This window comes from Asanoa siamensis (assembly GCF_016862555.1).
In the GTDB taxonomy this organism is placed as follows: domain Bacteria; phylum Actinomycetota; class Actinomycetes; order Mycobacteriales; family Micromonosporaceae; genus Asanoa; species Asanoa siamensis.
Map to the genome: position 1 here is coordinate 1 of NZ_BONE01000062.1, position 44,657 is coordinate 44,657.

General features: G+C 69.8%; 34 protein-coding genes and 1 tRNA gene. 14 read left to right on the forward strand and 21 right to left on the reverse strand.

Annotated elements, in window-relative coordinates; genetic code table 11:
• Positions 1-214 precede the first annotated feature (214 nt).
• The 3 genes from Asi02nite_RS29870 to Asi02nite_RS29880 all read left to right on the forward strand — a co-directional run bounded on the left by Asi02nite_RS29870 (position 215) and on the right by Asi02nite_RS29880 (position 3,184).
• Positions 215-287 (forward strand) — tRNA-Lys (locus tag Asi02nite_RS29870).
• A 1,385-nt stretch (positions 288-1,672) separates the two neighbouring features.
• Positions 1,673-2,527, forward strand: coding sequence for a hypothetical protein (locus Asi02nite_RS29875; RefSeq protein ID WP_203717335.1), 855 nt, complete (start codon positions 1,673-1,675; stop codon positions 2,525-2,527).
• Positions 2,528-2,644: 117 nt separating this feature from the next.
• Positions 2,645-3,184, forward strand: coding sequence for a YciI family protein (locus tag Asi02nite_RS29880; RefSeq protein WP_203717336.1), 540 nt, complete (start codon positions 2,645-2,647; stop codon positions 3,182-3,184).
• On the opposite strand, the gene Asi02nite_RS29885 is transcribed toward Asi02nite_RS29880, so the two are convergent.
• Entirely contained in the window at positions 3,181-3,549 is a 369-nt protein-coding gene (locus Asi02nite_RS29885; protein ID WP_203717337.1) for a YciI family protein, read from the reverse strand. The genes Asi02nite_RS29880 and Asi02nite_RS29885 overlap by 4 nt on opposite strands.
• A 48-nt stretch (positions 3,550-3,597) precedes the next feature.
• Between Asi02nite_RS29885 and Asi02nite_RS29890 the strand changes: the two genes are divergently transcribed.
• Genes Asi02nite_RS29890 through Asi02nite_RS29905 form a run of 4 tightly spaced genes read left to right on the forward strand, consistent with a single transcriptional unit; the run spans position 3,598 to position 9,874 of the window.
• Positions 3,598-5,289, forward strand: coding sequence for an AMP-binding protein (locus Asi02nite_RS29890; protein ID WP_203717338.1), 1,692 nt, complete (start codon positions 3,598-3,600; stop codon positions 5,287-5,289).
• Between the two features lie 60 nt (positions 5,290-5,349).
• Entirely contained in the window at positions 5,350-7,758 is a 2,409-nt protein-coding gene (locus tag Asi02nite_RS29895) for an MMPL family transporter (protein WP_203717339.1), read from the forward strand.
• The gene (gene ligD, locus Asi02nite_RS29900; protein ID WP_203717340.1) at positions 7,755-8,759 is read left to right on the forward strand and encodes a non-homologous end-joining DNA ligase; all 1,005 of its coding nucleotides are present in this window, start codon (positions 7,755-7,757) and stop codon (positions 8,757-8,759) included. The genes Asi02nite_RS29895 and ligD overlap by 4 nt, the downstream gene beginning before the upstream one ends.
• 56 nt (positions 8,760-8,815) lie before the next feature.
• Positions 8,816-9,874 (forward strand): DNA polymerase III subunit beta family protein, encoded by a 1,059-nt coding sequence (locus Asi02nite_RS29905; protein WP_203717364.1) that lies wholly within the window; start codon positions 8,816-8,818, stop codon positions 9,872-9,874.
• On the opposite strand, the gene Asi02nite_RS29910 is transcribed toward Asi02nite_RS29905, so the two are convergent.
• The 8 genes from Asi02nite_RS29910 to Asi02nite_RS29945 all read right to left on the reverse strand — a co-directional run bounded on the left by Asi02nite_RS29910 (position 9,864) and on the right by Asi02nite_RS29945 (position 18,329).
• Positions 9,864-10,115 carry a hypothetical protein gene (locus Asi02nite_RS29910; RefSeq protein ID WP_203717341.1) on the reverse strand — a complete coding sequence of 84 codons (252 nt, stop codon included), beginning with the start codon at positions 10,113-10,115 and terminating at the stop codon, positions 9,864-9,866. The genes Asi02nite_RS29905 and Asi02nite_RS29910 overlap by 11 nt on opposite strands.
• 79 nt (positions 10,116-10,194) lie before the next feature.
• A complete protein-coding gene (locus tag Asi02nite_RS29915; RefSeq protein ID WP_239127231.1) occupies positions 10,195-10,578 on the reverse strand; it encodes a nuclear transport factor 2 family protein in 384 nt (127 codons plus the stop codon).
• Between the two features lie 41 nt (positions 10,579-10,619).
• The gene (araA, locus tag Asi02nite_RS29920) at positions 10,620-12,107 is read right to left on the reverse strand and encodes an L-arabinose isomerase (protein ID WP_203717343.1); all 1,488 of its coding nucleotides are present in this window, start codon (positions 12,105-12,107) and stop codon (positions 10,620-10,622) included.
• Between the two features lie 17 nt (positions 12,108-12,124).
• Complete coding sequence (araB, locus tag Asi02nite_RS29925) at positions 12,125-13,771, reverse strand: ribulokinase (RefSeq protein WP_203717344.1); 1,647 nt, start codon at positions 13,769-13,771, stop codon at positions 12,125-12,127.
• A gap of 10 nt (positions 13,772-13,781) precedes the next feature.
• On the reverse strand, positions 13,782-14,789 hold the full coding sequence (gene yjfF / locus Asi02nite_RS29930; RefSeq protein ID WP_239127233.1) for a galactofuranose ABC transporter, permease protein YjfF: 1,008 nt from the start codon (positions 14,787-14,789) through the stop codon (positions 13,782-13,784).
• Positions 14,786-15,799 (reverse strand): ABC transporter permease, encoded by a 1,014-nt coding sequence (locus Asi02nite_RS29935; protein ID WP_203717345.1) that lies wholly within the window; start codon positions 15,797-15,799, stop codon positions 14,786-14,788. The genes yjfF and Asi02nite_RS29935 overlap by 4 nt, the downstream gene beginning before the upstream one ends.
• The gene (locus tag Asi02nite_RS29940; RefSeq protein ID WP_203717346.1) at positions 15,796-17,322 is read right to left on the reverse strand and encodes a sugar ABC transporter ATP-binding protein; all 1,527 of its coding nucleotides are present in this window, start codon (positions 17,320-17,322) and stop codon (positions 15,796-15,798) included. The genes Asi02nite_RS29935 and Asi02nite_RS29940 overlap by 4 nt, the downstream gene beginning before the upstream one ends.
• A 74-nt stretch (positions 17,323-17,396) precedes the next feature.
• Entirely contained in the window at positions 17,397-18,329 is a 933-nt protein-coding gene (locus tag Asi02nite_RS29945; RefSeq protein WP_203717347.1) for an ABC transporter substrate-binding protein, read from the reverse strand.
• Between the two features lie 152 nt (positions 18,330-18,481).
• On the opposite strand from Asi02nite_RS29945, the gene Asi02nite_RS29950 reads away from it, so the two are divergent.
• Genes Asi02nite_RS29950 through Asi02nite_RS29960 form a run of 3 tightly spaced genes read left to right on the forward strand, consistent with a single transcriptional unit; the run spans position 18,482 to position 21,531 of the window.
• Entirely contained in the window at positions 18,482-19,507 is a 1,026-nt protein-coding gene (locus Asi02nite_RS29950) for a LacI family DNA-binding transcriptional regulator (protein WP_239127235.1), read from the forward strand.
• 20 nt (positions 19,508-19,527) lie between these two features.
• On the forward strand, positions 19,528-20,241 hold the full coding sequence (locus Asi02nite_RS29955; RefSeq protein WP_203717348.1) for a class I SAM-dependent methyltransferase: 714 nt from the start codon (positions 19,528-19,530) through the stop codon (positions 20,239-20,241).
• A gap of 60 nt (positions 20,242-20,301) precedes the next feature.
• Complete coding sequence (locus tag Asi02nite_RS29960) at positions 20,302-21,531, forward strand: EAL domain-containing protein (protein ID WP_203717349.1); 1,230 nt, start codon at positions 20,302-20,304, stop codon at positions 21,529-21,531.
• A 6-nt stretch (positions 21,532-21,537) separates the two neighbouring features.
• On the opposite strand, the gene Asi02nite_RS29965 is transcribed toward Asi02nite_RS29960, so the two are convergent.
• Positions 21,538-22,749, reverse strand: a complete 1,212-nt coding sequence (locus tag Asi02nite_RS29965) for a pyridoxal phosphate-dependent aminotransferase (protein ID WP_203717350.1) — start codon at positions 22,747-22,749, stop codon at positions 21,538-21,540.
• A gap of 62 nt (positions 22,750-22,811) precedes the next feature.
• Between Asi02nite_RS29965 and Asi02nite_RS29970 the strand changes: the two genes are divergently transcribed.
• Positions 22,812-23,219, forward strand: a complete 408-nt coding sequence (locus Asi02nite_RS29970; RefSeq protein ID WP_203717351.1) for a winged helix-turn-helix transcriptional regulator — start codon at positions 22,812-22,814, stop codon at positions 23,217-23,219.
• Here the strand turns inward: Asi02nite_RS29970 and Asi02nite_RS29975 are convergent.
• The 8 genes from Asi02nite_RS29975 to Asi02nite_RS30010 all read right to left on the reverse strand — a co-directional run bounded on the left by Asi02nite_RS29975 (position 23,216) and on the right by Asi02nite_RS30010 (position 36,870).
• Positions 23,216-26,527, reverse strand: a complete 3,312-nt coding sequence (locus Asi02nite_RS29975) for a discoidin domain-containing protein (RefSeq protein ID WP_203717352.1) — start codon at positions 26,525-26,527, stop codon at positions 23,216-23,218. The genes Asi02nite_RS29970 and Asi02nite_RS29975 overlap by 4 nt on opposite strands.
• 21 nt (positions 26,528-26,548) lie before the next feature.
• Positions 26,549-27,973 carry a glycoside hydrolase family 43 protein gene (locus tag Asi02nite_RS29980; protein WP_203717353.1) on the reverse strand — a complete coding sequence of 475 codons (1,425 nt, stop codon included), beginning with the start codon at positions 27,971-27,973 and terminating at the stop codon, positions 26,549-26,551.
• Between the two features lie 8 nt (positions 27,974-27,981).
• On the reverse strand, positions 27,982-30,465 hold the full coding sequence (locus tag Asi02nite_RS29985; protein ID WP_203717354.1) for a glycoside hydrolase family 127 protein: 2,484 nt from the start codon (positions 30,463-30,465) through the stop codon (positions 27,982-27,984).
• Positions 30,466-30,487: 22 nt separating this feature from the next.
• Entirely contained in the window at positions 30,488-31,771 is a 1,284-nt protein-coding gene (locus tag Asi02nite_RS29990) for a cellulose-binding protein (protein ID WP_203717355.1), read from the reverse strand.
• 78 nt (positions 31,772-31,849) lie between these two features.
• Complete coding sequence (locus Asi02nite_RS29995; protein WP_203717356.1) at positions 31,850-32,647, reverse strand: carbohydrate ABC transporter permease; 798 nt, start codon at positions 32,645-32,647, stop codon at positions 31,850-31,852.
• A 10-nt stretch (positions 32,648-32,657) separates the two neighbouring features.
• Positions 32,658-33,608, reverse strand: a complete 951-nt coding sequence (locus tag Asi02nite_RS30000; protein ID WP_203717357.1) for a carbohydrate ABC transporter permease — start codon at positions 33,606-33,608, stop codon at positions 32,658-32,660.
• Positions 33,609-33,665: 57 nt separating this feature from the next.
• On the reverse strand, positions 33,666-34,955 hold the full coding sequence (locus Asi02nite_RS30005) for an ABC transporter substrate-binding protein (protein WP_203717358.1): 1,290 nt from the start codon (positions 34,953-34,955) through the stop codon (positions 33,666-33,668).
• Entirely contained in the window at positions 34,948-36,870 is a 1,923-nt protein-coding gene (locus Asi02nite_RS30010) for a glycoside hydrolase family 127 protein (RefSeq protein WP_203717359.1), read from the reverse strand. The genes Asi02nite_RS30005 and Asi02nite_RS30010 overlap by 8 nt, the downstream gene beginning before the upstream one ends.
• 143 nt (positions 36,871-37,013) lie before the next feature.
• On the opposite strand from Asi02nite_RS30010, the gene Asi02nite_RS30015 reads away from it, so the two are divergent.
• On the forward strand, positions 37,014-38,057 hold the full coding sequence (locus Asi02nite_RS30015; protein WP_203717360.1) for a LacI family DNA-binding transcriptional regulator: 1,044 nt from the start codon (positions 37,014-37,016) through the stop codon (positions 38,055-38,057).
• Positions 38,058-38,334: 277 nt separating this feature from the next.
• On the opposite strand, the gene Asi02nite_RS30020 is transcribed toward Asi02nite_RS30015, so the two are convergent.
• Together Asi02nite_RS30020 and Asi02nite_RS30025 are read right to left on the reverse strand one after the other, a co-directional pair.
• Positions 38,335-39,636, reverse strand: coding sequence for an alpha/beta hydrolase (locus Asi02nite_RS30020; RefSeq protein WP_239127237.1), 1,302 nt, complete (start codon positions 39,634-39,636; stop codon positions 38,335-38,337).
• A 68-nt stretch (positions 39,637-39,704) separates the two neighbouring features.
• Complete coding sequence (locus Asi02nite_RS30025; RefSeq protein ID WP_203717362.1) at positions 39,705-40,712, reverse strand: class I SAM-dependent methyltransferase; 1,008 nt, start codon at positions 40,710-40,712, stop codon at positions 39,705-39,707.
• Positions 40,713-40,811: 99 nt separating this feature from the next.
• On the opposite strand from Asi02nite_RS30025, the gene Asi02nite_RS30030 reads away from it, so the two are divergent.
• Complete coding sequence (locus Asi02nite_RS30030) at positions 40,812-41,525, forward strand: winged helix-turn-helix transcriptional regulator (protein WP_203717363.1); 714 nt, start codon at positions 40,812-40,814, stop codon at positions 41,523-41,525.
• 254 nt (positions 41,526-41,779) lie between these two features.
• On the forward strand, positions 41,780-43,462 hold the full coding sequence (locus tag Asi02nite_RS30035; protein WP_239127239.1) for an Eco57I restriction-modification methylase domain-containing protein: 1,683 nt from the start codon (positions 41,780-41,782) through the stop codon (positions 43,460-43,462).
• Here Asi02nite_RS30035 and Asi02nite_RS30040 read toward each other — a convergent pair.
• Positions 43,451-44,657: hypothetical protein (locus Asi02nite_RS30040; RefSeq protein ID WP_239127241.1), on the reverse strand; the 1,207-nt coding region annotated here is incomplete at its 5' end. The two genes, Asi02nite_RS30035 and Asi02nite_RS30040, sit on opposite strands and share 12 nt — an antisense overlap.

The window sequence follows — 44,657 nt, forward strand, 5'->3', positions numbered from 1 at the left end:
GGCCAAGCCAGGCGGAGACGTGGCCTGGCCCACACACACCGCCAGCGCCACGCCACGAAACGCGGCTCGCGCCGGAGCATCTGCCTTGACCTGCCCAGCGGCAACCAAGTTGGGTGCTCGAGAGTTGCTCGAGCGTCCGGCTGGCCGGGCTGAACGAGCTTGACGCGGGAACAGGCTCCACGTTTTCCCGCAGGTCAGGTACCCTAAGCCCCGCGGGCCGCTAGCTCAACCGGCAGAGCAGTGGACTTTTAATCCATAGGTTCAGGGTTCGAGTCCCTGGCGGCCCACGATTGTCGCGCACGTTCGTGTAGCGACTGCGAAAGCAGGAAATAGGGCGCTGGTAGGACTTTGTCGTTCTGCGTTCCTCAGGTTCGCGGCGCGACTAACTCATTGCGCTAGCCACCGCTATGTGCGGGATTGTCCGTGGCGGGTTGGGCGGCGGAACAGGCCGCTGCCCGGCAGGTGAAAGCTCGGTGAAGGCATCGTCTGGTTTGATCTGCCATCAAGGTATGGCGATGGACTTGACGGCCGTCAATTGCAGCCTCCTCCGACGGGTGTGGCCCTGTATACGTGTGGGAGGGACTGGTGGACGAGACGGAGGCTGACCTCGAGGCGTACGGGGCGCCCGATGCCTACGTGCGCGCGATGCCCGCGACCACGAATTTAAACTGGCGGCGGCGCCGCTGGCGGGCAAAGGGGACTACAGAACGCCAGTGTCAAATGCGGCACCGCCCGCGCGCTCGCCGCGCTTCGCGCCGACCCCACTGTGCGGCCGTGCTGCTTGGGGAGATGAACCCATGAGCCACGATCGCGTGGCGCGCCTGCTTGACCAGATCCCGTGGGACATGCGTCGGCCACGACTGCCGGAGCTTCCTACGTTGGCACGGCGCGGTCGTGTCCGCCGCAACGCGGCCTTGGCCGCAGTCGTCACGCTGATCCTGCTGACCGGACCGGCACTGTGGTACGCCTTCACCCTCGACGGTCGACAGCGCAGGATGACCGCGGGCTCTAATCGACCGACTACGACCGCCAGAGCCGCGCTCACCTTGTGGATGGCGCGGGTTGACCGGAACGGAATACGAATAACCCTCTTTTGTCGCGGACGCTCGACAGTCCTCCTTGCCAGGGCTCTCTGAGTCCGATGGCGAATGCCGCGGTCACCGTCACAGTCTCCGACGGCTCGGGGAACAGCGTCGGGTGCACCAACGAGAACCTGCTTGCCACAGTGCAGATCACGCTGCCGGAGCCGCTCGCCGACCGCGTCCTCATCGACGGGCACGACGACACCCGCCGGCCGGTGTACCGCGAAGCGGATGAGCCGCGGGTACCCGGCGGTAGCGACGGCTGGCCTGAGGTGCCGGCTCGGTTCGTCGCACCTAGCTCAGCCGATTCCGTGCCGCCGGGCTCCTGGCACCAGTCGTACACGCGACCCGGCGGCCCCGACATCAGAGTTAAGGGAAGGCCGCTGGCATTGGAATCGGGGTCGGCTGCGGTGGGCGGCTTCTGGCACGATCTATCCCCTCGAGACGGTCCCCGCGGAGGGAAACGTATGTCGCTGTCAACCTTCCGCGAGATCCTCGGCGCATCGGCGTCTCGGGAGCGAGCCCACTAGCGGCTCGGCCCATACGTCTACTTCCACATTGGAGATGCGTCCACACCACGAGGAGCGACAGTGACTAGGAGGCAGAGCATCCCTTTGGCCATTGCCCGGACGTCGCGTTGGCGGCGCGTCCCCGAATCATGGGTCGCGGTTCTGGTCGCGGGGGTCCTTGTCGCGCTCATCGCAGCGGCGCTGGCTTCCAGCAACGCCAAATATTACGAAGTCTGGATCTACAACGATCCACAGACCAGCGAGGAACAACGCGACTGGCTTATGGTCGACGTGTTCATGGCCCACACGTCTGGCTTCTTCTGGAACCAGTTCATCGTGTTCTTCCTGGGCGCGTTCCTAGGCGCACGGCTGCGCGGGATGTTGCAAGCGCTAGCAGCAGCCGTGCTCGCTGGTGCGGTCCTCGCTGCGGTCAACTTCGCTGTCGCCTGGCACACGTCCGCGCACGTCCGCCGTCGGCTCGCGTGGTGGCTCGAGAACTCTTCGATGCCGGTCCCCGCCGACCTACTTGCCGATGAACAACTCCAACACGTCCTGGCCGCTGGTCTGGCCGCGTTTCCGCTCGCGGCGCTCGCCGGGGTTGGCCTCGGGAACCTGATCGCGCCGGCACTACGCGGATCTGCCGTTTTGCTCGTGCCACTCATGGCCATCTCCACGGTGTTCTGGGGTGTACCCCTCGGGATCTTTGGTTGGGTGGTCGCGGCTTCCGGCGATGAGCCGATCGCACTACTCGCGGTGCTCGCATTGGTGCCGCCACCGGCAGCGGCAATACCCTCAGCGGTCCGTACCGCTCTTGTCGATCATGGCGACGCTTTCACCATCACGATGTTGATAAGCAATGCTGCGTGGGCGCTAGCGCTAATCCTCGCGGGATGGGTCGTTCAACGTCGCAGAACGCGGAGAGCGCTAGCCGGGTAACGGCACGCGTTATGACCTCGACCAACGTGGCCCCCCGTACGACCGTCGCGAACCGGGCGTACCCATGGTCCTGGAGCCCGAGCGGTATGCACAACGACCGATGGTGAGACTGGTGGGATGGAGTTCCTCTGCTACCACCGCGACCGGCCGGGCTCGGTGGCGCTGCGCGACGAGCTGGTCGAGGCCCACTGGTCCTACATGGACCGCTTCGAGGCCGAGCTGATCGCCCGCGGGCCGACGCTCGCCGACGACGGCGACACGCCCACCGGCAGCGTCCACATCGTCGATCTGCGCGACCCGGCGGCGGCGCGGGCGTTCGCCTTCGACGAGCCCAACTACCAGGCCGGTGTCTACCGCGACGTGCTGCTGCGCCGGTGGCGCAACCTGCTGGGCCGCACGATGTGGGAGTTCCCGGGCGGCCGCGGCGACGGCTATCTGGTGCTGGGCCTCGGCGCAGGGCCCGGCGCCGACCTGACCGTGCCCGACTCGGCGGACCTGGTCGCGTACGGGCCACTGCTCTCCGACGACGGCACGGCCTGGCTCGGCACGGCGCTGCTGGCGCGCACCCCGGGCCCGGACGCCGCCCGCGCGCTGCTGACCGCGGACCGCTACGCCGACGTCGAGGTGCACAACTGGACCTTCGGCGGGCGGCGCTAGCCGGCCCAGACGGGGCGCACCTCGACCAGGCCCAGCGCCGCCTCCGGGATCCCGGCCGCCCATTCCCGCGCCCGCTCCGGTGACGCGCAGTCGACCAGGTAGAAGCCCGCCAGGTGCTCCTTCGCCTCCGCGAACGGGCCGTCGCTGGGCAGGCCGAGCGCGGCCAGCGCCGCCGGCTGGGCGGGCAGGCGGGTGCCGGTCGACGGGTCCTCGAGGCGTTCCGCGAGCACCAGTTCGCCGGCCGCGTCCATCGCCGCGCGCAGCGCCGTGTGCTCGGCCATGCCGGCCGCGCGCTGCTCGTCGGTGAAGCTGTCCCAGACGGCGCGGGACCGCGGGTTGCCGTACACCATGATCAGGTATTTCATGCCCTTCAGTGTGGCGCGGGTCATGGTGATCGGGAGCAGACTGGGTCGGTGAGCGGAGAAGCGTTTCGGGCCGCGCGGGACTTCCTCCTCGCCGCCGCCGACGACTACGACCGGGCCTACGCCGAGTTCCGTTGGCCGCGGCTGGACGCCTTCAACTGGGCGCTGGACTGGTTCGATCCGATCGCCGCGGGCAACGACAAGCCCGCGCTGTGGATCATCGAGGAGGACGGCGCGGAGGCGAGACGGTCGTTCCGCGAGCTGGCGGAGCGGTCCGACCAGGTCGCCAACTGGCTGCGCGACGAGGCCGGGGTGGCCCGCGGCGACCGGGTGATCGTGATGCTCGGCAACCAGGTCGAGCTCTGGGAGACGATCCTCGCCTGCGCCAAGCTGGGCGCGGTGATCATCCCGGCGACGCCGTTGCTCGGGCCGGCCGACCTGCGGGACCGGCTCGACCGCGGCGGCGCCCGGCACGTGATCACGACCTCGGCGTCGAGCGGGAAGCTGGCCGACGTGGCGGGTGACTACACCCGCGTCGCGGTCGGCGGGGCCGCGCCCGCGGGCTGGCTCGACTACGCGGCGGCGGAGCACGCCGCGCGCGCCTTCACGCCGGACGGGCCGACCCGCGCGAGCGATCCGCTGCTGCTCTACTTCACCTCCGGGACCACCGCGTTGCCGAAGCTCGTGGAGCACACGCACGCGTCGTACCCGGCGGGTCATCTCTCGACCATGTTCTGGATCGGCCTGCGGCCCGGCGACGTGCACCTCAACATCTCGTCGCCGGGGTGGGCCAAGCACGCGTGGAGCAACGTGTTCGCGCCGTGGAACGCGGAGGCGTGCGTGTTCCTCTACAACTACACCCGGTTCGACGCGACCGCGCTGATGGCACAGATGGACCGCTGCGGGGTGACCACGTTCTGCGCGCCGCCGACCGTCTGGCGCATGCTGATGCAGGCCGACCTGCGCAAGCTGGACACGCCGCCGCGGGAGGCGGTGGCCGCCGGCGAACCCCTCAACCCCGAGATCATCGAGCAGGTACGCCGCGCGTGGGGCCTGACCGTCCGGGACGGGTTCGGGCAGACCGAGACGACGGTGCAGATCGCGAACACGCCCGGGCAGCCGGTGAAGCCGGGTTCGATGGGCCGGCCGACGCCGGGTTACACGGTGGCCCTGGTCGACCCCGTCACCGGCGAGCCGGGCGACGACGGCGAGATCTGCCTGGACCTCACCGAGCGGCCGCTCGGGCTGATGGTGGGCTACCAGGGCGACCCCGCGCGCAACGCGGAGGCGATGGCCGGCGGTTTCTACCACACCGGCGACGTCGGATCGCGGGACGCGGACGGCTACATCACCTACGTCGGCCGGATGGACGACGTGTTCAAGGCGTCGGACTACCGGATCTCGCCCTTCGAGCTGGAGAGCGTGCTGATCGAGCATCCGGCGGTCGCGGAGGCGGCGGTGGTGCCGTCCCCGGACCCGGTGCGGCTGGCGGTGCCCAAGGCGTTCGTCGTGCTCGCCGCCGGGTGGGAGCCGTCCGCCGAGACCGCGACCGCGATCTTCGCCCACTGCCGGGAGCACCTCGCGCCCTTCAAACGGGTCCGCCGGCTGGAGTTCGGGCCGTTGCCGAAGACGCTGTCCGGCAAGATCCGGCGCGTCGAGCTGCGGACCGGCGACCACGACGCGTACGCGGCCGGCGGTCGCCCGGCGACGGAGTTCCGTGAGGAGGACCTCCGGGCGACTTGACCGTTTTAAGCTGTATGCCCGGTCCCTGGGCGAGCCTGGACCGCCCGCGGAGGGACCCGCATGCACGCGTTCCTGGCTCGGCTCGGCCGCACCTGCGCCCGGCACCATTGGGTGGTCATCGGCGCGTGGCTCGTGCTGGTGGTCGGTCTGGCGGTCGGCAACAACCGGCTGGGCGGGGACTACCTCAACGACTACACGGTGCCGGGCAGCCAGTCCGACAAGGGCGCCGAGATCATCTCGGGCGAGTTCCCGGGGCAGAGCACGTTCGTCGGGCAGTTGGTGTTCCATGCGCCGGCCGGGTCGACCCTGTACGCGCAGCAGAGCGTGATCGACCAGTCGACCGCCAACGCCGGGACGCTCGGGCACGTCATCAGCGCGACCAGCCCGTTCGCCACGAACCCGCCGACGGTGTCGCCGGACGGGACCATCGCGTACGCCACCGTCGACTACGACATCTCCACCGACACCTTGGGCGCCGAATATCTCGACCAGCTCAACGCGGCGGTGGCGCCGGCCCGCGCGGCCGGCCTCACCGTCGAGTACGGCGCCGCCTCCGGCCTGATCGACCGCAGCACCAACGACCTGGGCTCCGAACTGGTCGGCATCATCGTCGCGTTCGTGCTGCTGTTCCTGATCTTCTTCTCCGTCGTCGCCGCGCTGATCCCCCTGATCGCGGCGGTCTTCTCGGTGCTCGGCGCCTTGTCGATCCTGGGCCTGCTGGCGCTGGCGATGACGGTCCCGACCACGGGCCCGACCCTGGCGACGCTGCTGGGTCTGGGCGTGGCGATCGACTACGGGCTGTTCCAGGTGGCCCGGCACCGCGAGGACCTCGCCGACAGTTCCGACTACACGGGCGCCGCGGCGAGCGCCAACGGGCATTCCGGGATGGCCATCCTGGTGGCTGGTACGACCGTGATCATCGCGATGCTCGGCCTCTACATCGCCGGCCTGCCGTTCATCAGCGCGTTGGGGGTGTCGGCCGCCCTGGGCGTGGCGATGACGATGCTGGCCGCGCTCACGCTGATTCCGGCGTTCCTCGGCCTCGCGGGGCGCACGGTCCGGGCGATCCGGTTCCACCGCCGCAGCCGGCCGGGAATCGGCGGCGGAGGTGCGGCCGGGCGCGAAGGTGCGGCCGGCGGAGGTGCGGCCGTGCCGTCGGCGCCGCCGCACCCGCGGCAGGAGGAGGCGACGCCGCGGCGGGATCAGCCACCGGCGACCGGCGCCGGGCCTGGCTCTGACGACCCGGCCCGCGCCGGCTATGCGGGAGAACCCGACGCGGCAGATCCGGGCGCGGCGGCGGGCGCACCGCAGGGCGCGCGGACCGACTCCGTCACCCACCCCGCGCACGAGCGTGGGGCGTTCGCGCGCTGGGGGCGCTACGTCACGCGGCGGCCCTGGCCCTGGGCGATCGGCGCCGTCGTGGCGTTGTTGGTGATCACCATCCCGCTGATCTGGATCGACTTCGGCCAACTCGGCCCCGGCACCGACCCGACGAGCTACACCGACCGCCGCGCGTACGACCTGATCTCCCAGGGTTTCGGTCCCGGCGCGAACGGCCCGTTGACCGTCGTCGTCGAGATCCCGGCCGGCACCGACCCCGAGACCCTGCTGACCAGCACCCAGCTCACGCTGGAGCAGCAGCCCGGCGTCGCCTCGGTGACGCAGCCGCTGGTCAACCCGCAGGGCACCGCCGCGCTGATCAACGTGGTGCCGACCACCGGACCGACCGACCCGGCGACCAACGACCTGCTCGACCGGATCCGCGCCGACGTGCTGCCGAACGTGCCCGCGACGACCTTCCTGACCGGACAGACGGCCGGGTACGACGACTTCACCGCGCGCACCGTCGAGCGGCTGCCGTGGCTGATCCTCGCGGTCGTCGTGCTCTCCCTGCTGCTGCTGACCACGGCGTTCCGGTCGCTGGTGATCGGCATCCAGGCCGCGCTGATGAACCTGCTCTCGGTCGGCGCCGCGTACGGCGTGATCGTCGCCGTCTTCCAGTGGGGCTGGGCGGCGTCCTGGATCGGCGTCGACATGCCGCTGTCCATCCCGGCGTACGTACCGATGATCATGTTCGCCGTGGTCTTCGGCCTGTCGATGGACTACGAGGTCTTCCTGATGTCCCGCATCCACGAGGCCTACCTGCACACCCGCGACACCCGGCGTAGCGTGGCCCTGGGCATCGGCGGCACGGCCCGGGTGATCACCACCGCCGCCCTGATCATGATCGTGGTGTTCATCAGCTTCGTCGCCGACCCGGACCCGACGATCAAGATGCTGGCGGTCGGCATGGCGGTCTCGGTGCTGCTCGACGCGAGCATCGTCCGCATGATCCTCGTGCCGGCGATCCTCGCCATCCTGGGCGACCGGTCGTGGTGGATCCCCCGCTGGCTCGACCGCATCCTGCCCCGGCTCGACATCGAGGGCGCCCCACCGCCGAAGCCGGAGCTGGAGGGGGCGGCCCGATGAGCCCGGCCGCACGCCGCAAGCCGCCCGGGCTGGGCTGGCCGCCGGTGATCGAGCCGATGTTGGCCGTCCCGGGTGAGATACCGACCTCGGCCGGCTGGGCCTACGAGTTCAAGTGGGACGGCGTCCGCACCGTCGCCTACACCGACGGGCGCGGCGGCATCCGGCTGCGGTCACGCAACGACCTCGACGTCACGGCCAGCTATCCCGAACTCGGCGTGGTCGCGGACCTCGTCGGTCGCCGCCGGGTCGTCCTCGACGGCGAGATCGTCACGTTCGACCGGCGCGGCGTCTCGTCGTTTTCCGCGCTGCAGCGCCGGATGCACGTGATCGACCCGAGCCCGACGCTCATCTCGTCGACACCCGTCGTGTACGGCGTCTTCGACGTGCTCTTCCTCGACGAGCCGCTGACCGCCCGCCCCTGGCACGAACGCCGGGCCGTGCTGGACGACCTCGGGATCGACGAGCTGCCCGTGCTGGTCGCCCCGTACTTCGAGCGCGACCCGGACGCGGTGATGGCGACCGCGCGGGAGCGCGGCCTGGAGGGCGTGGTCTCGAAGCGGGTCGACGCCGTCTACCACCCGGGCCGGCGGTCGCCCGCCTGGCTCAAGACCCCGTTCATCCAGACCACCGAGGTGGTGATCGTCGGCTGGAAACCGGGCGCCGGCCGCCGCGCGGGCACGATCGGCTCGCTGACCCTGGGCGCCTACGACGAACGGAAACGCCTCGTCTACTGCGGCGGCGTCGGCACCGGTTTCACCGAGGACATGCTGGCCGAACTGCTCGACCTGGTGCGGCCGCTGGAGACCGACACGTCGCCGCTGGCGCAGGACATCCCGACGGCCGACAGGCGTGGCGTGCGCTGGGTGCGCCCGAAGCTGGTCGGCGAGGTCGTGTTCCGCTCGGTCACCCCGGACGGCCGCCTCCGCCACCCGGCCTGGCGCGGCCTGCGCCCGGACCGCCGCCCACGCGAGGCCCACCTCCCGCGCCCCACGGGTCCGTAGCAAGCTTGACCCTCTACCTGGTCGAGGCACCAGGGTGCTGGGACGTGGAGAGCGACATGCGGAGCATCGGCGACACCGCCCGGGCCAGTGGGCTGAGCGTGAGCGCGCTGCGGTTCTACGACCGCGCGGGCGTCATCGTCCCGGCGCTCGTCGACCCGGTCAACGGCTACCGCTGGTACACGGACCACCAGGTCCGGCAGGCCAGGCTGGTCGCCGGCCTGCGCCGCGTCGGCATGCCGGTCGCCGAGATCGCCGCCGTGCTGGCCGCCGGGACACCGACGGCGCACGGCCTGGTGGACGCGCACCTGCGCCGCCTCGAGGCCGGGCTGACCGATGCCCGCCGTGAGCTCTCCCGTGTCCACGCCCTTCTCGACACGCAGGAGATCCCCATGACCAGCATGACCCTGACCAGCGCCGCCCTGGCCGCCGCGTGCGACTCCGTGCGGTTCGCCGCCGGCTCCGACCCCGAGTTGCCGATGCTCGCCGGCGTCCTGCTCGACACCGAGCCCGGCGCGATCACCTTCGTGGCCACCGACCGCTTCCGGATGGCGATCCACCGGGAGCCCGGCACCGTCGACGGCGACCCGGTCCGGGTGATCGCCCCGCTCGACTGGGTCGACGAGATCCGCGGGCGACGCGGCCGGGACGAGCCGGTCACCCTGCACCTGTCCGGCACCGCGATCGAGGCCGCCGGCGCGGGGTGGACGATCAAGGGCACCCCGCTCGGGTACGACTACACCGACTGGCGCCGTGCGATCGAGGCCCGCAGCGCCGGCGGCGACCCGCGCCGGGCACCGGTCGACGCGGCGAGCCTGCGGGCGGCGATCGAGGACCCCGGAACGCCGCGGGTCGTCCGCCGGCACGACGGCGTCGACCACGAGGTCGTCGTGCTCGCCGTCGGCGACACCGGCGGGATCGACGTCGTCGGCGATGCCGAATGGCAGGCCGGCGAGGACGAGCACGTCGCGGTCAACCGCGAGTTCCTGCTCCAGGCGCTGGCCGCGGGCGGCGACGGCCAGCTCGTCCTGGAGCTGGACGGCCCGATCCGCCCGCTGGCCATCCGCCGCCCGGCCGACGACCGCGCGTTCTCCCTGCTGATGCCCGTCAAGCGTTAAGGGCGCTCCCGGGCCGGGCCTGCTGCAGGATCGCTGCCGGCAGCTCCGGCCCGGCCGGCAGCGCCACCGGCTCCTTGGCCCGGGCCACCAGCTCCACCACGGTCCGGCTGAGCTGCGCCGCCGACTGCGACATCGACTCGTTCGCGGTCACGATCGCGGTCACGACCTCCGCCCGCGCCGCCTGCCCGTACCGGACGGCCTCCTCGACCCCCCGCGCCTGCGCGTCGATCGACTCCGCCACCTCCAGGATCGTCTCCGGCCGGATCGTCGGCGTCTGGATCGTGCGGGCGATCTGCGGCAGGAAGTGCGCAGCGAGACGTCTACCAGCGCTCCACCAGATGTTCGCGGCCTGGCGGCGGATCGTATGGCTCCGGCCAGTAGTCGACGACCCGGGTGATCAGCCCGTCATCGGACAGCTCGAACCACACGCAGGCGTCCTGGTGCTCGGTGTCGACGCGTGCATCGATCCACGCCGCGCCATGGCGGCCGTCGGCGACGATGAGACGTATCCGAAGGTGCCAGTCCCCGGGGTATTCCCTGTTGAACCGCAGGAAAGCCGACCTGCCACGGATCCGTTCACGGGTCTGCGGCATCTCGTACACCATGTCTTCGGTGAGCAGGTCGCTCAGCCGTTGCCAGTCGCGCTGCTCGGCGCTGTCAACGTAAACGCGCACAGCCTCTCGGGTTCTCGATGTCTCGTCCACGGCGCGCAACGCTACCTGGCAGCACCGACAACCTCGAGGTGTCAGAGGGCGCGGTTGAGCCGGTGGTACGCGGCCGTCCAGCGGAGTTCCTGGACGAAGCGGCGGACCGTGGTGGTGCCGTCGACCAGGGCCAGCTCCGTGCCCGTCATCTCGGCCAGGTCGTGCAACTCCGCCGCGCCGACCGCCTGGGACAGCGCCGTGTGGTGCGGGCCGCCGGCGGTCAGCCAGGCCTCGGCCGCGGTCAGCAGGTCCGGCCGGGGCACCCAGATCGCCCGGGCGACCGGCAGTTTCGGCAGCGGGTGGTCCGCCGGGACCACGTCGACCTCGTTGGCCACCAGGCGGAAGCGCTCGCCCAGGTCGGCCAGACCGACCACGACCGCCGGGCCCGGAGCCGCGTCGAAGACCAGGCGCACCGGGTCCTCGCGGCCGCCGATCGACAGCGGGTGGATTTCGGCGCGTGGCGTGTCGCCGGCGATCGACGGGCAGATCTCCAGCATGTGCGCGCCGAGGGTGCGTTCGTGGCCGGGTGTCAGGTCGTAGGTGTAGTCCTCCATGAACGAGGTGCCGCCCGGAAGCCCCACGGACATCGCCTTGAGCGTGCGGACCAGCACCGCCGTCTTCCAGTCGCCCTCGCCGCCGAAGCCGAAGCCGTCGGCCATCAGCCGCTGCACCGCCAGACCCGGGAGCTGGCGCAGCCGGCCCAGGTCCTCGAAGTTGGAGGTGAACGCCCCGAAGCCTCCCGCGGTCAGGAACGACCGCAGCCCCAGCTCGATGCGGCCGGCGTAGCGCAATGACTCGTGCCGCTCCCCGCCCGGACGCAGCACCGGGTCGAGCCGGTAGACCTGGTCGTACTCCGTGACCAGTTTGTCCACATCGGAGTCCGATGCGGCGTCGACCGCGTCCGCGAGGTCGGTCACGCCGTACGTGTTGACCGAGACGCCGAACCGCAGCTGCGCCTCGACCTTGTCGCCTTCGGTGACCGCGACGTCGCGCATGTTGTCGCCGAACCGGGCCAGCCGCAGCGACCGCATCTCGGCCCGGCCCAGCGCGGCCCGGGTCCAGGTGCCGATCCGGGCGGTGACCCGCGGGTCGCTGACGTGCCCGGCCACCGTCTTGCGGGGCACGCCGAGCCGGGTCTGCACGTAGCCGAACTCGCGGTCGCCGTGCGCCGCCTGGTTGAGGTTCATGAAGTCCATGTCGATGTCGGCCCACGGCAGGGCCACATTGGACTGGGTGTGCAGGTGCAGCAGCGGCAGGTCGAGCGCGTCGAGCCCGGCGATCCACATCTTCGCGGGCGAGAACGTGTGCATCCAGGCGATCACGCCGACCACGTCGTCGGTCGACGCGGCGGCGCGGCAGCACCGCAGGATGGCCTCCGACGAGGTGAGCACCGGCTGCCACTCGACCTGGGCCGGCACGTCGGCGCTGGTGTCGAGGGCGGCGGCGATCTCCTGCGACTGCTCGGCCACCTGGCGCAGGGTGTCGGGCCCGTAGAGCTCCTGGCTACCCGTGAGGAACCACAGACGCATCCGCGTACTCCTTGTGGTCAGGCGCCCGCGCGGCGGGCGTGCAGACGGTGCAACACCTTCGAGGCACCGCGCCCGAAGTGGTCGTGCAGCTCGCGGTAGTCGGCGTAGATCGGGTCGTACGCGTCGGCGCGCTCCGGATCGGGCCGGTAGACCTCCGGCGCCCGGCTGCCCATCACCGCGGCCGCGGCCCGGACGTCGGGATAGCACCCGGCGGCCACCGCGGCATGGATCGCCGAGCCCAGCGCCGGCCCCTGCGCGGATCCGGCCACCGCGATCGGCCGGCGCAGGACGTCCGCGTACACCTGCATGAGGAACGCGTTCTTCAGCAACCCGCCCGCCGCGACCACCTCGCGGACCGGCACGCCGGCGGCCTCGAACGTCTCGACGATCATCCGGGTGCCGAACGCGGTGGCCTCGACGAGCGCGCGGTACTGCTCCTCGGGCCGGGTCGCCAGGGTCTGGCCGAGGATCACGCCGGAGAGCGCGTGGTCGACCAGCACCGACCGGTTGCCGCTGTGCCAGTCGAGCGCGACCAGACCGTGCGCGCCGACCGGCTGTGCGGCGGCGAGCGCGCTCAGGTGCTCGTGCACGTCCCGGCCGGCGGCCGCCGCCGCCGCCTCCACATAGGAGGGCGGCACCGAGGTCGCGGCGAACCAGGCGAAGATGTCGCCCACGCCGCTCTGGCCGGCCTCGTAGCCCCAGAGGCCCTCGACGATCCCGTCGGCCACCACGCCGCACATGCCGGGCACCTCGGCGAGCTGGTCGCTGGAGAGCACGTGGCAGGTCGAGGTGCCCATGATGGCGACGAGCTGGCCGGGTTCGACGGCCCGGGCGGCGGGCGCGGTGACGTGCGCGTCGACGTTGCCGACGGCGACCGCGATGCCTTCCGGCAGCCCGGTGAGCGCCGCCGCCCGCGCCGTCAGCGAGCCGGCCCGACCGCCCAATGGGGACAGTGGCTGCCGCAGCTTGTCGACGAACCCCGCGAAGCGCGGGTCGAGGGCGGCCAGGTAGTCCGGCGAGGGGTAATCGCCGTCCTGGTGGATGCCCTTGTAGCCCGCCGTGCAGACGTTGCGGGTCTCCGCGCCGCACAGCTCCCAGACGATCCAGTCGGCGGCCTCGATCCAGCGCGCGGCCAGTGCGTAGAGCTCCGGGTCCTCGTGGAGCAGTTGCAGGCCCTTGGCGAACTGCCACTCCGAGGAGATCTTGCCGCCGTAGCGGCGCAGCCACGGCTCACCGCGGGCCGCGGCGACGGCGTTGATCCGGTCGGCCTGGCCCTGGGCGGCGTGGTGCTTCCAGAGCTTCGGGTACGCGTGCGGCCGGTCCGCCAAGCCGTCGACCTCGCAGAGCGGGGTGCCGTCGGCGAGGGTCGGCAGGACGGTGCACGCGGTGAAGTCGGTGCCGACGCCCACGACGTCGGTCGGGGCGACGTCGGCCGCCGCCAGCGCCTTCGGGATCGCCTCGCGCAGCACGTCCCGCCAGTCCTGCGGCACCTGCAGCGCCCAGTTCGGCGGCAGCGGACGCCCGCTGACCGGCAGGGCGCGCTCGACCGCGCCGTGCGCGTACTCGTGCGTCGCGGAGCCGACCTCCGCGCCGTCGGAGACCCGGACCACCACGGCCCGGCCGGAAAGCGTGCCGAAGTCGACGCCGACCACGTAGTCGGGCACAGCCCACCCCCTATCGGCGCCGCCGCGTGACGACGCGCTGCAGGACGATGAAGACGAACAGGAACAGTCCGATGAAAATCTTCGTCCACCAGGAGCTGAGATTGCCCTGGAACGTGATGATCGTCTGGATCAGGCCGAGCACCAGGACGCCGAGCACCGTGCCCAGGACATAGCCGGAGCCGCCGGTGAGCAGCGTGCCGCCGATGACCACCGCCGCGATCGCGTCGAGTTCCATGCCGGACGCGTGCAGGCCGTAGCCGGAGGACATGTAGAAGCTGAGCAGCACCCCGCCGAGGCCCGAGCAGAGCCCGCTGATCGTGTAGACCGCGACCCGGGTGCGGCCGACCCGCAGGCCCATCAGGCGTGCCGACTGCGGGTCTCCGCCCACGGCGTACACGTCGCGGCCGAAGGTCGTGTATGCCAGCACGTAGGCGGCGATCAGCACGACGGCGAGCGCGACGAGGACGCTGATCGAGATGAACCAGCCGCCGAACCAGAGTTGGGCGTTGGACACGCGTACCCAGAACGGGTCGTCGATCGGGATCGAGTCGGTGCTGATCACGTAGCAGAGCCCGCGGGCGAGGAACATGCCGGCGAGGGTCGCGATGAACGGCTGCACGTCGAAGTAATGGATCATCAGGCCCATGCCGAGCCCGATCGTCGAGCCCATCAGCAGCGCGACGGGCAGCACGACGGCCGGTGGCCAGCCGTTCTCCAGGAGAAGCGCGACCACCATCGTCGTCAACGCGACCACCGCGCCGACCGAGAGGTCGATGCCGCCGGTCAGGATCACGAACGTCATGCCGACCGCGACCACGAGCAGGAACGCGTTGTCGATGAAGATGTTGAGCACGATCTGGGTGTCGCTGAAGCCGGTGTAGTTGACGACGCCGATCCCGTACATCAGGGAGATCAGGACCGCTGTCGCGGTGACCGGCAGGTATTTCTGGCGTGGCACGAACCGGCGCACGCGGGCCGTGACAGGCGCCGGCGCGACCTTGGTGTCGAGATCCATCATGCGCGCGCCACCTCCGCTGGCTGGCGACGGGTGAACCGGGCGCGGAAGGCGGGTGCCTGCACGAGGCAGAGGATCACCACGACCACCGCCTTGAACAGCAGCGTGACCTCGGGCGGGATGCCGATCGTGTAGACCGTCGTGTCCAGCGTCTTGATCAGGATCGCGCCGATCACGGTGCCCGCGATCGAGAACCGACCGCCCAGCAACGAAGTGCCGCCGATCACCACCGCGAGGATCGCGTCGAGTTCGATCAGCAGGCCCGCGTTGTTGCCGTCGGCGCTGGACACCGTCGAGCTGACCATCAGCCCGGCCACGCCGGCGCAGACCGCGCAGGCCACGTACGCGATGATGATCAACCGCCGGGACCGGATGCCGGCGAGCCGGCTGGCTCCGGCATTTCCGCCGACCGACTCGAGCAGCATCCCGAACGCGGTGCGCCGGGTGACCACCGCGACGATCGCCACCAGCGCGGCCGCGATGATGATCGGCACGGGGACGGCCAACAGGAAACCGGTGGCGATCGCCTTGTACGGAGGCGAGTTGACGTTGATGATCTGGCCGTCGGTGATGAGCTGCGCGACGCCGCGGCCGGCGATCATCAGGATCAGGGTCGCGATGATCGGCTGGATGCCGACGACGCCGACCAGGAAGCCGTTCCACAGCCCGAGGCCCGCGCAGAGCAGCAGGGCCAGCGCCACGGCGAACAGGACGCCGCCGACCGCGCCCTGGTCGCCGAGGCCGCTGATCTGCTGGCACGCCAGCGCTCCGGAGATCGCGACGACGGCGCCCACCGAGAGGTCGATGCCGCCGGTCGCGATGACCAGCGTCATGCCGAGCGCGACGAGGAGCAGCGGTGCGCCCTGCCGGAGGATGTCGAACAGCGCGCCGTAGAAGTGACCGTCGCGGACCTCGACGGCGAAGAAGTCGGGCGTGAAGAAGAGGTTGCCGACGAGCAGCGACACCAGCATCGCCAGCGGCCAGAAGAGGCGGTGCCGGACAACCGTCGTCATGCCGCGCCTCCGCTCGCGATCGCCGCCATCACCCGGTCGGTGTCGAGACCGTCGGTGTTCTCCAGCTCGGCGACCAGCCGCCGGTCGCGCAGCACGGCGACCTTGTGGCTGAGCCGCAGCACCTCTTCGAGCTCGGCGGAGATGAACAGCACCGCCATGCCGCCGTCGGAGAGCTCGACCACGAGACGCTGGATCTCGGCCTTGGCGCCGACGTCGATGCCGCGGGTCGGCTCGTCGAGGATCATCAGCTTGGGCTCGGTGATCAGCCACCGGGCCAGCAGCACCTTCTGCTGGTTGCCGCCGCTGAGGTTGCGGACGGGCAGCTCCGGGTCGGCCGGGCGGATGTCGAGCGCCTTGACGTAGCGGGCGACCAGCTCGTCCTGCCGGCCGCGGGGCACCGGGCGGGCCCAGCCACGCGCGGCCTGCATCGCCAGGATGATGTTCTCGCGGACCGTCAGGTCCTCGACGAGGCCGTCGGTGCGCCGGTTCTCGGGGCAGTAGGCGATCCTGTGCCGCATCGCGGACTGCGGGCCCCGGAACGCCACCGGCGCCCCGTCGACGCGCAGCCGGCCCTGGTCGGCGCGGTCGGCGCCGAAGAGCAGGCGGGCGATCTCGGTGCGGCCGGAACCCAGCAGGCCGGCCAGGCCGACCACCTCGCCCTTGTGGATGGCCAGCGAGAACGGCGCGATCGCGCCTGTGCGGCCGAGCGTCTCGGCGCTGACGATCGGCGTGCCCCGTTCCAGCGCGGCGACCTCGCGGCGCGGGGCCTCCTCGATGTCCTCGAGCGCCGCCAGCTCCTTGCCGATCATCGCGGCGACGAGGTCGAGCTGGCTCAGCTCGGCGGTGCGGAACTCGCCCACCAGGCGGCCGTTGCGCAGCACGGTCATCCGGTCGGCGATCTCGTAGACCTGGTCGAGGAAGTGCGTCACGAACAGGATCGCGATGCCCTCGTCCTTGAGCCCGCGCATGACCCGGAAGAGCTGGTCCACCTCGGACGCGTCAAGGCTCGAGGTGGGCTCGTCGAGCACCAGCACCTTGGCGTCGACGTCGAGGGCACGGGCGATGGCGACCATCTGTTGTACGGCGATCGAATGCGTCCCGAGGTCGGAGCCGACGTCGATGGACAGGTGGAGGCGCGCCAGCAGGTCCTCGGCCCGGCGCCGCATCGCCGACCACCGGATCCGGCCGAACCTCGTGGGCGACCGCCCGATCAGCACGTTCTCGGCGACCGAGAGGTTCGGACAGAGGTTGATCTCCTGGTAGACGGTGCTGATGCCGGCCTGCTGGGCCTGGTGGGGCCCGGCGAAGGCGACCTGCTCGCCGCCGAGCGTGATGTCGCCCTGGTCGTGGTGGTAGGCGCCGGTGAGCACCTTGATCAGGGTCGACTTGCCCGCGCCGTTCTCGCCCATGAGGGCGTGCACCTCGCCCGGGAACAGTCGCAGGTCGACGCCGTCGAGCGCGACGACGCCGGGGAACCGCTTGCCGATGCCGCGCATGACGAGCACCGGCTCCGTTTCCGACATGGCCCTCTCCCGTAACGGGAAGGGGTGACGCAGTGTCTGCCTTCGGGGCCTGACCCTGGGTCACCCCTTCGCACTCAGTACTTGCGGTTGGGCAGTTCCGTCTTGGCCTGTTCCTGGGTGAACGTGGTCTCCTCGGTGAGCACCCGCTCGGGCACCGTCTCACCGGCGACGACCTTCTTCGCCAGGTCCATGAGCTGTGGGCCGAGCAGCGGGCTGCACTCCACAATGAAGTTGATCTTGCCGTCGGCGAGGGCCTGCATGCCGTCCTTCACCGCGTCGACGGTCACGATCTTGATGTCGGTGCCGGGCTTCTTGCCGGCCGCCTCGATCGCCTCGATGGCGCCGAGACCCATGTCGTCGTTGTGCGCGTAGAGCAGGTCGATGTCGGGGTTCGCGCGCAGGAACGCCTCCATGACCTCCTTGCCCTTGAAGCCCTCCTTGCGGTCGATCGCCGGCGCCGCGCCGGTGTTGCCCTGCAACTCGACCATGTTGACCGGGCCGCTCGCGCTGGCGAACTCCTGCTTGACCCACTCGCCGGCCTTCTTGCCCTCGAGCACGAAGTCGGAGCCGATGAACGTCTTGTAGAGCGTCTTGTCGGGTGAGTCGACCGCCCGGTCGGTCAGGATCACCGGGATGCCGGCGTCCTTGGCCTCTTTGAGGACGGTGTCCCAGCCGGACTCCACCACCGGCGAGAAGGCGATGATGTCGACCTTCTGCGAGATGAAGCTGCGGATGGCCTTGATCTGGTTTTCCTGCTTCTGCTGCGCGTCGGAGAACTGAAGCTTGATGCCGGCCGCCGCGGCGGCCTCCTGGACGGACTTGGTGTTGGCCGTGCGCCAGCCGCTCTCGGCGCCGACCTGGGAGAAGCCCATGGTGATCTGGCCGTCGTCCTTGGCGGCCCCGGAACCCGTACCGCTGCCGGCGCCTCGCTCCTGACCGCCACAGGCGGTCAATGTGGCAGCGACGAGCACGCCACCGAGCACCACCGCGGACACCTTTCTGAGCACGGCTTTCCTCCTCACGTACGTCGATGGCTCGCGTGTTGCGAGAGTGTTAGCGCTCTCATAATCGACGTCAATAGCTCCGAAAGGCCGATTGTTAGCGTTCACAGCGCGGTTATGATCGACAAGGCGGGTAGACTGCCCGCCGAGGAGTTGCCATGGATCACCCGTCTCCGCCCCGACCGGCGGTGATGATCGACGTCGCGCGACTGGCCGGCGTCTCGCACCAGACCGTCTCGCGCGTCCTCAACGGACACCCGAGCGTGCGCAGCGAGACCCGGGAACGCGTGCTGACCGCCGTCCGTCAGCTCAACTACCGCCCCAACGCACTCGCCCGCGGGCTGGCCGGCCGGCGCTCACGGGTGCTCGGCGTGGTCAGCTTCGACACCATCCTCTATGGACCAGCGGCGACCCTGCTCGGCGTCGAGCGGGCGGCCCGCGCGGCGGGCTACGGCGTCAGCATCGTGACCCTGGAGCAACTCGACCACGACGGGGTCGGCGACGCGCTGAACGCGCTGGCCGAGCAGTCGGTCGCCGGGGTCGTCATCATCGCCCCGTTCACCAACGCGGCGGCGGCGTTGCGGGCGCTGCCGACCGGCATCCCTGCGGTGGTCGTCGAGGCGGGCACCAGCGGCGCGCTGCCGGCCATCTCGGTCGACCAGGTCGCCGGCGCCCGGCTGGCGGTGCGGCACCTGCTCGACCTCGGCCACGAGACCGTCTGGCACGTGCGGGGCCCGCAGAACTGGTTGGAGGCCCGCGACCGCGAGGACGCCTGGCGGTCCACGTTGGAGTCCGCCGGCGCCCCGGTGCCGCCGGTCATCGACGGCGACTGGAGCGCCCGCTCGGGCTACGAGGCCGGCCTGCGCCTCGCCGGCGACCCGCGGGTCACGGCGGTGTTCTGCGCCAACGACCAACAGGCGCTGGGCGTGCTGCGGGCGTTCCACGAACGCGGCGTGCGCGTGCCCGACGACGTCAGCGTGGTCGGCTTCGACGACATTCCCGAGGCGGAGTTCATGTCTCCGCCCCTGACCACGATCCGCCAGGACTTCGACGAGGTCGGCCGCCGCTGCCTGGCGATGCTGCTGAACCTGCTCGACGCACCCCCCGCCACGGTGGTCGAAACCTACCCCCGCGTCGAACCGGCCCTGGTGGCGCGCGCGAGCACCGGGGCCGCGAAGGGCTGAGATGGCCTACCCTCGGGGCTGTGTTCTCGCCTCGCGGTCCGTCACTGGGTGAACTGTGCGTCCAGGCGTTGTCGTCGGTCGAGCACGGTTACGACCTGCTGGCGCCGAAGTTCGACTACACGCCGTTCCGTACCCCCTCGAGCATTCTCGGGGCGACCACCGAGGTGCTCTCCACGTTCGGGCCGTTCGGCCGCGGGCTCGACGTCTGCTGCGGCACCGGCGCGGGGACGCTGGTGCTCCGGCCGCTGTGCACGAGGGGCTTCACCGGCGTCGACTTCAGCGCCGGGATGCTGGGGCAGGCCCGCGTGGCGCATCCCGACGGCACCTGGGTGCGGGCCGACGCCCGGGCCATGCCGTTCGCGGCCGGGTTCGACCTCGCCGTGACGTTCGGTGCACTCGGGCATTTCCTGCCCGCGGAGCGGCCCGCGCTGTTCGCGGGCGTCCATCGCGCGCTGCGGCCGGGCGGGCTCTTCGCGTTCCCGGTCGGCACCCTGCCACCGGCCACCTCGGTCGCCCACTGGGTCACACTCGGCTTCGACGTGGCCATGCGGGTGCGCAACGCCGTCTGGAAGCCGCCCTTCGTCATGTACTACCGGACCGGGGCGGTGCCCGCCGTCAGCGCCGACCTGGCCGCCGCCGGGTTCACCGTCGAGGCCGTCGCGCTGACCGGGCTCGGCGAGCACAGCGACGGCAGCCCGCGGTGCCGGCTCGTGCTCGCCCGCAAGCACGCCTGACCCACCAGCACCGGCAGCCCCAGCGCGTTTGCCCGCCCCAGGAGTGGAAAGGCGAAGGTGGTGCAGGAAGACGTGCGGCCCGCGCTCGACGTGGACTTCGATGCCGTGCTGGCGGGACGGTTGATCCAGCCCGTGTTCCAGCCGGTCGTCGCGCTGGCCGACGAGCGGCCCGTGGGGTTCGAGGCGCTCGCCCGTGGTCCCGAGGGGCCGTTCCGCGAGGCGGCGGCGCTCTTCGCGGCCGCGACCCGGGCGGGCCGGGCGGCCGAGCTCGACTGGATGTGCGCCTCGGCGGCAGGGCGCCACTTCCGCACGGCGGAACTGCCGGAAGAGCTCGCCCTGTTCGTCAACCTCAACCCGGACACCCTGGTCCTCGACCCACCCGACGAGGTGATCAAGGAGTACACCGGGCTGACCCAGGAGCGGCCGGTGGTCCTGGAGATCACCGAGCAGTCGGTCATGCGGGAGCCCGCACGGCTGCTCGAGGCCGTCCTCGACGCGCGCCGGCGCACCGCCCGGATCGCCCTCGACGACGTCGGGGCGGAGCCCGGCAGCCTGGCCGCGATGCCCCTGATCAACCCGGACATCATCAAGCTCGACCGGTCGATCATCCAGAGCCGGGCGAACTCGTGGGCGGTCTCGCAGGTCGTCAACGCGGTCCTCGACGAAGCCAACCGCCGGGGTGCGCAGATCCTGGCCGAGGGCATCGAAACCCGGGAGCACGTCGCCGTGGCCCGCTCGCTGGGTGCGACCCTGGGCCAGGGGTGGCTGTTCGGCCGGCCCGGCCCGTTGCCGCCGAAGGACGTGCGCTGCTCGGAGCACGAGCTCGCCCGGGTCAAGAGCCGCCGGGTCTCCCGCACGACGCCGTTCGAGGTGCTCGCGCCGACGACCGACGTGCATCCCACGACCGACGACCTGTTCGAGAACATGGCCGAGCACATCGAGTACCAGGCGAAGCAGACGTCCAGCCCGGCGATCCTGACGGTCAACGTGGGTGACGGGGGTTTCGACGACGAGGCCCGCCTGCGCCACACCTACCTGACCAACCGGGGCATCGACGTGTTCGTGCTGGGCACCAACCTCCCCCACGACCTCGGCGGCCGCATCCGCGGCATTCCGCTCCTGGAGACGGACCCGCTCGTCCACGAACGCACGGTCCTGTTCGTCGGCAGCCGCTACGGCAGCGCCGCCTTCGCCCGCCGCCACGGCGACACCCTCGACGCCGGCACCTGCTACGACCCGGAGCACGTCATCGAGGCGACGCTCACGCTGGTCAACCGCCTGCCGGCCTAGCCTGACCTACTGCTGGTAGCCCGCCAGGAAGCGGCCGACCCGCCGGATCGCGGCGTCGAGGTCGTCGACGGGCTGCAGCGTCACCACGCGGAAGTGGTCGGGCCGCGGCCAGTTGAATCCCGTGCCGTGCATGACGAGGATCTTCTCCCGTCGCAACAGGTCGAGCACGAACCGCTCGTCGTCGGCGATCGGGTAGACGTCAGGATCGATGCGCGGGAAGGCGTAAAGGGCGCCCTGCGGCAGCACGCAGGAGACTCCGGGGATCTCGTTGAGCAGCTCCACGGCCCGGTTGCGCTGCTCCACCAGGCGGCCGCCGGGCAGCAGCAGGTCCACGATGTCCTGCCGGCCGCCGAGCGCCGCCTGGATCGCGTGCTGGGCCGGGACGTTGGGGCACAGCCGCAGGTTGGCGAGCGTGTCGAGCCCGTCCAGGTAACCGCGGGCGTGCTGGTTGGGGCCCGACACCACGAGCCAGCCCGACCGGAAGCCGGGCACCCGGTAGACCTTGGACAGTCCGCCGAAGGTCAGGCAGAACACGTCGGGCGCGAGCGCGGCGATCGAGGTGTGGGTGACGCCGTCGTAGAGGACCCGGTCGTAGATCTCGTCGGAGAGCAGCACGAGTTGGTGGCGGCGGGCCAACTCGGCCAGCCCGTCGAGCAGCTCGTCCGAGTAGACGGCGCCGGTCGGGTTGTTGGGGTTGATCAGCACCAGCGCCCGGGTGGCCGGCGTGATCCGCGCCTCGATGTCGGCCAGATCCGGGAACCAGCCGGCGGACTCGTCGCAGAGGTAGTGCACGGGCCGCCCACCGGCGAGGCTGGTGGCGGCCGTCCACAACGGATAGTCGGGCGCCGGGATGAGCACCTCGTCGCCCGGGTTCAGCATGGCCTGCAGGGCCATCACGATCAGCTCGGAGACACCGTTGCCGAGATAGACGTCCTCGACGTCAACGCCGGCGACGCCCCGCTGCTCGTAGTACTGGGTGACCGCGCGGCGCGCCGACAGCAGGCCCTTGGCGTCGCCGTACCCGTGGGCCTGTGGCAGGTTGCGGATCATGTCCTGGAGGAGCTCGACCGGCGCCTCGAAGCCGAACGGGGCCGGGTTGCCGATGTGCAGCTTGAGGACGTGGTGGCCCTCCTGCTCGAGCCGCTGTGCCTCGCGCAGCACCGGGCCGCGGATGTCGTAGTGGATGCCGGCGAGCTTCGCGGACTGGTCCAGCTGCATTGCTTGGTTATACCAAGCAGCTACTTGGAAAGTCCAACCAACTGCTTGGTAGGGTGCGGTCCATGCCACGGCGCAGCTACGACCACTACTGCGGGATCGCCCGCGCGCTCGACCACCTCGGCGAACGCTGGGCGTTGCTGATCGTCCGCGAGTTGCTGGCGGGGCCGCGCCGCTACAGCGACCTGCTGGCGGATCTGCCCGGCATCAGCACCGACGTGCTGGCCACCCGCCTGCGCGAGCTGGAGGCCGACGGGTTGGTCAGCCGAGAGCGGGGCGGCGTGCGGATGTACACGCTCACCGACGCCGGCGCCGAGGTCGCACCGGTTCTCGACGCGCTCGCCACGTGGGGCCTGGGCCGGCTCGGCGAGAAGACGCCCGGAGACGCGGTGCGAGACCACTGGCCCGCGCCCCGGCCGGTAGCGGTGGCGGGCCCCGCGACTCCGGGACCCGCCACCGATGAACCGGTCTAACCGAAGGCCTTCACCTCGAGCAGCCCGACCGAGCCCGCGCCGCTCTGCAGCGCGACCCGCAACCGGGTGGTGCTCACCTGGCCGAAGGTGACGGTGTTGTACGCGTTGAGCGCCACCGGGTACCCGCTCGCCGACGGAACGTTCACATAGGAGCTTCCGTTCCAGTACTGCAGGGTCCACGACGCCGGGACGCGTACGCCTCCGTTGTCATCGAAGAAGTAGACCTGCGCCGAACGCAGCGTCTGCGCCGACGACCACGTCAGCTCCGCCCACTGGGCGCCCGTGTTGGGCCAGGTGCCCCAGCGGTCGTTGACCGTGTCGTTGGACGACGGTGGGTCGATGCCGTCGTTGATGGCCGCGACACTCTCCCAGGACGAGGTGTACGAGGCCGACGGCGTCGCCGACAGCGCAAGGTTGCCGCCGGGCTCCGGATCGGGATCCGGGTCAGGGTTGGTCCCGCCGCGGTTGTAGAGCTTCAGTTCGGTCAACCCGGTCTTCGCCGACCCGGACGCGTGCGTGAAGGAGATCCGCAGCCGGGTCGTCGATACCGGTGTGAAGCTCACCTTGTTGTAGTTGGACTGCGGCGATCCCGGCGACTTCACCTGGTTGCCCGCCGCGACGAACGCGCTGCCGTTCCAGTACTGCACGGTGTAGGACGACGGCGGCCGGTAGCGGTTGGTCGCCCGGTCGTTGCGGAAGTAGATCCGGGCCTCGTCCACGGCCCGGCTGGTCCCGAAGTTCACCTCGTACCAGTCGCTGCTGTTCGGGCTCCCGTAGGCACCCCAGATCGGGGCGTTGGTCGGGAAGCCGTCGACGGCACCGGTGGGCGACGTGCCCGACGCCGTGTAGGACGCCGAGACTGACGCCCCCGACGCCAGGTTCGGCAGCGACGACGTCAGGTCGACGCCGGCCTTCGCGGCCACGTCCACCATCCGCGCGCTGTTCAGGTTGACGTTCTGCGGCGCCTGCAGGCCCGAGAACGACGTGCTGAAGGTGACCACGCCGGAGCCGGACGGGAAGGTGACCGACCCGTTCGACGGGTTGTAGAGCACACGGGTGAGCCGGTCGACGGTGGCCACCCGGGTGCCGTTGAGGAAGATGGAGTAGCCCTGCGGGATGCCGCTGTAGCGCGTCACGCCGTCGGCCGGGTCGTCCCAGACGATCGACAGGTTCGCGTTGCGGTAGCGCAGGTTGTTGACCGCGAAGTGGCTCCACCCGATGTTGATCGGCGACAGCTCGATCTGGGTGTCGACCCGCGGACGCAGGCCGGCCACGTCCTCGATCACGGTCCAGTTGCTGCTGCCGAGGATGTTGTGGTGGATCCACGAACGATATTGGATGCTGCTGCCGTTCCAGTCGGCCCAGAACTCGTTGGCGTCCGGATACCGGGTGTCGCCGTTCGGGTACTGCGCCCAGGCGTTCCAGTACAGCAGCTTCTTGTAGTCCTCGGTGGTCATCCACGAGTTCGGGTAGTTGCGCAGCGCCGACGAGTAGAGACGGAACTGCACCGTCGAGTTGATGGTCGAGAAGTTGTTGCTACCCGGCTGCCCGGCGGCCGCCGCGGCGGCCTTGTCCCGCTGGTTCGCGGTGTAGAACGGGAAGATGGGGTAGTCGGCCGGGTCGGCGTAGAGCCGCAACGCCTCGCGGTACTGCGCGGTATTGGGCATCAGGCCCACCGAGTACGGGTAGTAGTTGTTGATTTCCTTCCACGGCACGAAGGCGTTCGTGCTGACGTGCTTGTGCTCCAGGAGCTGCCGCGACGGGTTCCACAGGGTGTTGATGACACCGTTGCGGATCCGGTCGGCCAGCGTCTGCATCTCACTCGCCTTGGCGGAGTTGCCGAGCAGCGCGTAGGCCTGTTGCGAGGCGACCGCACCCGCCCAGACGTACGCGGTCTCGGCCCGGTCGAGGTTGCCGGAGCGCCAGTGGAACGACACCGCGTCGGCGTCGTTGCCGGTCATCGCGCCCCAGTCGTACTCGATGACGCCGTTGTTGTTGGTGTCGTAGGAGGCGAGCTGGCCCTTGGCGTCACCCTCGGCGTAACGCGCGAAGTTCTGCAGCAGCCCCGGCTGTCCACCGTGGATCTGATAGGCCTTCCAGGCGGCCTCCGACACATACTGCGTGTACGAGTTCGACCAGTTCTCCGGGTCACCCGGGTTGTCGACGAACCGCCCGTTGGCCGAATACTGCCCGATCGACAGCCACGGCCCGTAGGAGTATTCCGGCGACCGCAGATACTTCAGGTCGTCGATGTGCATCGGCTGCGTCAGCACGATCGCGTTGTTGTAACCGGTGACACCCTCGATCGACTGCGGGAACTGGAAGTCCTGCCCCGGGATGTCGACGTCGAGGTAGTTGTAGCGCATCAGCCACCAGCGGTAGTAGATGTTCTTCTTGATGGCCGCGTCCGGCACGTCGATGTACGGCAGGTTCTGCGCCCACCACAGGTTGTAGGCCCGCACGTGGGTCGCGAACGCCGTCGCCGGCGTGAAGCCGCGGTAGCTGTTGTACTCGGTCAGCGAGGCCGGGATCTCGTTGGCCACGAAGCCGAGTTGCACCTTGGCGGTCACGGTCTGGCCGGCGCCGACGGTCACCGAGCGGGTGAGCCCGCCGCTGCTGACCGTGAAGCTGTCACCGGAGAACCGCGGGAACAGCGTGGTGAGGTTGTTCTTCACCGCCCGGGTGCCGGTCAGCTCGGAGCCGCTGGCGGTCGTCGCGTACGGCGAGGTCGCCCGCAGCGAGAGCGTCGCGGACGCCGAGCCCGTGTTCGCGATGTCCATATTGGTCACGAGCACGTTGTTGTGGGTGATGAACTTCGTGACCGTGATCCGGATCGAGCCGCTCGCGTGCACGCTGCGCCAGTAGCTCGGCGCCTGGAACCGTTGCGAGGCCTGCTCGGTGAACGTGCCCGGCGACGGCACGATGCTGTAGGCACCCTGGCTGCTGATGTTGTCCCAGTAGGCGGCGTTGCCGCCGAACCCGATCACCGAGGGCGTGTGGGTGTTCATGTACGCGCCTCGGCCGCGGGTCATCAGCCAGGTGCCGGCCGGGTCGTTGCCCGAGCGGCCGAGCAACCGGTCCATCCAGAAGTCGGTGCCGCCGCTCTCGGCGTCGTAGATGGCCTGCATGGTGTTGTTGGCGTTGTAGCCGACGGGCGGCTGGGGAATCGAGCCGGTGTTGCCGAAGGTCGGGTAGCCGATGGTCTGTGCCGCGGCCGCGGGGGTCGCGGCGATGACGCTCAACAGGCTGCCGGCGAGGACGGCGACGAGGCCGGCGGCCAGCTTCGGACGTCTGACACGTAGGGACATGGGGCTCACCTCCTAGGAGGATCAGGCCTGGAAGGCCTGCCATTCGAGGACGCCGGTGGAAAGTCCGGAGCGAGAGGTGATCGACAGCCGCAACCGGGTCGTGCTGACCGTGTTAAAGGTCGTCGAGTTGAACGTGTTGCCGGCCACCCCGCAGGCCGACTGACCGGGCACGGCGACGTAGGCGCTGCCGTTCCAGTACTGGACCTGGCACGACGCGGGCACGTCGATGCCCTGGTTGTCGTCGAACCAGTAGGTGGCCACCCGGTTGATCGACCGGGCCGAGGGCCACTGGTACTCGATCCACTGCGTGCCCTGCTGCGGCCAATTCCCGTACGCCAGGTTCGACCGGTCCTGCGAGTTGGCCGGCGTGCCACCGTTGTTGACGGCCGCGAGCGACTCCCACGACGACACGTACGACGTCGAGGCGGTGGCGCTCGGTCCCAGATTGGTGCCGGAACCGCCACCGCCGCCCGGGTTCGCCGGCGGCCCCGTGGTCGTCTGCACCACCCGCTGGATCGTGCCGTCGGCGTTGAAGAACATCCGGTCGACCGCCACCGACCGCCGGAAGTTGCCGCCGCCGGGCGCGTTGGCGTTGTGGTAGACCATGTACCACTGGCCGTTGAACTCGACGACGCCCGCGTGGTTGGTGGTCGACGAGACCTGGCCGAGCACGATGCCGCGGTGGGTCCACGGCCCCATCGGGTTCGTCGCCGTCGCGTACCGCTGACAGGCGTAGCTCGACGACGTCACGCAGCCGTTCGTGTCGTTGGCCGCGTAGATCATGTAGTAGAGCCCGTTGCGCTTGAACATGAACGGGGCCTCCCAGTAGTTGGTGAGCCCCTGCGGCGTGACGACCGAGCCGACCGTGTCGATCATGTTCGAGGCGAGCCGGACCGCCCGGGGAGCCCAGTAGCCGCCCCAGTACAGGTAGGCCTGGCCGTCGTCGTCGACGAACACGGTCGGGTCGATGTTGAGCCCCGACGAGTTGGGCGTGCTGTCGCTGATCAGCGGCCCGCCCTTGGCGTCGGTGAACGGGCCGAGCGGGCTGTCACCCACCGCGACACCGATGTTCATCCAGCCCGCGCCGTTGCCGTTGACCGACGTGTACCAGTAGTAGCGCCCGTTGCGGGGCTCCACCTCGCTGGCCCACGCGTCGGCGCCGGCCCACGGGAAGGTGGCGATGTTGGCCCTGGCGCCGCGGTCGGTCCAGGTCGCGGCGTCCGTCGACGAGAGCACGTGCCACTCCCGCATGACGAAGTTCTGCTGGCTGGTCGAGGCCTCGTAGCGCCCGGTGTAGATGTACATGGTGTTGCCGACGACCAGCGGTGCCGGGTCGGCCGTGTAGATGGCGGTGACGACAGGGTTGGCGGCCTGGGCGGCAGCGCCGAACAGCACGGCGGCCGCGAGCGTCACCACCCCGCTGGCCAGCGCCAGACGTTTACGCATGGAAGACCTCACAGACCCGAGGAGTTGAGGGAGGCGATCTCGCTCGCCGACAACGCGCGGCTGTAGACGCGGAAGCCGTCGACGGCGCCGTTCAGGTACGGGTCGCCGCTGTACTGCGAACGCCCGATCCAGTTCTGCGTGGTCGTGCCCAGGCCCGACGGCCGCGTCGTCAGGGCGGAGTTGCGCGCGACCTCCGCACCGTTGACGTAGAGGACGCCGAGGTTGCCGGTGTGCGTGACCGCGACGTGCGTCCACACACCGGCCGGCAGCGCGGACGGCGCGTCGATGCGCTGCTCCGCGCCGGCCCCACCCGCGGTGATGGCGTACCGGGCGGTGCCGCTGCCGCTGCGCGGCACGAGGAACAGGTAGGTGCCCGTGCCGGTGCCGAAGTCGAACAGCCGGGCCCAGTTGGCCAGCGTGGTGACCCGCACCCAGGTGGCGATGGTGAACGAGGTGGCGCCGGCCAGGATTCCCGACGGCAGGCTGACATATTGGCTGGAGCCGCTGAGGTTGACCGCGTTGCCGCTGCGCCCGGTGGTACGCCCGGCGCCGCCAGCCAGGGTCGCCGTGCGGCCGTTTCCGGTCGCGTCCGCCGCGGTGGTGCCCGACGACTCGTCGAACGGGTAGTGCGCGACGAACGCCGGCAGCGTCGGTGTGTTCGTCACGTTCCAGTAGACGGTGTAGCGCACGCCGTGCGTCTTGTAGAACGGCAGCAGCGTCACTGAGCCTGTCGAAGCCGTCGCGGTGTACTGCAACGGCGTGCTGGTCGCCGCGAGGGTGCTCGCGTTGAGGGTGGGCAGCCCGCTCAGGTTGGTCGACCCGTACTGGCCGGCGAGCACGATCGGCCCGTGCTTGACCGCGCGGACGGCGGAGTTGTCGGGCGTCGGCTCGGTGTGCAGCGACATCGGCAGGCTGATGTCGACGGTGTCGCCGCTGGCCCAGGTGCGGTTGATCGCCAGGTAGCTGCCCGGCGTCGCCGTGCCCTGGACGACACCGTTGACCCGCACCGTCGCGCCCGAGGTCCAGGCCGGGATGCGCACCCGCAGGTCGATCGCGCCGGAGCCGGTGACGGTGAGCCGGCTGGTCGCCGCCTCCGGGTAGGTGGTGTCCTGCCGGATCGTGATGCCGCGCCCGGGCCAGGTCAAGGTGGACGCGATGAACAGGTTGACCCACAGGGTGTTGCCGTTGTGGAAGTAGATGCTCTCGCCGTACTTCGTGTTGGTCTCCATGCCCGTGCCGTGGCAACAGGTGAAGTTGTTGTAGTCATTGCTGTAGGTCTTGATGCCACCGGCCCGCAGCGGCACGTAGTAGCAGTGGAAGCCGTGCGACGAGCTCGGGTTCTGCGCGCCGAGCAGGTGGTTGTAGAGCGTCTTCTCGTAGAAGTCCATCAGCTGCGCGGCGCGCGCCGGGAACGTGAAGAACAACTGCCGGGTCAACTTCAGCATGTTGTACGAGTTGCAGCACTCACAGGTCGTGTCCGAGAGCTCGCTGGCGATCGCGAACGGCTGCTGGAAGTACTCGCCGTTGGAGTTCCCGCCGATCGCGTACGAGTGCTGGTTGACGACAAAGTTCCAGAAGTTGTTCGCGATGTCGCGATACCGCGTCGTGCCCGTGGCGTGGTAGCCGCGGATCGCCGCGAGCGCCTTGGGGATCTGGGTGTTGGCGTGGAACCCGTTGAGCTGGTCGACGTTGTTGGCCAGCGGGTCGAAGATCTGCGCGTGGTCGAAATAGTGGGCCGTGGTGAGGTGCGCGGCGTTCTCGCCGTACTGGTAGAGGTTGTAGAGGGTCTCGCCGACGCCGCCGAACTCGGTGCGCAGCATGGCCTGCCGCTGGGCCAGCGTCAGCCGGCTGTTTCGGAACTGCACCCAGGCGGCCTTGCGGTTGAGGATCGTCAGCGCCTGGGCGTTGCCGGCCAGCAGGTGCATGTCGAGCAGGCCGGCCATGATCTTGTGCAGCGTGTAGTAGGGCGCCCAGACCGTCTGCCCGGTCTCCACCCGGTCGATGAAGCTCTCCGGGTACGCGGACAGGTAGCCGGTGTTGAAGCCGCGGGCGGCGGCCCGGTCCTGGCAGAGGCCGAGCTGGGTGACGATGTAGTCGCCCTTGGTCTTGTAGGAGGCGTCGCCGGTGCTGGCGTACGCCTGGGCCAGCGCGGTCAGCACGTGCCCGATGGAGTGCCCGCGCAGCTCCGTGGTCGGCGACTCCCAGCCGCCGCACGGGGTCGCCGACGAGGCGAGGCCGGCGTTGACGCGGAACATGTGCAGGAGCCGGTCGGCGTCGAGGAACGTCAGGTAGGACATCGTCCGGCCGGCGTTGGCCTGGAACGGTCCCGCCAACAGGCGGACGGCGGTGAGGGGGAAGGCGTACGCCGAGACACCGGTGTCCGGGCGGGCGGCCTGTGCGGTGCTCGGTAGCGCGACGGCGGCGGTGGTGGCCACCGCCGTTGCCGCGCCGGCCTTGAGGACGGTCCGGCGCGACAGCGGGGGTCTGTGCATGCGCGGCACCTTTCACGAAGGGTTAGTAGCCGTACCGGTTCTTCAGGTGGCGCCACCAGTCGCGCAGCATCCACGCGTCGAACTCGGTGATCGACGAAGCGCTGCCGGCGCGCATGATGAAGCCGCCGACACCGCTGGGCGTCCAGTCGTAGAAGTCGTCGAGACCGTAGGTGTGCCCGATCTCGTGCAACAGGATCGTCATGTTCTCGGCGTTGAGGTTGTTCATGAAGTACTCGCGGCCCATCCGCTGGCCCCAGTCACCGCCCGCGCCGCCGCCGAAGCCGTCGGTCAGCCAGAGCGAGTGGTCGTAGTGGCGCGCGGCGCCGCCCGGGCAGTTCGGGTAGGAGCCGCCCTGGTTGAAGAAGCGGCCGCAGGGCGCGGCGCACTGCGGCGCGTTCTCGCGGATGTCGCCGACGTAGATGTCGACGCTGGTGTCGGACCACTGGAGCTGCGCGCGGTCCCGCACCGCCCAGCCGACGACCCGCACCGGGACGTCGGTGTAGGGCCAGTTGTTGTGGCCCACCATCACGTCCATCCACTTGCGATATTGCCGGGCCAGCGCCGCGTGCACCTGGTCCCGCTGGGCGGCGGTGACCGGCGCCGACGAGTCCCAGCGCACGCAGTAGTTGATGGAGCCGCGGTTGGCGAACAGCTGGTCCCAGCCGTAGTTGCGGAACTCGTACAGGTTGCCGTTGTTGTAGGTCTGCTCCTGGTGGGTCCAGACCTGGTTGAGCGGCGTCACCAGGTTGCCGGGCGGGTTCCAGCCGCTGCCGCCCGTCGGTGGGTTGCCGTGTGCCTTCACCTCGAGCAGCCCGACCGATCCGGCTCCGCTTTGGAGGACGACGCGGAGCCGGGTCGTGCTGACCGCCGTGAACGTCACCTGGTTGTAGCGGTCGGCGGCCACGGGATAGCCGCTCGCGCCGGCGACGTCGACGTACGCGCTGCCGTTCCAGCTCTGCACGCGCCAGGAGGCGGGCACCCGGACGCCGCCGCCGTCGTCGAAGAAGTACACCTCGGCGGCGCCGATCGTCTGCGCGCTCGTCCAGGTGAGCTGGGCCCACTGCTGGCCCTGGTTGGGCCAGGTGCCCCACCGCGGGTTGGCGGTGTCGTTGGACCGGGTCGGGTCGATGCCGTCGCGGATCGCCGCGACGTTCTCCCACGGTGAGGTGTAGGACGCGCTGGGCGTGGCCGTCCAGGCCAGGTTGTCGCCGGGCGCGGCTTTCGCCGGGGCGCCGCCGACGACGAGAGCGAGCCCGGCCGCCACCAGGATGCTCGCTGTGCTGGCCAGGGCTTTTCGGGTGTTCATGGGACTCCTCTCCTTGCATAGATGTAGATCAATTTCTAAGGCCAGAGTCCGCCCATGGAGCCGCCGGAGTCTGGTGTGTTACCCCTTGATGGCGCCCGAGGTGAAGCCCCGGACGTAGCTGCGCTGCATGAACGCGAAGAGGATCAGGCAGGGCACGGCCATGAAGACCACGCCGGCCTCGAGCGCGGCGTAGTCGATCGAGCCGTGGCTGGCCGTACGCATGTTGACGACCGCGAGCGTGGTGGTGAACTTGTCGGTCGAGTTGAGCAGGATCAGCGGCGCGAAGAACTCGCTCCACGACGTGAGGAACGCGAACAGCCCGACCGTGATCAGGCCCGGTTTCACTGCCGGTAGCATGATCCGGACGAGCGTGCCGACGCTGGCACACCCGTCCAGCTGCGCCGATTCTTCTAACTCGTGCGGCACCGCCTCGAACGAGTTGCGCATCATGAAGATCGAGAAGGGCAGCTGGAACATGATCAGCACGAGGCTCAGGCCGATCAGGGTGTCCTCGAGACCGATCCAGCCCAGCAGCACGTAGAGGGCGATCAGGATCGTCGCGTACGGGACCATCAGGATCGCGAGGGTGACCAGGAACAGCAGGTCGCGGCCCGGGAAGCGGAAGCGACCGAAGGCGTAGCCGCCCAGCGTCGCCACGAACAGCGTGCCGCCGACGGTCAGGGCACTGACCACCAGGCTGTTGATCACGTGGTGCGGCCGCACGCCGTTGTCGGAGGTGAACAGCCGGTCGTAGTTTTCCAGGCCGAAGCCGGAGCCCGTGCGCACCGAGGCCCAGCCGCTCCAGAGCAGCGGGAACAGGAACAGGATGGCCAGCGCGGCGCCGGTGACCGACCAGCCGATGCGGGAACGGTTCATCGCGCTGCCCTCAGCTCGACCGGCGGCGCAGGACGCCGAGTTGGATGACGTTGAAGACGATCAGCACCCCGAGCAGCACCACCGAGATGCCGGCGGCCGAGCCGAGGTCGAGGCGGATGAACGCCTCCCGGTAGATCACCATGACCAGCGAGGTGGTGCTGTTGTCGGGCCCGCCGCGGGTGAGGATCCAGAACTGGTCGAAGGCCAGCAGCGACCCGGTCACCATCAGCGTGAGCACGAGGGCGATCGTCGGGCGCAGCAGCGGCAGCGTGATGCGGCGGAAGGTCTGCCAGCGGCTGGCGCCGTCGACCCGGGCCGCCTCGTAGATCTCCGGCGGGATCGCCTGCAGGCCGGTCAACAGGATCAGCATGTTGAAGCCGGCGAACCGCCAGAGCACCAGCACGACGGCCGAGCCGAGCGCGGAGTTGGCGCTGCCGCTGGTCCACGAGACGTAGCCGTCGATCAGGCCGACCGCCCGCAACAGGTCGCTGACCGGCCCGATCTCGTCGCTGAGCAGGCCGAGGAAGAGCAGGGAGGCGCTGGCGAAGCCGACCGCCATGGGCAGGAAGAAGGCGGTACGCAGGAAGCCGACGCCCGGCCGGCGATGCTGGACCAGCAGGGCCAGGCCGAGGGCGACGGCGAAGAGCAGCACGGTGATGACGACCGTGTATTTCACGGTGAACCAGGTCGCCGACCGGACGAGCTCGTTGTCGCCGATGTCGGTGAAGTTCTCCGGGGCGTTGAACGTGGGCGGTGCGAGCAGCGGCCACCGGTGCAGCGACATCCAGCCGACCAGCACCAGGGGGACGAGGAAGAACAGGGCGACCATGACCGCCGCCGGGCCGGCATAGGCGATGCCGAGCCAGGCGCGCCGCGTCTGGCGCTTCCGCGGGCGGCGGACCGTGCGCCGGCCTGCCTGTGCGGCCGGCTGTTCCCGGCGTGGGGAGATCACGGTCGTCATCGTCGTCCTTTTGCTTGGTGGGTGGGGCCCCGGAACGGCCTACCGGGGCCCCGGGTCTCAGCTCTGTTGCAAGGACTTCGTGATGTCGGTGTTGCCCTGGCTCAGCGCCGCCGCCGCGTCACCGAAGAGCGCGCCGCGCACGGTCTGCAGCCACGGGCTCTGCGGGTCGTTGAAGGAGGCGTTGAAGTTGCGGGCGTACGGGGTCTGGCCCTTGGCCATCAGCGAGTTGATCAGCACGACCCGCGGGTCGGTCGACGAGTACTTGTTGGAGGCCAGGTCCGTACGCGTCGGCACGCCCTTGTTCTTCGCGACGACCTCGATCTGCGCCTCGTCGGACATGGTCCAGGCGAGGAAGTCCCACGCCTGCGCGGCCTTGGTGCTGGTGGCGCCGATGCCGATCGCGTCGCCGCCGACGAACGTCGACTCGCCCCCGTCGGGACCCGGAATCGGGGCCACGCCCATCTTCACGCCCTTCTCCTCGATCAGGCCGAGCCAGACCGACGGGCCGGGCGCGATGCCGACCTTGCCGCCCTGCAGGGCACCGAGCCAGGTCGGGCCGGCCTCGTCCTTCGACGCCGGCGCGGCCACGCCCTCGTCGTAGAGCGAGCGGTAGAGGGCGAAGACGTCCGCCATCTCCGTGGAGTCGATCTTCGCGTTGTTGCCCTCGGCGTCCAGCACCGCGCCGCCCGCGGCCCAGACCGACGGCCAGAACGTGAACTCGACGCAGCCGCCGCAGTTGCCGCCGAAGTAGGTGCCGTTGACGTCACCGCCCAGCTTGTCGATCTTGCGGGCGTGCTCCGCGAACTCCTTGAGCGTGGTCGGCGGCTTCTCGGGGTCGAGGCCGGCCTTCGCGTAGAGGTCCTTGTTGTAGAGCATCACCGACATGTCGATGGTGTGCGGGACGGCGTAGGTCTTGCCCTCCCAGGTGCCGGCCTTCACGTGCGCCGGGGCGACCTTGTCCTTGACGTCGAGCGCGCCGAACCGGTCGCTCAGGTCGACCCAGAGGCCCTGCGACGCGTACTGCGCGGCGAACACGACGTCGGAGGCGAACAGGTCCGGCAGCGCCTTCGCGCCGGCCGCCGACGCCAACTTGGCCGGGTACTCCTCGTTGGGGTAGGCGGTCACCTCCACCTTGTTCTTGTGCGTGGCGTTGTATTTCTCCGCGTACGCCTTGGAGACCGCTTCTGTCGCCGCGCGGGTCCACAGGGTCAACGTGGCGCCGTCGTCGGCCGAGGCTTGTGCGCCTCCGCCGGCGGGTTCCTCGTCGTTGCCGCAGGCCGCGACAGCGGTGACCAGTAGCGCCGCCGCCAGGCCGGCGACGACGCGTCGTGCTCGGTATCTAGCCATCCGTACTCCTTCGCCGAGGGGACTGGACGGTGGGCAGCCAGACCCGCATGGTGGCGGGGCCGCGGCGCGCCCACCGGTGATAGGGCAACAGCCGGATCAGTCCGAGCGGCGGGTCGTCGCCCGCCGGGTGGTCGTAGGGCCAGGCGTTGTCGGCCGCCGTGGCGAGGCCGCCCCAGACGTCGACGCCGTCGCCGGCATCGGCCGGGGCCCGGCCCTGGTCGACCCGGAGCAGGTCGAGGTCGCCGATCGGCTCGCGCTCCGGTGACTCGGCACAGTAGACGACGGGACCGCGCTCGACCGCGACACAGCCGCGGACGGCGTCGATGCGCGGGTCGGGCGTGGTGAACCGGGGCGCCACGGGCAGGTGCAGGTGGACCTCGTCGCCCACGGCGAACGCGCGCCGCACGGTGATCGTGCTCTCCGCCTGCTCGGTGACGCCGTCGACCGTCACCGTCGCGCCGTGCGCCCACTCGGGCACGCGCAGGGTCAGCGGCCACTCGCCGCCGTCCGTCGCGGTGATCCGGATGGTGACGTCGCCGTCGGCGGGATAGGCGGTGGCGACCTCCAGTGCCACGCGGCGGCCGTCGGCGAGGCGCGTGTCGACCGTCGCGTCCGCGTACTGCATGATCCGCAGGCCTTCGTCGTCGCCCGCGGCGAGGTAGGTGCCGAGGCTGGCCAGCAGGCGGGACACGTTGGGCAGGCAGCAGGACACCTCGAACCAGGGCGCCCGCGGCCCGCCGCCGAAGCCGAGTTGCTCCTCGTCGTCCGGCAGGGCGCGGGTGGGCGTGCGCTGGTGCAACGTGTGCGCGTAGAAGAAGGCGCGGCCGTCGTCCTCGATGGCGGTGGCGACCACGTTGTAGAGGATGCGCTCGATGACGTCGGCGTAGCGGACCTCGCCGGTGGCCAGCAACAGCCGCCAGGACAGCATGACGGCGGCGACCGCGGCGCAGCTCTCGCTGTAGGCGCGGTCGGAGGGCAGCACGAAGTCGTCGCTGAACGCCTCGTCCATGTGCCGCGAGCCCATGCCGCCGGTCAGGTAGGTGCGCCGGGCGAGCGTACGGTCGAACTGCTCCCGCACGGCCCCGAGCAACGCGTCGTCGCCGGTCTCGACGGCGACGTCGACCACACCGCAGGCCAGGTAGAGCGCGCGGACGGCGTGTCCACGCAGGACGGTCGCGTCGCGGACCGGGATGTCGTCGCTGAAGTAGGACCAGCCGAACTGGTGCGCCGGCAGGGTCTGGTGCCCGCGCCGGCCGACGAAGAGCTTGGCCTGGTCGAGGTATTTCCGCTCTCCCGTGACCCGGTAGAGCTCGACCAGCGCCGGCTCGATCTCCGGATGGCCGCAGACGCCGGTGCTGCCGGTCTCACCGAATGTCTCGCAGACGTGGTCGGCGACCCCACGGGCGATGTCGAGCAGCGGGCCCGGGCCGTGCACCCGGGTGTGCGCCACCGCGGCCTGCAGCAGATGGCCGGCGCAGTAGAGCTCGTGGCCCCACTGCAGGTCGCTCCAGCGCGGCGCCTGGCCGGGCCGGCCGTAGGCGGTGTTGAGGTAACCGTCGCTCTCCTGGGCGCCGCCGACCAACGCGACGAGCTCGTCGATCTCCCGTTTCCGGGCGGGGTCCGGCGTGCGGCCGGTCTCCCAGGACATCGCCTCGATCAGCTTGTAGACCTCGGAGTCGGCGAACTCGCGCCCGCGGTGCTCGGCCGGGCCGGTCGCGCCGCCGATGGTGAAGTTGGCGGTCCACCCGACCTTGTCCATCCAGGCCCGGGCGTGGTCCAGGCTGCCCTCGCTGATGACACGCTGCCGGTCGGCCCAGAAGCCCGCGGTGATCCGCGCCTCGGCCAGGCCGAGCGGGCGGAGCGCACCCCGGGACGGGTCCACCGGCCGGCCGCCGGTGGGGTCGGAAGCTGCCACCGTGTTACCTCCAGGTTTCGTGATGGCGCTCACTCTGAACGCCGAAAACCTTTTCGGCAAGATGCCAAATCGGCTGGCGCGCACTCGCTCTTCAGGCTGCTACGTTGCGTTCAGCACCTGAAAACGTCGGCGAAAGGTTTTCCATGGGGCGGCACCGTTCGCAGGCTGTGACGTTGTCCGACGTCGCGCGCCGGGCAGGCGTCTCGGTCGCCACGGCATCGAAGGCGCTCAACGACCGCGCCCAGGTGGCGGCGGCGACCCGGCAACGCGTCCTGGAGGCCGCGAGCGAGTTGTCGTTCCACCCCAACGCGCTGGCCCGCGGCCTGATCGTGGGCCGCACCCGGACCATCGGCCTGCTCACCGACGAACTCGGCGGCCGGTTCTCGATCCCGATCCTGCTCGGCGCGGAGAACGCGCTGGGCAACGAGCAGATGTCGGTGCTGCTGTGCGACGCCCGCGGCGACGCGATCCGCCGGCAGCACTACATCCGCACGCTGCTCGCCCGCCGGGTCGACGGCTTCATCGTGCTCGGCGACAGCAACGACATCCGCCCGTCCCTCACCCGCGACATCCCGGTGCCGGTCGTCTACGTGTACGGGGAGTCGGCGGACCCGGGCGACTTCTCGCTGCTGGCCGACGACGAGGGCGGGGCCCGGCTGGCGGTGGAGCACCTCGTCGCGCTGGGTCGCCGGCGGATCGCCCACGTGACGGGTCCGCACGCCTACCGGGCGGCCCGCGACCGGGTGACGGGTCTGCGCGCGGTGCTGGCCGAGCACGACCTCGCGCTGGCCGGTGGCGAGCCGCTGTTCGGCGAATGGTCGCAACGCTGGGGCCGGCACGCGGCGCGGATGCTGCTCTCGGCGGAGCCGGAGATCGACGCCATCTTCTGCGGCAACGACCAGATCGCCACGGGGGTCTCCCAGACGCTGCTCGACCTGGGCCGCCGCATCCCTGACGACGTGGCGATCGTGGGCTACGACAACTGGGAGGACTTCGCCACGGACTGCCGCCCACCGCTGACCACCGTGGACCTCAACCTCGAACACCTGGGCGCGACGGCGGTCGAACACCTCTTCGGCGCGCTGGACGGCACCCCGTCGACGGGCGTGCTCCGCCAGCCGTGCCGCCTGGTGATCCGCGAGTCCACGGTCCCCACCACGGTCCCGCAGCCCCGCCCGTCCGCCTAAGCCCGCGACGCCCGCAGGCCAGCAGCACCAGCGGCTGCCGCATCCGCGCCAGGACGCCGCCCCCGGCGGGTCGAGCAGCGGCTCCTGCCTGATGAGGTCGCGGCCGACCCGGCCGGTCGCGAGTCGAGGCCGGCCATGTCCGTGTCACCGCGGCGGCGAACGGTCTGCTCACCGACGCGACCTGGAACCGGGTACGCGGGTCGACGCTCCCACCGGCGCGGACGATCTCACCGGTGGGAGCGACGAGCAGTGCGGCGCCTTCGAGCACTCCCGCAGGCTAGAAGTCGTCGACGTTCACCGTGATCCGGTGTTCGGACGAGGGCCAGTTGGGCACGTTGGCGAGGTCGTAGCCGCCGCCGCGTTGGCCGACGACGATCGAGACCAGGCCGAGGTGGGCCGGCGCGGCCGGGACGAAGACGTCCATGCCCGTGATGAAGGTCTGGGCGAAGAACGCCGGCAGCGGTGCGGTCAGGTCCGTCCTGCGGTCCTTGCCCGCGTCGAAGGCGAAGATCCCGATCACCCGCTTGACCCGGGGCGCGTTGGCCGCGTTGAGGATGTCGGTGCCGTTGACCCACAGGCGGTCGCCGTCCGCGCCCTGGTCACCCCACCATTCCTTCTGCCTCTGCACGGTCAGCGCGGTGTGCCGGTCACCGGTCTCCACGAGCGCGCCGAGGCCCTCGCCCGGTCGGCTGGTGAGCAGGCGGACGAGCGCGTCGTCGCGGAGGAACGGCTGGAAGTAGAAGTGGTGCGTGGCGGCGCCGGGCCGGACGACCGCGAACTCGTACCGCTGGCTGCCCTTGAGAGTGACCGGTCCGAACGCGCCGTCGCCGGTGAGAGCGGCGCGATGCACGGGGTGGCGGTCGAGGCGCCGGCCGGTCAGCGGGCTGACCCGGTAGACCTCGAGCGTCGCGTCGGTGACGCCGGCGTTGCTCGGGAAGAGCACGGCCCGACCGGAGATCCGCGCGGTGGCGGTCGGCACGATCGTCGTCGTACGCGGGTCGCGCCCCGTCAGGAACCGGAACATCGCCCGGAAGGACTCCGCGGAGGAGACCGTCTGCGTGTGTGACTGGTCGGGCAGGTAGACGTTGGTCGCGCCGGTGATCGCGCGGGTCTGGTCGCCCTCGCCCCAGACCGCGAGCGTCGGCACGCCGCCGGGCGGCGCGGTCGCGGTGCGGCCGTCGAGGTTGACGTAGTGCGCGACGCGGGCGGCCCTGGCCGGCGAACTCGCGAGGTAGCTCTGCATCACGAACGTGCCGAGGGAGTGCCCGACGATGTCGACCTGGTCGGTCTTCGTGCGCTCGAGGAGCCGGGCGATCCGCTCGTCCAGGCCCGCGAAGACGGTGGGGAGGATCGTCGCGATGTTCGGGCTGTCGTACTCGTGTGCTTCGATCCGGTCGATGGGGTAGCCGTTGCTGGTCAGCCGCCGGGCCTGCGAGTCGAACTGCGACGCGGATCCGGCGCTGCCGTGCACGAAGATGACGGGGCGGTGATGCGAGCCGCGCTCGGGCGCCGCCGCCGCCGGCGTACCGGCGACGGCGAGGACGACCGCGGTGGTGACGGAGAGCAGACGTATACGCACGGCACCTCCAGTTTTTGCATTGAGAGTGCGCATATCGTCGCAGTCCGATGTGTGGTTGGTCTACCTTCCTAGGCGTGTCCCCAGGTCAGGGCGTGCATCGGGGTGATCGAGGCGAAGCCCAGGTCGGTGAAGCCGTGCCGGGTCAGCAGGTCGTCGTAGACGCGGCGGGGCAGCAACTGGTCGTCGATCTGCGCCTCGAAGATCTGGATGCCGGACATCACGCGGCCGGGCACGGTCCGCAGGCCCTCGTCGTCGTCCGCGAACGGGAAGTCGGAGATGACGAACACGCCACCGGGCTTCAGCGCCGCCTTGACGTTGCGCGCCACCGCGTCGATGTCCCGGCACTCGTGCATGCTGATGTTGTTGATCACGACGTCGTAGGGCTCGCTGACGGCGAGCTTCTCCAGTGGACTGTCCCAGACCTTGACGCGGTCCTGGAGCCCCTTCGCCTTAAGCGTCCCGCAGGCGACGTCGATCGAGTGGGCGTCACCGTCGACACCGTCGATCGTGCTGTTCGGGTACGCGTCGGCGAGCATGACCAGCCCGTGCCCGGAGCCGCAGGCGGTGTCGAGGACGCGTGCTCCGCTGTGCAGCTTGGCTTCGAGGCCGGGCACGCGGGCGAGCCCGTCCGGGACCAGGCGGCGGTAGAACGGCCGGCCGGTGCCGCCGACGGCCTGGATGAAATCGGGTGAGCAGCCGTCCCACCACAGCCGCTCGCCGTTGGCGAGGCTCGCCTCGAACCGGTCGAAGATCTCGGGCTGTTCGAGGACCTTGAAGACACCGCCGACGTACGCGGGGGAGGTGTCGTCGAGCAGCACGGTGTCGAGGTTGTCGGCGAGCCGGTAGACGTCGCCCTGGCGGTCGCAGACACCGGCGCCGTAGGCGGCGCGGCACCAGGCGAAGGTGTAGAACGGATCGTGTTCGGTGCGTTCGGCGAGCTCGTCCGGGGTGGCGGGCCCGTGCTGGGCGAGCGCGTGGATGAGCCCGGCCCGCAGCCCGGTGGCGACGGTGCGGTGGCCGACGTAGCCGGCGAGCAGCCCCAACATGGACCCTACGGATTCCTTGATGTCAGTCATGGATCCGATGCTCACCCCCGGACGGGCTCGGCCGTCAGTTCACGAAATGAAGCCAACCAGTTCTGTTTCTGTACTGCCCTTCGGTCCTACGTTGAGTAGGTGGGTACCTACTACCAGTTCTGCCCGGTCTCCAAGGCCTTGGAGGTCCTGGACGAACGCTGGACACTGCTGATAGTCCGCGAACTCCTGATGGGCAGCCGCCACTTCAACGACATCCGCCGGGGCGTCCCCCGCATGTCCCCGGCGCTGCTCGTGAAACGCCTGCAGCGGCTGGAACGCGTAGGCGTGATCGAACGCTTCCCGGACGGCAACAAGGTGATCTACCGCTTGACGCCGGCGGGCAAGGATCTGCAGGCCATTGTCGACGGTTTGGGCGACTGGTCGATGCGCTGGCTACCGGAGCTGGGCGACGAAGACCTGGACCCGCACTTGCTCTTCTGGGACATGCGCCGCCAGGTGACCCGCGAGGCGCTCCCCCCAGGCCGCACGGTAATCCACGTCCTGCTCGGCGACGTGACGCCGAAGAGCCAACGCTGGTGGCTGGTCCTGTCATCAGACGACGCAGACGTCTGCGACTTCGACCCGGGCCTGCCAGTAGCCGTGACAGTCGAGACGACCTTGCGCTGCATGACACTGCTCTGGCGCGGCGAGCTCAGCTGGCGCGAAGCTGTCCGCGCCGGCGACCTCACGACAACGGGCTCCCAGACTGCGATGCGAGCGGTCCCACGCTGGCTCAACGTCCGCGCAACCCCAGCGGACCCCCGCCCCCAATTCAGCGTAGTCGCCCGCCTAGCAGCCAACCTGCGTCGGTAAAAGTCAAATCGAACGATCCGAGCGCCCTGTTGCGTGCTCGCCTCAAGGCGACGCAAGCAGGTGCGTCCGCCGGTGGCGGCCTCGTCGCAATCCCTGAGGGTTACACGCAGGCACTACGCTGCGCTGACCCAGTGATGACCGTTGGTAACCCTACGGTGTTGCACACGACTCCGCCAGTGAGGCGAGCGCAACAGGTGGGCGACGCAGCGCGCCAACCGACTGGCGGCCAGGTTGCGGTCGGCTAACGTGGCCCTGTGACGATCACGGCAGACGAAACGAACCCGCGTTCCGATCGTCTCGCCAAGATGGGTACGACCGCAGGCCGAGGCGAGGTCTTCACTCGACGCTGGATCGTTGAGCTCATCCTTGACCTGTGCGGCTACACCGATGACAAGGATCTGACCGGGCTCCGTCTACTCGACCCGGCTGTAGGTGCCGGGGCGTTCCTGTCGGTTGCGCTTGACCGGCTTCTCGCGGCTCGCGCACGGCAGGCCGAGCCCACGGGCTGGGCGGATCTCTCCTCCGCGATTTCTGCGGTCGACATCGAGCAGCGCCACGTCCTCATGTGCCGAGAGGCAGTGGCAGACCGCTTGCGTCACGAGGGCTGCCCCGCTGCTGAAGCAGCGCAACTCGCGTCGGCTTGGGTCCGTCGAGCCGATTTCCTCTTGGATGACATAACAACGACGTCATTTAATGTCATAGTAGGAAATCCGCCATATGTGCGCATCGAGGACCTCGAAGCGGACCTTCTTGCCGCCTACCGGCGGGCGCGCCCCACGATGGGCGGCCGGGCCGATATCTATGTGGGCTTCTACGAACGAGCTTTGGACCTGCTGGCCGCAGACGGCCAACTCGGCTTTATCTGCGCTGACAGATGGATGCGAAACCAGTACGGCCGCGCTCTGCGCGCTAAGATCCTTAACGAGGGCTACGCGATCGACACATGCCTCGTGATGCACGACGTCGCTGCGTTCGAAGCTGACGTCTCGGCATATCCCGCCATCACGGTTATCCGCCGGGGTGCACAGCGGTCTGCGGTTGTCGGGGATGCCAGCGAGAATTTCGACGGGCCTGCAGCGGCGAATCTTGTCGAGTGGGCGCAACGACCCGGTGCGCGGCCGTTCAAGAGCGAGTCAGTGACAGCGGCGATCCTTCCACATTGGCATGACTCGGCCGACTCTTGGCCGGACGGCACACCTTCTACGCTGGCGTGGTTGGAATCGCTGGCCGAAAAGCTCCCGGTTCTGGAGGACGAGGCAACCGGTACCAGAATTCGGATCGGCGTTGCCACGGGTGCTGACGCCGTATACGTCACCCGCGACCCAAACGCCGTAGAAGAGGATAGGCTCCTGCCGCTTGCCATGCCTGCCGACATACGGTCCGGAAGTTTTGAGTGGAACCAGCAATTCTTGATCAATCCTTGGGATGATGACGGCTTGGTTGATCTCGACGACTGGCCATTGCTGTCGCGTTACCTGCAAAGGCATGGCGATGTCGTACGTAGGCGCGCCGTCGCGAAGAATAATCCGGCTCGTTGGTACCGGACGATCGACAGGGTCTCGCTCGAGATCAAAGGGAAGCGCAAGCTGCTCTTGGAGGATCTAAAAGCCAAGGCCAGCCCGGTGCTAGAGCCCGGCGACACCTACCCGCACCACAACCTCTACTACATCGTGTCCGACGCGTGGGACCTCGAAGTGCTAGGCGGGCTTCTCCTGTCGGAAGTGGTGGAGCGGCAAGTCGCGGCTTACTGCGTCAAGATGCGCGGGCGAACCCTTCGATTTCAGGCGCAGTACCTTCGACGCGTCCGTGCACCCCAGCCAGATCGCATCGACGCCAGCCTCGCCGTTGCACTACGGGAAGCGTTCCAAGTCCGCGACCGCGCCGCAGCCACTGCGGCCGCTCTTGAGGCGTACGGAATGTCTCATCTACCAGAGTGACAACGATTCGCCGCCCGCCGGAAGCACATCGCAGCTGGCTCGTCGTTCGCGGGCTTCGAGATGGAAGTTGATCGGACTGTGCTTCAGAACTCGCGAGACCATCAGTCCGAGGAAGCGTCCGGGATCGAGTTCGGGCGGAACCTGACCCCTGAGCAAAATCACCGTAGGCAGGCGGTCCAAGTCGGCGCTTAAACTGTCGTTACGATCATCCGCACCCTCTGGCGCATCAAGCAGAGGAGCCTGAACACCCGCCGCGACAAGCGGATCGTCCCGCGGGTCCTCTCCCACCTGGTCTGACGGCGGCTCCACGTGGTCGTCCCCCCAGTGGGGTATGAGCAAACCAACCGCGTGGTACGCGTCGTCCTCCTCGCCAAGCTTTGCAAGAAGGTCGATCAGCCACGCCGCCTTCTCAGGCTCCGTTGTCAACGCAGTTGAGCGCAACCCGTACAAGAAGCCAAGCGCAGCGAGAGGATGGCGCAGTCGAAGGTTCTTTGCGTCTCCATAGCTCTCCTCGACCCGGTTAGCTGCGTTCTTGCCGAACGAGGAATCCATACGTTTTGTCGAGATCAGCAGCTCTGGTCCCGTGTTCCATGCACTGATGCCGACGTCCACCTGTTTGACGTAATTTTTTCCCAGGATGTTCGCGTTGGCGCTTCCGGCGCCCCGGCCAACGGCTTGCCGCACCTGGCCTTGGAGCGACAGAGGGAGCGAACGCAAGAGCAACGCAACGTCGGTTGGCAGCACTCGTGGGGCCTCGGCCCTCGGCCAGACAACGTCAGGGCTGAAGCCCGACCGACGTAGCTCATAGGCCGCCCAGACATCGAGCGCTAGTGCCGGAACACCGGTCTGGCTAGTAGCCCCAAGCAGCAGCGGCACCCCCAGCAACCGTTCCAGCGTGTCGTAGTCAGGCTCGTAGATCGGGTCGCCCCCAGAGTCCGGTCGTCGCCAAGGGTTGGTGTAGCCCTCGCGGGACGCCGCGGCGACGATCTCATCGAACAGCGCCCACCCGCGAGCCCTGATTGTCGCAGTCGCCACGCCACTCCTCGCCGGTGATGTAGGAAGAACAGCTATTCTCGCACCGGGGTCGAGTCCACGCTGCCGGGATGAGCCCGCCGAGATGTGCTGGCTTGCTGTTCCCAGCGGATTGCGCGCAGGCTCTCGCATTGCAGTGGACGATGCAAGCTCATCTTCCCCT

What these genes read in the sequence shown, in the direction of transcription:
- Asi02nite_RS30015 (WP_203717360.1), top strand. Translation starts at nt 37,014, where the DNA reads ATGGGGCGGCACCGTTCGCAGGCTGTGACGTTGTCCGACGTCGCGCGC.
- ligD (WP_203717340.1), top strand. Translation starts at nt 7,755, where the DNA reads ATGAGCCCGGCCGCACGCCGCAAGCCGCCCGGGCTGGGCTGGCCGCCG.
- Asi02nite_RS29965 (WP_203717350.1), bottom strand. Translation starts at nt 22,749, where the DNA reads ATGCAGCTGGACCAGTCCGCGAAGCTCGCCGGCATCCACTACGACATC.
- Asi02nite_RS29940 (WP_203717346.1), bottom strand. Translation starts at nt 17,322, where the DNA reads ATGTCGGAAACGGAGCCGGTGCTCGTCATGCGCGGCATCGGCAAGCGG.
- Asi02nite_RS29905 (WP_203717364.1), top strand. Translation starts at nt 8,816, where the DNA reads ATGCGGAGCATCGGCGACACCGCCCGGGCCAGTGGGCTGAGCGTGAGC.
- Asi02nite_RS29970 (WP_203717351.1), top strand. Translation starts at nt 22,812, where the DNA reads ATGCCACGGCGCAGCTACGACCACTACTGCGGGATCGCCCGCGCGCTC.
- Asi02nite_RS30000 (WP_203717357.1), bottom strand. Translation starts at nt 33,608, where the DNA reads ATGACGACCGTGATCTCCCCACGCCGGGAACAGCCGGCCGCACAGGCA.
- Asi02nite_RS29980 (WP_203717353.1), bottom strand. Translation starts at nt 27,973, where the DNA reads ATGCGTAAACGTCTGGCGCTGGCCAGCGGGGTGGTGACGCTCGCGGCC.
- Asi02nite_RS29880 (WP_203717336.1), top strand. Translation starts at nt 2,645, where the DNA reads ATGGAGTTCCTCTGCTACCACCGCGACCGGCCGGGCTCGGTGGCGCTG.
- Asi02nite_RS29895 (WP_203717339.1), top strand. Translation starts at nt 5,350, where the DNA reads ATGCACGCGTTCCTGGCTCGGCTCGGCCGCACCTGCGCCCGGCACCAT.
- Asi02nite_RS29985 (WP_203717354.1), bottom strand. Translation starts at nt 30,465, where the DNA reads ATGCACAGACCCCCGCTGTCGCGCCGGACCGTCCTCAAGGCCGGCGCG.
- yjfF (WP_239127233.1), bottom strand. Translation starts at nt 14,789, where the DNA reads ATGATGGATCTCGACACCAAGGTCGCGCCGGCGCCTGTCACGGCCCGC.
- Asi02nite_RS29935 (WP_203717345.1), bottom strand. Translation starts at nt 15,799, where the DNA reads ATGACGACGGTTGTCCGGCACCGCCTCTTCTGGCCGCTGGCGATGCTG.
- araA (WP_203717343.1), bottom strand. Translation starts at nt 12,107, where the DNA reads ATGCGTCTGTGGTTCCTCACGGGTAGCCAGGAGCTCTACGGGCCCGAC.
- Asi02nite_RS29975 (WP_203717352.1), bottom strand. Translation starts at nt 26,527, where the DNA reads ATGTCCCTACGTGTCAGACGTCCGAAGCTGGCCGCCGGCCTCGTCGCC.
- Asi02nite_RS29885 (WP_203717337.1), bottom strand. Translation starts at nt 3,549, where the DNA reads ATGAAATACCTGATCATGGTGTACGGCAACCCGCGGTCCCGCGCCGTC.
- Asi02nite_RS29950 (WP_239127235.1), top strand. Translation starts at nt 18,482, where the DNA reads ATGGATCACCCGTCTCCGCCCCGACCGGCGGTGATGATCGACGTCGCG.
- Asi02nite_RS30005 (WP_203717358.1), bottom strand. Translation starts at nt 34,955, where the DNA reads ATGGCTAGATACCGAGCACGACGCGTCGTCGCCGGCCTGGCGGCGGCG.
- Asi02nite_RS29990 (WP_203717355.1), bottom strand. Translation starts at nt 31,771, where the DNA reads ATGAACACCCGAAAAGCCCTGGCCAGCACAGCGAGCATCCTGGTGGCG.
- Asi02nite_RS29995 (WP_203717356.1), bottom strand. Translation starts at nt 32,647, where the DNA reads ATGAACCGTTCCCGCATCGGCTGGTCGGTCACCGGCGCCGCGCTGGCC.
- Asi02nite_RS30025 (WP_203717362.1), bottom strand. Translation starts at nt 40,712, where the DNA reads ATGACTGACATCAAGGAATCCGTAGGGTCCATGTTGGGGCTGCTCGCC.